Annotated in this window: 48 protein-coding genes; 24 read left to right on the forward strand and 24 right to left on the reverse strand. The window is 29.8% G+C overall.

The window, feature by feature from the left end; genetic code table 11:
* Positions 1–62 precede the first annotated feature (62 nt).
* On the reverse strand, positions 63–1,232 hold the full coding sequence (locus tag QZV12_RS09070) for a hypothetical protein (protein ID WP_295620598.1): 1,170 nt from the start codon (positions 1,230–1,232) through the stop codon (positions 63–65).
* Between the two features lie 466 nt (positions 1,233–1,698).
* Here QZV12_RS09070 and QZV12_RS09075 point away from each other — a divergent pair, with 466 nt between their 5' ends.
* On the forward strand, positions 1,699–1,998 hold the full coding sequence (locus tag QZV12_RS09075; protein ID WP_295620601.1) for a hypothetical protein: 300 nt from the start codon (positions 1,699–1,701) through the stop codon (positions 1,996–1,998).
* Positions 1,999–2,066: 68 nt separating this feature from the next.
* Entirely contained in the window at positions 2,067–2,207 is a 141-nt protein-coding gene (locus tag QZV12_RS09080; RefSeq protein WP_295620604.1) for a hypothetical protein, read from the forward strand.
* 312 nt (positions 2,208–2,519) lie between these two features.
* On the opposite strand, the gene QZV12_RS09085 is transcribed toward QZV12_RS09080, so the two are convergent.
* From QZV12_RS09085 to QZV12_RS09110, 6 genes are all read right to left on the reverse strand, one after another.
* A complete protein-coding gene (locus QZV12_RS09085) occupies positions 2,520–3,737 on the reverse strand; it encodes an MnmC family methyltransferase (protein WP_295620606.1) in 1,218 nt (405 codons plus the stop codon).
* 116 nt (positions 3,738–3,853) lie between these two features.
* Complete coding sequence (locus QZV12_RS09090) at positions 3,854–4,438, reverse strand: radical SAM protein (protein WP_295620608.1); 585 nt, start codon at positions 4,436–4,438, stop codon at positions 3,854–3,856.
* Entirely contained in the window at positions 4,407–4,628 is a 222-nt protein-coding gene (locus QZV12_RS09095) for a 4Fe-4S cluster-binding domain-containing protein (RefSeq protein WP_295620611.1), read from the reverse strand. Before QZV12_RS09095 ends, QZV12_RS09090 begins: the two co-directional genes overlap by 32 nt.
* Before the next feature lie 46 nt (positions 4,629–4,674).
* A complete protein-coding gene (locus tag QZV12_RS09100; RefSeq protein ID WP_295620615.1) occupies positions 4,675–6,792 on the reverse strand; it encodes a pyruvate formate lyase family protein in 2,118 nt (705 codons plus the stop codon).
* Positions 6,793–6,879: 87 nt separating this feature from the next.
* Entirely contained in the window at positions 6,880–8,307 is a 1,428-nt protein-coding gene (locus QZV12_RS09105; protein ID WP_295620618.1) for a flippase, read from the reverse strand.
* Between the two features lie 23 nt (positions 8,308–8,330).
* Positions 8,331–9,155: a DUF4422 domain-containing protein gene (locus tag QZV12_RS09110; RefSeq protein ID WP_295620621.1), complete on the reverse strand. Its 825-nt coding sequence runs from the start codon at positions 9,153–9,155 to the stop codon at positions 8,331–8,333.
* A 219-nt stretch (positions 9,156–9,374) separates the two neighbouring features.
* Between QZV12_RS09110 and QZV12_RS09115 the strand changes: the two genes are divergently transcribed.
* The 3 genes from QZV12_RS09115 to QZV12_RS09125 all read left to right on the forward strand — a co-directional run bounded on the left by QZV12_RS09115 (position 9,375) and on the right by QZV12_RS09125 (position 11,807).
* Positions 9,375–10,421 carry a glycosyltransferase family 2 protein gene (locus QZV12_RS09115; protein WP_295620625.1) on the forward strand — a complete coding sequence of 349 codons (1,047 nt, stop codon included), beginning with the start codon at positions 9,375–9,377 and terminating at the stop codon, positions 10,419–10,421.
* 171 nt (positions 10,422–10,592) lie between these two features.
* Positions 10,593–11,096 carry a hypothetical protein gene (locus QZV12_RS09120; protein ID WP_295620628.1) on the forward strand — a complete coding sequence of 168 codons (504 nt, stop codon included), beginning with the start codon at positions 10,593–10,595 and terminating at the stop codon, positions 11,094–11,096.
* A gap of 24 nt (positions 11,097–11,120) precedes the next feature.
* Positions 11,121–11,807: a hypothetical protein gene (locus QZV12_RS09125; protein WP_295620632.1), complete on the forward strand. Its 687-nt coding sequence runs from the start codon at positions 11,121–11,123 to the stop codon at positions 11,805–11,807.
* Positions 11,808–11,816: 9 nt separating this feature from the next.
* Here the strand turns inward: QZV12_RS09125 and glf are convergent, their stop codons facing one another.
* Positions 11,817–12,914 (reverse strand): UDP-galactopyranose mutase, encoded by a 1,098-nt coding sequence (gene glf / locus QZV12_RS09130; RefSeq protein WP_295620635.1) that lies wholly within the window; start codon positions 12,912–12,914, stop codon positions 11,817–11,819.
* A 207-nt stretch (positions 12,915–13,121) separates the two neighbouring features.
* On the opposite strand from glf, the gene QZV12_RS09135 reads away from it, so the two are divergent.
* The 3 genes from QZV12_RS09135 to QZV12_RS09145 are packed head-to-tail and all read left to right on the forward strand — an operon-like array spanning position 13,122 to position 15,207.
* On the forward strand, positions 13,122–14,186 hold the full coding sequence (locus QZV12_RS09135; protein ID WP_295620638.1) for an acyltransferase: 1,065 nt from the start codon (positions 13,122–13,124) through the stop codon (positions 14,184–14,186).
* Positions 14,187–14,205: 19 nt separating this feature from the next.
* Positions 14,206–15,033 carry a glycosyltransferase family A protein gene (locus QZV12_RS09140; RefSeq protein WP_295620641.1) on the forward strand — a complete coding sequence of 276 codons (828 nt, stop codon included), beginning with the start codon at positions 14,206–14,208 and terminating at the stop codon, positions 15,031–15,033.
* A gap of 9 nt (positions 15,034–15,042) precedes the next feature.
* On the forward strand, positions 15,043–15,207 hold the full coding sequence (locus tag QZV12_RS09145; protein WP_295620644.1) for a hypothetical protein: 165 nt from the start codon (positions 15,043–15,045) through the stop codon (positions 15,205–15,207).
* A 251-nt stretch (positions 15,208–15,458) separates the two neighbouring features.
* Here the strand turns inward: QZV12_RS09145 and glmS are convergent, their stop codons facing one another.
* Positions 15,459–17,243 carry a glutamine--fructose-6-phosphate transaminase (isomerizing) gene (gene glmS, locus QZV12_RS09150; RefSeq protein ID WP_295620647.1) on the reverse strand — a complete coding sequence of 595 codons (1,785 nt, stop codon included), beginning with the start codon at positions 17,241–17,243 and terminating at the stop codon, positions 15,459–15,461.
* A gap of 648 nt (positions 17,244–17,891) precedes the next feature.
* Positions 17,892–18,620 (reverse strand): hypothetical protein, encoded by a 729-nt coding sequence (locus QZV12_RS09155; protein ID WP_295620650.1) that lies wholly within the window; start codon positions 18,618–18,620, stop codon positions 17,892–17,894.
* 508 nt (positions 18,621–19,128) lie between these two features.
* Between QZV12_RS09155 and purC the strand changes: the two genes are divergently transcribed.
* The 6 genes from purC to QZV12_RS09185 all read left to right on the forward strand — a co-directional run bounded on the left by purC (position 19,129) and on the right by QZV12_RS09185 (position 23,588).
* Positions 19,129–19,866, forward strand: a complete 738-nt coding sequence (gene purC / locus QZV12_RS09160) for a phosphoribosylaminoimidazolesuccinocarboxamide synthase (protein ID WP_295620653.1) — start codon at positions 19,129–19,131, stop codon at positions 19,864–19,866.
* A gap of 166 nt (positions 19,867–20,032) precedes the next feature.
* Complete coding sequence (purS, locus tag QZV12_RS09165) at positions 20,033–20,308, forward strand: phosphoribosylformylglycinamidine synthase subunit PurS (protein ID WP_295620656.1); 276 nt, start codon at positions 20,033–20,035, stop codon at positions 20,306–20,308.
* A 61-nt stretch (positions 20,309–20,369) separates the two neighbouring features.
* Positions 20,370–21,023: a phosphoribosylformylglycinamidine synthase subunit PurQ gene (purQ, locus tag QZV12_RS09170; protein WP_295620660.1), complete on the forward strand. Its 654-nt coding sequence runs from the start codon at positions 20,370–20,372 to the stop codon at positions 21,021–21,023.
* 83 nt (positions 21,024–21,106) lie between these two features.
* Positions 21,107–21,820: a uroporphyrinogen-III C-methyltransferase gene (cobA, locus tag QZV12_RS09175; protein WP_295620663.1), complete on the forward strand. Its 714-nt coding sequence runs from the start codon at positions 21,107–21,109 to the stop codon at positions 21,818–21,820.
* A 166-nt stretch (positions 21,821–21,986) separates the two neighbouring features.
* Entirely contained in the window at positions 21,987–22,637 is a 651-nt protein-coding gene (locus QZV12_RS09180) for a phosphatase PAP2 family protein (protein WP_295620666.1), read from the forward strand.
* A 231-nt stretch (positions 22,638–22,868) separates the two neighbouring features.
* Positions 22,869–23,588 carry a DUF4013 domain-containing protein gene (locus QZV12_RS09185; RefSeq protein ID WP_295620669.1) on the forward strand — a complete coding sequence of 240 codons (720 nt, stop codon included), beginning with the start codon at positions 22,869–22,871 and terminating at the stop codon, positions 23,586–23,588.
* A 465-nt stretch (positions 23,589–24,053) separates the two neighbouring features.
* Here the strand turns inward: QZV12_RS09185 and QZV12_RS09190 are convergent, their stop codons facing one another.
* The gene (locus QZV12_RS09190) at positions 24,054–25,565 is read right to left on the reverse strand and encodes a B12-binding domain-containing radical SAM protein (RefSeq protein ID WP_295620672.1); all 1,512 of its coding nucleotides are present in this window, start codon (positions 25,563–25,565) and stop codon (positions 24,054–24,056) included.
* Positions 25,566–25,887: 322 nt separating this feature from the next.
* Between QZV12_RS09190 and QZV12_RS09195 the strand changes: the two genes are divergently transcribed.
* From QZV12_RS09195 to QZV12_RS09215, 5 genes are all read left to right on the forward strand, one after another.
* Complete coding sequence (locus QZV12_RS09195; RefSeq protein WP_295620675.1) at positions 25,888–26,664, forward strand: uroporphyrinogen-III synthase; 777 nt, start codon at positions 25,888–25,890, stop codon at positions 26,662–26,664.
* Between the two features lie 99 nt (positions 26,665–26,763).
* Entirely contained in the window at positions 26,764–27,855 is a 1,092-nt protein-coding gene (locus QZV12_RS09200) for a glycosyltransferase family 2 protein (protein WP_295620738.1), read from the forward strand.
* Between the two features lie 198 nt (positions 27,856–28,053).
* Positions 28,054–28,380, forward strand: a complete 327-nt coding sequence (locus tag QZV12_RS09205; protein WP_295620678.1) for a signal recognition particle subunit SRP19/SEC65 family protein — start codon at positions 28,054–28,056, stop codon at positions 28,378–28,380.
* A gap of 118 nt (positions 28,381–28,498) precedes the next feature.
* Positions 28,499–29,998, forward strand: coding sequence for a DHH family phosphoesterase (locus QZV12_RS09210; protein ID WP_295620681.1), 1,500 nt, complete (start codon positions 28,499–28,501; stop codon positions 29,996–29,998).
* A 673-nt stretch (positions 29,999–30,671) separates the two neighbouring features.
* Positions 30,672–31,499: a MarR family transcriptional regulator gene (locus QZV12_RS09215; protein WP_295620684.1), complete on the forward strand. Its 828-nt coding sequence runs from the start codon at positions 30,672–30,674 to the stop codon at positions 31,497–31,499.
* Positions 31,500–31,988: 489 nt separating this feature from the next.
* Here QZV12_RS09215 and QZV12_RS09220 read toward each other — a convergent pair whose 3' ends face one another.
* The 7 genes from QZV12_RS09220 to QZV12_RS09250 all read right to left on the reverse strand — a co-directional run bounded on the left by QZV12_RS09220 (position 31,989) and on the right by QZV12_RS09250 (position 38,076).
* Positions 31,989–32,681, reverse strand: coding sequence for a Dna2/Cas4 domain-containing protein (locus tag QZV12_RS09220; RefSeq protein ID WP_295620687.1), 693 nt, complete (start codon positions 32,679–32,681; stop codon positions 31,989–31,991).
* 153 nt (positions 32,682–32,834) lie between these two features.
* On the reverse strand, positions 32,835–33,281 hold the full coding sequence (locus QZV12_RS09225; RefSeq protein WP_295620690.1) for an RDD family protein: 447 nt from the start codon (positions 33,279–33,281) through the stop codon (positions 32,835–32,837).
* 30 nt (positions 33,282–33,311) lie between these two features.
* The gene (hypE, locus tag QZV12_RS09230; RefSeq protein ID WP_295620693.1) at positions 33,312–34,322 is read right to left on the reverse strand and encodes a hydrogenase expression/formation protein HypE; all 1,011 of its coding nucleotides are present in this window, start codon (positions 34,320–34,322) and stop codon (positions 33,312–33,314) included.
* 436 nt (positions 34,323–34,758) lie between these two features.
* The gene (locus tag QZV12_RS09235; RefSeq protein WP_295620696.1) at positions 34,759–35,136 is read right to left on the reverse strand and encodes a 30S ribosomal protein S8e; all 378 of its coding nucleotides are present in this window, start codon (positions 35,134–35,136) and stop codon (positions 34,759–34,761) included.
* A gap of 543 nt (positions 35,137–35,679) precedes the next feature.
* A complete protein-coding gene (locus QZV12_RS09240; protein WP_295620699.1) occupies positions 35,680–36,489 on the reverse strand; it encodes a zinc-ribbon domain-containing protein in 810 nt (269 codons plus the stop codon).
* 82 nt (positions 36,490–36,571) lie between these two features.
* Positions 36,572–37,252, reverse strand: coding sequence for a TIGR02253 family HAD-type hydrolase (locus QZV12_RS09245; protein ID WP_295620703.1), 681 nt, complete (start codon positions 37,250–37,252; stop codon positions 36,572–36,574).
* Between the two features lie 143 nt (positions 37,253–37,395).
* On the reverse strand, positions 37,396–38,076 hold the full coding sequence (locus QZV12_RS09250) for a DNA polymerase domain-containing protein (protein WP_394350732.1): 681 nt from the start codon (positions 38,074–38,076) through the stop codon (positions 37,396–37,398).
* A gap of 375 nt (positions 38,077–38,451) precedes the next feature.
* Between QZV12_RS09250 and QZV12_RS09255 the strand changes: the two genes are divergently transcribed.
* Positions 38,452–38,715, forward strand: coding sequence for a winged helix-turn-helix domain-containing protein (locus QZV12_RS09255; RefSeq protein ID WP_295620706.1), 264 nt, complete (start codon positions 38,452–38,454; stop codon positions 38,713–38,715).
* A gap of 151 nt (positions 38,716–38,866) precedes the next feature.
* Here the strand turns inward: QZV12_RS09255 and QZV12_RS09260 are convergent, their stop codons facing one another.
* The 4 genes from QZV12_RS09260 to hemB all read right to left on the reverse strand — a co-directional run bounded on the left by QZV12_RS09260 (position 38,867) and on the right by hemB (position 43,435).
* Positions 38,867–39,643 carry an exodeoxyribonuclease III gene (locus QZV12_RS09260; protein ID WP_295620709.1) on the reverse strand — a complete coding sequence of 259 codons (777 nt, stop codon included), beginning with the start codon at positions 39,641–39,643 and terminating at the stop codon, positions 38,867–38,869.
* An 81-nt stretch (positions 39,644–39,724) separates the two neighbouring features.
* A complete protein-coding gene (locus tag QZV12_RS09265) occupies positions 39,725–41,272 on the reverse strand; it encodes a phenylalanine--tRNA ligase subunit alpha (RefSeq protein ID WP_295620714.1) in 1,548 nt (515 codons plus the stop codon).
* A 252-nt stretch (positions 41,273–41,524) separates the two neighbouring features.
* Positions 41,525–42,424 (reverse strand): triphosphoribosyl-dephospho-CoA synthase, encoded by a 900-nt coding sequence (locus tag QZV12_RS09270; protein ID WP_295620716.1) that lies wholly within the window; start codon positions 42,422–42,424, stop codon positions 41,525–41,527.
* A 15-nt stretch (positions 42,425–42,439) separates the two neighbouring features.
* Positions 42,440–43,435 (reverse strand): porphobilinogen synthase, encoded by a 996-nt coding sequence (hemB, locus tag QZV12_RS09275; RefSeq protein WP_295620718.1) that lies wholly within the window; start codon positions 43,433–43,435, stop codon positions 42,440–42,442.
* Positions 43,436–43,743: 308 nt separating this feature from the next.
* Here hemB and aroC point away from each other — a divergent pair, with 308 nt between their 5' ends.
* The gene (gene aroC, locus QZV12_RS09280) at positions 43,744–44,847 is read left to right on the forward strand and encodes a chorismate synthase (RefSeq protein ID WP_295620720.1); all 1,104 of its coding nucleotides are present in this window, start codon (positions 43,744–43,746) and stop codon (positions 44,845–44,847) included.
* 289 nt (positions 44,848–45,136) lie between these two features.
* On the opposite strand, the gene QZV12_RS09285 is transcribed toward aroC, so the two are convergent.
* Positions 45,137–46,048: an MBL fold metallo-hydrolase gene (locus QZV12_RS09285; RefSeq protein ID WP_295620723.1), complete on the reverse strand. Its 912-nt coding sequence runs from the start codon at positions 46,046–46,048 to the stop codon at positions 45,137–45,139.
* Positions 46,049–46,090: 42 nt separating this feature from the next.
* Complete coding sequence (locus QZV12_RS09290) at positions 46,091–47,017, reverse strand: DUF2121 family protein (protein ID WP_295620726.1); 927 nt, start codon at positions 47,015–47,017, stop codon at positions 46,091–46,093.
* A 569-nt stretch (positions 47,018–47,586) separates the two neighbouring features.
* On the opposite strand from QZV12_RS09290, the gene QZV12_RS09295 reads away from it, so the two are divergent.
* The 3 genes from QZV12_RS09295 to QZV12_RS09305 all read left to right on the forward strand — a co-directional run bounded on the left by QZV12_RS09295 (position 47,587) and on the right by QZV12_RS09305 (position 51,274).
* Entirely contained in the window at positions 47,587–47,967 is a 381-nt protein-coding gene (locus tag QZV12_RS09295) for a desulfoferrodoxin (RefSeq protein ID WP_295620729.1), read from the forward strand.
* A gap of 379 nt (positions 47,968–48,346) precedes the next feature.
* The gene (locus QZV12_RS09300; protein ID WP_295620732.1) at positions 48,347–48,856 is read left to right on the forward strand and encodes a hypothetical protein; all 510 of its coding nucleotides are present in this window, start codon (positions 48,347–48,349) and stop codon (positions 48,854–48,856) included.
* 84 nt (positions 48,857–48,940) lie between these two features.
* On the forward strand, positions 48,941–51,274 hold the full coding sequence (locus tag QZV12_RS09305; protein WP_295620735.1) for a DHH family phosphoesterase: 2,334 nt from the start codon (positions 48,941–48,943) through the stop codon (positions 51,272–51,274).
* The last annotated feature ends 747 nt before the right edge of the window (positions 51,275–52,021 follow it).

The raw sequence follows: 52,021 nt of genomic DNA on the forward strand, positions 1-52,021 counted from the left end.
AAAAAAAAAAAAAAAAAAAAAAAAAAAAAAAAAAAAAGTAAAAGAAAAGAAATGGGATAAAGTTAAGCATTCAAAATATTGGTCTCCAAAACTGTATCATTATTAAATATACAATTTGTTGCATTACCCCATTGGATAGCACTTGCTCCCCAATCTGCTGCAATGTTATTGATAAACACACATCTTATGGCAGTGCCTTTAGCAAAAGCAGCACCAACATTTGCCTTATTTTCTATAAAGGTACAATCTTCAGCAACAAGTGGTGCATCTTCAGTATCCATTCCACCACCAGACATTGGAGCGTAATTTCTAATGAAAGTACAGTTTTTAGCATATCCTCCTAACATTGCACCTCCCCAGTTTCCAGAGAGGTTTTCTTCAAATATGCAATTTACCACAGTACAATTGGCTACAGCTCCACCTTTAGCTGCACCATTTTTTCTGAAAATGCAGCCTATAGCAGTGCCGTTAAACATAGCCCCACCTTTAGAAAATACGGACTCATAATTATCAGCATTATTGTCTTCAAAGGTACAGTTTATTGCACATCCGCCATACATAGCGCCACCTAATCCCTTATATCCAAAATCATTATTATTAAAGGTACAGTTTATAGCTGTGCAGTTACCAAATATAGCTGCACCACCTATATCTCTGGTCCATCCATTGATAAGGTTGAGATTTTTAATGACAACATCAATGTCATTACGAACTATCTTAAAAATTCTTGAATATCCTCTTGCATCTATAGTATGGCCATTGCCTTCAATGATTATGTTATGGTCAATTAGGATACCATCTTCAAAATCAGAATCACAGTCAGAATAATAAGCATAATCATCATATAAATTAAGTATAGTATATGTACCAATATTTTGATTTAAAACTTTAAAAGCATAAGGCTGTGATGCAGATAACTTTTTAGAGGAAGTGGATTTCCTGCTTACAGGAGCAGATACCACATTGTCACCAGTGTCATCAGCAGCTAAATTCCCTGCATCAATTTCACCAATAGCTACATCAGCAGTTGCTTGATCAAGATTATCAATACCAAGCACTTCATCATCATTAGTTTGACCAAGATTCTCAATACCAAGCACTTCATCACTATTAGCTTGATCAATATTCTCAATTCCAATTACTTCATCAGCCATATCACTAGCAGCAACAGTTGAAACGCTAATCAAACTGACTGAAATCAATAGCAAAAATATAAAAAAGATTTTTCTCATTTTATTACATCCCCATTTAACTAAATAAAGTTTTCAATAAAATTATTATGAAAAAGGCATTATATAAATATTATCGAGTGCAAGTACTTGCTTACACCTTAAATTAAAAATAAAGATTAAAAACAAGAGTAAATAAAAAATAAAAAATAGATATTAGTTATTTAATAATTAAACAAGCATAAATAGCAACAAAATATTTTTTGCTTAAATTTCTAAAAATCATTAAATAGTTAAAACTGTTAAAAAACTTAGATAATGAAAAAAATAAATATTTGTCCTTATTTTCTTATTATTCCAATAGAAATATCATTATTGATGAATTTAAAGTGCAAGTAAGCACTTGCACTCAAAAATCTTTATAAGTCATCTATTAAAGATAGATAAATAAGAATAAAATATAAGTCCAAAATATCAAGATAAAAAAAGAATTATACTTTATTCTTTAAAAAATTGAGGATGAATAAAAATGAAAAAACTATTAAGGATAGCAATGGCATTATTTATTTTAATTGTAGGCATTAGTTGTGCTACTGCAATTCACTTAGATATGGAAAAGAATACTAAGGTTATTGATATCGACCATGTAATAAAAACAGGTGGAAAAGTAATCACTAATAACAAACCAAATCACAGAAAACAATTAGGTGGAATTATAATATTTGAACAAGGAAGATTATGTGAAGACCCTAAAGATCACGAACCAAGAGGTGACGGCATTTCAAAAGAAATCGAAGAATTATATAAAAAAAGGGTCACAGAATCATAAATGAGACAACTTTAACAAGAGAATATCTTGAACCTATCCAATTCAGTCCATCTAATATCTCAGCGAAAATGGAAGGAGGCAAACTTTACGAGAAAGTTAATGGCACACTTAAGGAAATAGGTCCACGTAAAAAAGGAGATGCAATCTTTAGTCAAGTAAGCAATTCAAGCTCACTTGAGAACTTAATCCATAATATCCAAATGATTTAGATTTTCCATTAACTCATTTTGATTCACCTATCAACCCAAGTCCTGAAGTACTTCAATAAATTTATTATAGTTTAGATATTTAATCTAAACTTCTATTTTTTATTTTTTTTAATTTTTGATTTTTTTCTTATTTTGCTATTTTTATGATTTTTATTTAATTTAACTGATTAAGACGTTTTTTTTACTGATTCAACTATTTTTTCAATTTCTATTTGCTTTAACAGTAGCTTATTTTGCTGATTCAACTATTTTTTAAAAATAAATTTTATCCCATTTTTTAAAGTTGAAAATTAGTTGTAGGACAATTAAACACTAAAAATCAGCCTTATTGTTTTTAACTTCATCCAAACGTTTAATCATTTCCAATACACGTGTTCTGGTATTGTTGTCTTCAAAATACTCTTCATCATAATCATTCATAGGCTCTACAATATAAAAAGCCTCTTTTGATAGGACACCAGGAATATTCATCTTGGCAAGGTTTCTCTCTACCCTTCTTTTCAATGGCTCATCATCCATTTCCTGACCTAAGAATATAGGAGTCTTTACTGCAGATGATATTTTAGTGTTATGACGAGCCTTATGTCTCTCTTCTGTTCTATTGTCAAGAATCTCTTGAGAGGACAAGTCAAGATTAGGATCCCTGAATGGAATTCCCACATCAGATAATGCCATCTTAATCTCATCATTTTTCACCAATGATTTGGTCAGATTTTCAAGACTTGGTGATGCCAAGGTACCACCTTGAAATCGTCCAAAGATTGGACCTAAGGATACATAAAAATCCGCTTCAATAAATGCCATTCTCACTGGCGCGGATGAAGTATATGTGGCGACTATTCCATTATCTTTAATGACCCTTCTAAATTGTTTAAAAAACTCAAGGCTAACCAGCTCAGGCGACATATTTTGACTAAAAGGATCCAAAAATATGGCATCATAAGTATTGTCAGGAAGATTTTGTATGACTTTCCTTGCATCATCAATATGAATCTTCAAGTCAATGTTTTCTGGAATTTCAGTTTTCTCCAGTTCCAAAGAAGCATAATCAGCATCCAACAGTGCTTTTTCAATTGCCTTTTTAGTGATGTCATGAGCTTCTATAGGAGAAGGAACCATAAGACCTGCTGCAAGGGTTGGCTTAGATATTTCAAGCATGTCGATATGGAGATTTTTATTGCTGTTTTTTAAGAAATCGTCAATAGCTGCTGATGAATTGTATCCAAGTCCTGCACAGATGTCTAAAATAGCTATGTCCTCATCATAATTAAGCTTCAATGGCTTTATGAACTTTTCAAAGGATTCGCTTATAGCTCCAGTTGAAGTGTGCAATGTTTCTACCTTATGGTTTATTTCCTTTGACTTGATGCTGTATGACCCATCATCTATCTTGACAAAGTATTCATTATGTTCAGTAAAAATAGAATTTCTATACTTTGAATCCTTGTACTCTCTTTCATTGTCAAATGCTTCATTGATCAAATTATATATGGTATCATCAATTACTGTAGACTCTTCAACATAACTCATTTAATCACTTTAAATAGTTTTAAAAATTAGTAAAAAATAATTAATACATTCTTATATTAGTTAAATTATTATTTAAATTTTAATAAAAATGAAAAAAATAAGAATAAAATAAAAAATCATAAGCTAATAATCTCAACATTGGAATTGATTTTCTTAATTTCATCATAAACTTCATTAAGCAAATCATCACTAATCTCTGAAAATTGCTTAAATTCCTTATTTAATGATTCATATTTGCTTTTAGCCAAATTATGAGTTTTAAAAATCTCCACTTTATAATCAAAGTATTTTTCAATAAGATTTAAAATAAGATTTACATTATTTTCTTTTAATGTATATTCATTATTTAAAGGAATTCTAAAAGTAATGTTCTCCTTTTTAATATTGGAATTATCTATCAATTTTAAATTTTCAAAATATACTTCAACATCCAGATTTAAAACTTCTTTTGCATTATCATTATCTAAAAGCTTAATATCAATAAACAATTCATCAATGTAATCAATTGCCATTTCCAAAAGGTCTGGGGGAACAGACAATGAAGTTTCAAAACAAATATTGATTCCTTTATCTTTTAAATTATTTAAAAGTGGATCTAATGACTTTATTTGAAGAAGAGGTTCCCCTCCAGAGAATGTTACTCCTCCTTTGCCATCATCATAATAAATCTCATCCTTTAGGATTTCCCTTTTCCAAATCATCTAATGAAATATCATAGCCAAAGAAGTCATTTTCATCATCATGATTATATTCCTCTATTTTAAAATCAATATTTTCAGGATTACAGCACCATGGACAAGTCAAATTGCATCCCTTTAAAAAAACGGTAGTCCTAATACCTGGACAATCATGCAATGAAAAATGCTGAATATTTGTTATTCTAACTGTCATGATATCACTGGAAAATAATAAAAAAAGGAATTAAAAAAAGAATAATTTAAATAGCTACCTTAGATTCATTTTTTAAAGCCCTTTGGATTAATACATCCTTATAAGACTCTGGCAAGTCATTAAAGTAAGCGCTGAATCCCCATACTCTTACAATCAAATTAGGATGGGCTTCAGGATTTTCCTTTGCTTCAATTAAAGTTTTGCTGCTTACAACATTCATTTGCATTTGGAAATAGCCTAATTTTGCACTGATTTCCAAAAAGTCAGCAAACTTATCAAAATTGTTTTCTATAAAGCTTGGAGATGCCATAAAGTCAACTACATTCCCATTGAATTTAGCTCCTCCAAAGTCAATTTTAGATGCAAATCTCATAAGCTCAGTATAGCTTTTCACTGAATCGGATGAAATGTGAGTAGAGAAAGGTTCTCCTGCTTTTCTGCCATCAAATGAAGCGGAAATCTCTTCACCAGCACTAATGTATGAAGGTGCGCTTAATCCAAATTTGATCTTACCGCCAAACTTATTGGTATAATCCTTTAGGCAATCCTCCAAATAATTGATTATTTCATTAGTCAAGCTAACTATTTCCTCATCATCCATACCGAATTGAGGTTTCATATTCTTTAAATCATTATAGGCATCCTGATACTTGTCTTTCTTAAAGTTATTTTTTCTCATATTATTCAATTCAGTCAAACTGTATTTCCTTTGCCTAAACACCAATTCATTAAGATTGTATAAACTATTTACAGTATTTGCAAGGGCTACAGTAGTGATTCCATAATGATTATACTTAGCTCCCCCTTGAGAAATATCCAAATTCCTTTCATTGCAGTCATCAATGAATAATGATAATAGAGGGTCTGTATTCCATTCAATATTATCAAGGAAAACTATTATTTCATCCGCCTCCTTTTTAAGATGATATTTATATGAATTGAATAATTCATCAAAAGTGAGTATATTATCTAAAAACTGGTCTGTTTCATTGTCAAACAACTCATTTAGAGGCTTTAGGAATGAAATGAAATTGATATTGTTCTGTTCAAAACCCTTTCCTACAGCACTTGGCTCCCAACATGCAGATACAACATAATTATTTGCATCCTGCTTATCATATCCAAATTCAATCATTTTTGGAATGATGACTTCATCATTAGAGAGCAATGGACTGCCTACACCAGTATTCATGGTTTTAAGGGCAAGTTCCATCAAGTCACGAGGAGTTTCATTGCTGACTCTAAGCAAAACTTTTGGATCAGGCAATTGCAATTCATATATTGCTTGAATAAACATGTAAGTCAAATCATTATATGAATAGTATTCACCATATTCATCATCATATTTTCCACCGAGAACAATCACTTGTCCAGTATCTCCCATTAAAGCGGCACTTTTATACCAATAATAAGAGTGCAAGGTTTTTAAGAAGGATTTCACCAAATGATATGCCTCTTTTTGTGAAATGACACCACTATTTAAATCATCAAAATAGTAATCTTCAAGAATCTTATCCAAACGACCTAAACCATTTAATTCATGACCTGTTTGCCATAAAATCTGATTATAGAAAAGTATTCTTTGCAAAGCCTCTTCAAAGTGTTCTGCAGGTCTGTCAATCATATTTTCAAAGTAGCAGGCATATTTTGCCCTTTCATTATGATTTGACCGTTTAAGTTTTTTTACAATATCATAAATGAATAGTTCGATGCCGTCAAGAGTGTCTAACTGGTTTTTAATAAAATCAGAACTTAAGTCACGAGCAAAACCACGACCTGCCTTAGGATAGAAGTACAATTCATTATAATAATCAATGGAATTCTCAAGAACCTTAGAATATTCTATAGAGATATTATCAATAATGTGGCCATCTTCAGACAAGTTTTTGAATTCATCCAAAAAGAATACGAATCCCTCTTCAGGAATATCAATGTCAACTTTCCGCAAGAGGTTTTTAATCTGGGTTCCCTTATTGAATTTAGAGCTGGTTACATAGAACTTATGCATATTTTTAGCCAAATAACTGCTGGCTTTCTCTTTAGTACCAAATTTTCTTGTTAATTTACGCATAGTGAAAGCTAAAATTATGGATCTTTTACCTAAAGCATTATCCTGTGCCTTGTGATAAGTCTTTTTTGCCAATCTCTTAAATAATGGATTCATAATTTAGCCCCTAAATTCTAAATTTAAAAAAAAGAATGAAATCATAAATAAAGTAATAAGTTTTAATATAAAAATTTATTATTCTTATTATCTATTTAGTAATTCATTAATAATATATTTATCAGTATCATCAACTGTATGAGTGATAAACAAAGATACAATATATACAACTAATCCAATAGGAATAGCCAACCATAATGACACATCTATTAAGGAAAGGACAATAGCTAAAATAATGCCGCAAATGACTAATTTAACAATTGTTTTCAATAAAGACCTGTTTGGTCTGTAATCTGTTTTGGAAATTGAATGCATCATAAGGATGAAAATCAATATTTCACTAAGCACAGTTGTAATTGCTGCACCATTATATGATAAAACAGGAATCATCAAATAATTCAAAGCAATGTTGAAAATAGCTGCAATCACATAAATTTTAGTTACAGATACTTCTTTTCCAATTGAATTTAGCAAGGATGTTGCTACACCATTGATAAATAGGAAAACAACTGTCCAAATAAGAATTTGCATAGCTGGTGAAGCTAATGCATATTGGCTGCTGTAAATTAAATTGATTATATAATCGGAATATAGGAAGACTCCAATGCTTAAAGGAAGCAATATCAATAGGGAATACTTAAAGGATTGTTCAAAGCTGACCTTTAAAAGATTGGTGTCCTCTGCATAAAGCTTACTCATTAATGGGAAAATCACATATTGATAAATCACATAAAATGCTGCAAAGACAGAGACTATCTTATATGCAGAGTTATATAATCCTGTAGCATAATCTCCTGCAATCATCTGTATCATGACAATATCGATGGAGAAATAGACGGTGTAGAAAAAGATACTTAAGCCAAAAGGAATTGACTTTTTAGCAGTATCAATCCAAAATGGAATGTCCAATTCAAATTTTGGAACTCCATAATGCTTAATGATTTCATAAGTCATAATAATCAAATAAACTAAATAAGCAAGTGTGTAAGACATTGCAATTGCCTTTAATCCTAAATCAAAATATATTGTTATGAATGTGAATACAAGAAGAAGCAAGCTTGCAATCATATCTCCAATAGAATTGATTCTAACGTCTTCATGTGCTTGAAATACTCCCGCCATGAATTTAATCATGCAAATGAAAATGGTTTCAATTGAGATGATTAAGGAAACTTCAATGGTTAACTTATCATATCCCATTAAAATCAGAATTAAAGCAGTTACAATAAACAATAAGACTGATAAAACTATCTTAAAGGGAATTACATTATTTATTAACTTATTAGTTAGGGATTTTTCCTTGGAGATTTCACGTGTGGCAAAAGTGCTCATACCAATATCTGTACCCATACCTAAAAGAACAGTAAATGAAATGGCAAAGGATAAGATACCGTAATCATTTACTCCAAGGTAACGTGCAATAGCTATTGTCCATAGGAATGCACATAAATTAACTATTACCTGAGATATTGTTACCCAACTAACATTTTTAAATAAAGTTTTTACATCAGCCATATTAACACTTTTAATAAGATAAACTAGTAAAATAAATCATGAATTTTCTTTTCAACTGATTTTCCAATTGATTTCTTAAAGAAATTGAAGTATAGGAATTGATATCCTTTTCTTAAGACCACATTATCTGATAAGGCCATTCTAAACCTTAAGTCATTTCCCAAATAGTAAATAGGGACTTCTTTTATATTTAATTTGTTATATTCAATCCAAACATTGAAAATAGCTTCTGAAATAAGTCCAAATACACGAGGATATTCATCGACATTTATTCTGTTTTCAACTTCTTCAAGGATTGGAAATACCCATTCGCAGTATGGATCAATTATTTCCTTCCTTGCTATAAACATATTGTAGTTGGAAAAGCTGGATTGGTTCAGCATTTTTTCAAAGGTCTCCAAATATTCTGGAGAGAGCTCCTTTAATACATCTCTTGTGATTTCTAAAGCCTTAAATAAATAATGCCCTTCGTAAGTTTCCCAATAGGAACCTTTTATTAAATCAGACTTTTTAGGCAAAATAATATCATGATTAGACAAATAATCCAATATTTCATCAGATTCCATTAATTTACCATTTTTTCCTTTAAAATAACGACGATAATGACATAAACCGATTATATCCGCATTGGAACCTTTCCACATCCAATACAATCCTGTTAATTCACAATAATCCTTATTTTTAGATGATATGTTATCTTCAATGCTATCATCACTTGCAAATCCGAAATTCTCCTTTCCATTTCTGCCTACAAATAAAGGAGTGTAAATATCATCATTTCTGATTTCACGAATAGCCTCTTCACTGTGTGAAATAACATATAACTGAATCTTTTCTGAACTTGACATAATTTTAACCTAAAATTTAGAATTTTTTATTTTTAATAAGAAAATTTATCGAATATCAATAAAATATATTTAATTTATATTATTTAAAATATTATTTAAATTTTTTAAATATCCCATTAGTTAAACTTATAAAGTAAAATTTAAAAAAATAAAATACAATTAGAATTTAAGACTGAATTTATTATATTTTATAAAGTTTAATTAGGGAAAGATGATAAAATGACTTATAAATTAACTGTAATTGTACCAACATATAATGCTGAAAATTATATATTAGAAGCAGTTAATTCTATAAAGGAACAAAGTCTTGGATTTGAAAACATTGAGCTTATTTTAGTGGATGACAATTCAAATGACAATACTAAATCCATTTTAAATGAATTATCAGAAAAATATGAAAATATAAAATCTATTTTTTTAGAAGGAAACAGCTGCACTGCAAGCCAACCAAGAAATGTTGGAATTGAAAATGCCACATCAGAATACATCATGTTTTTAGACAATGACGACATCTATTATCCAACAATGTGTGAAGAGATGCACAAAACAATAAATGACAATGATATAGATGTTGTTTCATGCAGATATGATATAAACACTAAAATACCTAACTCATTTTTAGATGATTTCAATCCAGAAAAATACGAGTTCAAAGGAAAATACGATAAAGAAAAAGACATAATCCATTTAGATTCTATTGAGGATTTCCCAAATATCATGACCTTAGGACATCCTACAATGATTTGGACCAAGATCTTTAGAAAATCAATGATTTTAGAAAACAGTATCAATTTTCCAAAGGGAGACCTTTACGAAGATGTTTACTTCTGCACTGCATCATACTTGAAAGCTAAAGGAATCATAATCCTAAATGGCTTTTTAGGATACGGATATCAGCTTAGAACAGAAGGGGAAGACAAGTCTACTTGCCAAATATTCTCCAAATCCATGCTTCAAAAGCAATTAAGAGGATTTTTAAAAATAATGGATCTATTGAAAAGTGAAACAAAATACGATACATTAAAATCCGAATTGATTATAGACATGACTAAAATCTACATGTATGCAGATATTGAAAAGGATTGTCAAAATAAGTTCTTAAACATTATGAAACCTTATTATAAAGATTATAAAATTGGAACAAGAGTAAATACAGCAAGCTTTGCTTTTAATTTAGTGATAAACATCTTTATAAAAATATTTTCACTAAACAATTCATTAGCTATTTTTATTAAAAATCTGTTTTTAAGAATAAAAAATAGATAAATTTTAAATGGATAAAAGTTTACTATATTAAACTATATTTAATAAAAACCATTATTTTTAACAATTCAATTATAATATTGCTTTAATTTAGTAAAAAAGTATTTTTAAAAAGGATATACTTAAATATGAGAACCATTAAACTTATTTTTATGAAAACTTTAGAGGTGAAACATGAAATATGGGTTCCCACCATCAAATAATATTCTTGAAAATCAACAGACATATTCAAATTTCATAAATCTTTTTAATGAATTGAATGAAAAAATATTGAAAAGCATTGAAAAAATAACATCCAAAAATGAAAATCTGCTCAATAAATTAATTATTGAACTAAAGGAATCTTTTGAATCCCTATCAAATATTTTAAGGGAAATGAAACTTTATAAAGATGAATACTACGATTTTTTCTCTATCAAAAGAATGGCATTTTATATTTTGGATAATAAAGAATTACTGAATCAACTTCCATCCATTAAAACATTGATGAATTTATTTTACAATTTAATTCAGATGAAAACCAAATTAGATGAAGAGAATTATTTAAATGAGCATAAAGAATTTAACATGAAATTAGTTTCCTATGAACAGTACTTTTATACAAAAATATGCAAGCAAAGTGAAAATTATGATGAGGATACATTATCCAAAATTACAAATACCTTTATAAAATTATAAAATTATTCAAAAAGGAGCAAATATATGAAAAGTTTTATTGATACGAATATCTTAATTGCATATATCTTCCATATTGATTCACTACATTATAAAGCAAATCAAGTATTTGAAGAATATCAAACTATCATATATTCTCAAAAAGTCAAATTAGAAGCAGATTTTGTTTTTACTAAAAAAAGAAAAATCCTGCAGGAATTTTTTGAAAATTTATTAATGGAAACTTATAATAAAAATGCCAATTTATCATCCTTAAAAGATTTAAAGAAATTAATTTCCAACAAAAAATTTAACAAAATGATAAAGGGTGAGATTAAAAGTTCTTTAGAACCCTTTTGGGTAAGATATGTGAAAGAACAATTTCCAAAAAACGAAATAATACAACAAGCGATTTTCAATTGTTTAAACAATTTGGACATTTATTCTTTTAATAGGAAGGAGCAAATTGAAAAAAGAATAAAAATTACTGAAAGAAGAATGAAACCATATGCCAAATTACATAAAAAATTAAAAGAAATGGATGTACATCATCCAGATGACAAAATAATTTTGGACGCTCATGACCATAATTTAAGAATAAATGATAAATTAGATTTTATTACATTTGATAATGGCTTTTACAATAGAATACTTAAAATAAAAGAATTTTCATTTCATGACATTAAAGGAAAAAATGATTTTTATACAAGTTATAGAATAAAAAATAAAAATTAGAAAAATAATTTACTCAATTCCATCTACCAGTTTCAAAGCTTCTTCAATCACCTTCCACATATCAAAGTATTGATACATTCCAAGCCTTCCACCAAAGATAACATTATCTTCCTTATCTGCCAATTCCTTATACTTGGCAAAGAGTTCACTATTCCTTTCATCATTCATAGGATAATAGGCTTCTTCTCCTTTTTCCCATGCTTTAGGATATTCCCTTGTAATGACTGTCTTTTCAGATTCAGCATTCTCAAAATGCTTATGCTCAATGATTCTTGTGAAAGGAGTTTCCCTATCAGTGTAATTGATAACTGCATTTCCCTGATAGTTTTCCATATCAAGTGTTTCAAACTCAAAATCAAGGCCTCTGTATTCAAGCTCTCCAAAGCAATAATCATAATACTGGTCAATCATTCCAGTAAATATGACTTTATCAGCTATTTTTAACCAGTTTTCCTTATCATCAAAGAAATCTGTATTCAACCTTACTTCAACACCTTCAAGCATCTTTTCAATGATTTTAGTGTATCCGCCAATTGGAATTCCTTGATATAAGTCATTAAAGTAATTATTATCAAATGTAAACCTTACAGGAAGCCTTTTTATAATAAAAGCCGGAAGATCCTTACAATCCCTTCCCCATTGCTTTTCAGTATATCCCTTAACAAGCTTTTCATAAATGTCTTTTCCAACAAGGGAAATAGCTTGCTCTTCAATGTTTGATGGATTTTCAATATTTGCTTCTCTTTTTTGCTCTTCAATCTTTACCTTAGCTTCCTCAGGAGTCTTCACTTTCCACATCTGATAGAAAGTGTTCATATTGAAAGGAAGGTTGTATAATTCACCATTATAATTTGCAACAGGTGAATTTGTGTAACGGTTAAAGTCAGCAAATTGATTGATGTAATTCCAAATCTCTTTATTATCTGTATGGAATATATGAGCACCATATTTATGCACATTTATACCAAATTCCTCTTTGGTATAAACATTTCCACCAACATGAGCTCTTTTTTCAATGACTAAACATTTCTTTCCTTTTTTAGACATTTCATATGCAAAAACGGAACCGAATAAACCGGAACCAACAATTAAATAATCATATTCCATAAAAACACCATAAAAAATTAAAAATAAAATAGTTTTTTGATTATTAATAATATTTGTCATTATCTTATAAATAACTTTAATAGATAAAGTATGCACTACTAAAAAATCAAAAAAGAAAATTAAATTCATCACTATGTAAATAAAAACTAAAAAAATATTAAATATCTTTATTAATACGAACAAAAAGATATAATCATAAGTGATATAATGAGCATAAGTCCCAAGCGAATATTGTATCTAGATGAAGTCCGTTCACTTGCCATAATACTTGTTGTTATAGGACACGTAAGTAGACTATTTTCATATGACTTCTACAGCTGGCTTTTCTGCAGTGGAGTTTTCTCACTTACACGAATAGGTGTTCCTCTCTTTTTTACAGTTAGCGGATCCCTTCTTTTGACAAGGAAATATGAAGTGAAGAAATTTCTTGAAAAGCGTTTCAAGCGTGTGTTTTTGCCATTCTTATTTTGGATTATAGTCTACATAATCGCAGGGATACTCATTTGGCATTATCAGCCTACAATAACTTATTTTATAGACACTGCATTTGGTGTACAGGATTATTCAAGACCATTCTGGTTTATCTGGTCACTCATTGGAGTTTATCTTCTTATTCCAGTAGTAGGCAGCTTCATTCGTGAAGAGGGAATAAAAGGAGCAGAATACTTGATCTTGATTACATTCATCCTATCCATACTATATACAGTTGGATTTTCCGACTATCCTCAAATGAAATACAACTTTAGGGTTATCTTCAACTTCTTCCCCGTTCTTGGATACTTCATTATGGGGTCATACATTCACAACAAGCAGTTCAAGTACTCTGACAAGAAGATGTTTGCTATCGAATGCATTGTATTCCTCATAGGAATAGCTGGCCACTTTACAAAGATATACCTAAAGGGACTTGGAGGAACTGCCCTTATGCCAATAGACTTCTTTGACATATTTGTAATTCTCGAAACCATAGGGCTCTTTACAGCATTCAAGTATGCAAGCACCAAATGGATTAAGAAAGATGCAAGAATGATAAGGGAAACTAAATTGGGAGAGGCAATAGTATTGTTTTCATCATGCAGTTTTGGAATCTACTTCTCACATTATATCCTGCTTCAATATTTAACAACCAGAGGATTCCTGGCTCCAAAAGTAAAGACAAATGCTTACCTTTGGCTTCCTGTAAGTTCAGTAATCATAATCGGATTAAGCTGGCTGCTGATATTTGTAATGAGCAAAATTCCCCTTCTTGAAATTGGAAGCGGAAGAAAATAAACCATAGGCAGGTGGAATAATGTACAAGATAACAGTCGTATGCCCAGTTTATAATCAGGAAAAATACTTATCCAGAACCATTGAATCTATCTTAAATCAAACCATAGGATTTGAAAACACTGAATTGATAATGGTGGATGACTGTTCTACTGACTCTTCCTGTGAGATTATAGGGGAATATGCCAAAAAGCATGAAAACATCTTATTGTTTGAAAGTGAAGAGAATCATGGAAATCCAGGATTTGGAAGAAACCTTGGCATTGAAAAATCAAATGCAGAATATATAATGTTTATCGACGGTGATGATGAATATGAAATGGATTTCTGCGAAACCATGTATAATCTAATTGATTGTGAAGATTTAGACATGGTTTGTGCAAATGCCATCATCATCCATAATGAACATGTTAAGAAAATACCAGTTTTTGATGATATTGAGGATGCCGATTCAATAGAAGGCAATAAAAAGTATATCCATTCGAATAAATTCCCATACTCAATAAGCCAGGAAATCTGGAGTAAGATCTTTAGGAAATCAATTATAAAGGACAATGATTTGAAATTTTTAGAGGATCAAATTGGAGAGGATTCCATTTTCACATATGAATACTCATATTATGCAAACAAAATTGCATTTATAGATTATTACGGTTATAAATGGCATAGGCATGATGGAAGCTATTCAGATTACTCTCCAAAATCAACTTATGGGCTTTTGGGGTCATATTATAAGGTACATGATTTGATAGAAAACCTTTATGGAGATGTTGATTGGAATAGGGTTTTTAAAGTTTCAATCCAATGGATGGTTTATAGAATCATGTTTTCATATGAAAACATAAACTAATTAGATGACATGGTCAAAAAATTGTATGAATTTGAAAAAAGGATAAATTTTAATAGCGAACTGGATTATATAGAGGCAAATAAAATTAATGAATACATTTTGAAAAAGCAATTCCTTATTGCAAAAGGCCTTATAATATTCTATAAAAGAAGAATTGATATAGAATCAGTTTAATTAGTTGCAATCATCCTAAAAATAGGCATATGGCTAAAAAATCATTGCAAAAGGCCTTAAAATATATAAAAAAAGAATTAAAATAAAGTAAAAATAAATAAAATAATTTAATTACACTCTTTTTAGTGAAAAAAAAACATTAATCCAAGTGCTTAACCCCTAAACAACCCATGAAAACAATTTTGGTCAAGGTTTTGCGTTGCCGAAGGCAACGGAAAAGCTTGGGGGAAAAGCTTGGAGTGAAAGCTTGGCTATTCAACAGTTACACACTTAGCTAAATTCTTAGGCTTATCAGGGTCCAATTTTCTAATTACAGATACATGATAGCTTAACAATTGAAAAGGAACTATGTAAACAAGTGGGGATAATATATCATCAACTTCTGGATTGATTAAAAATACATTATCAGATTCAGACACCAAGTCTTCATCACCAATAGCACCAATACCTAATATATCAGCGCCTCTTGCCTTAACTTCCTGCAAATTGCTCATAATCTTCTTATGGTCTTGACCTGGAGGTGCAACTACAACTACTGGAATGTTCTTGTCAATCAATGCAATAGGACCATGCTTAAGCTCACCTGCAGCATATCCTTCAGCATGGATATAAGAGATTTCCTTTAGTTTCAATGCTCCTTCCAATGCTATAGGGTAAGAGAATCCTCTGCCGATAAAGAATGCATCCTTATCCCTTTTGTAAAGGCGAGAGATTTCACGAATGATTCCTTGCTTCTTAAGAACTTCATCAATGTAATCAGGAACCTTATCCAATCTTTTAAGCAATTCTTGGTCATCTGCAAGGAGTGCAGAGAATAGGTAAATGGCAATCAATTGACTTACATATGTTTTAGTAGCTGCAACACCTATTTCAGGACCTGCTTGGGTTTGGATTACATAATCTGCCCTTCTTGTAGCTGAACTTCCCCTTACATTTACAATAGCTAATGTCTTGGAAGTTTCGTTAGCAGCATCCAATGCCTTTAAGGTGTCTGCAGTTTCACCGGATTGTGAAATGAATATAACCAATGTCTGGTCATTCAATGCCTTAGCGGAATACTTGAACTCAGAAGCAAGCAATACTTCAGTAGGCATTCTCACCAATGATTCAATCAGGTATTTTCCAGTCAATGACGCATGGTAAGATGTTCCGCATGCAACGAAAACAACCCTATTGATTGTTCCCTTGACCTCATCAACAATAGCTTTGATCTTATTCTTTTCAGCTAAAGTGTTTCTGATTGCAACATCCTGTTCATTGATTTCCTTAATCATGAAATGATCGTATCCTTCCTTTTCAGCCATTTCAGGAGACCAATCCAATACGTCAATCTCCTTTTTCATGTCATTGCCATCTGCATCCTTAAATGTCACTCCATTTTCAGTGAGGATGACTATTTCATCCTTTTCAAGGTATGCAATGTTATTTGTGTATTTCAATATAGCTGGAAAGTCAGAAGCAACAAAGTATTCATTTTCACCAATTCCTACAATCAAAGGACTGTCCTTACGGGTAGCTACAACCTTATTAGGTTCATCTACACAGATTGCTGCAATTGCATAGGCACCGTCAATAACACCTATGACTTTGCGAACTGCATTTTCCAAATCAAATCCTTCCTTCATGAATTGGTCAATCAAGTGTGGAATCACTTCTGTATCAGTGTCTGATTTGAATTCATATCCTTCAGCAATCAATTCTTCCTTAATTGCCAAATAGTTTTCAATGATACCATTGTGAACAACAGCAATTGTTCCTGCAGAATTGAGATGAGGGTGTGCATTTTCCTTGCTTGGATCTCCATGGGTTGCCCATCTTACATGTGCAATTCCAAAATTACCTGGCATTTCAGCAAAGTGCAACTTGTCGTCGACTTCCTTGATTTTTCCAGAATCCTTTTTAAGGTTAATCTTTCCATCATAAGCAGTAGCAAGACCAATAGAATCGTATCCACGATATTCCAATTTGGAAATGGAATCCAAAAGAATTGGCGCTACATTAGCATTTTTCAATACACAACCAACAATTCCACACATAATATCACCAAACAAATCTAATGAATTATTCAATAAACATGAAAGTTTTATTTAAGTTATTATTTAAAGTTCTATTCTAATTAGTATAATTAAATTTAACTTCTTAATTAAATAATTAAAAATCAAAATTCAAATAAAAAGCTCTTAATTAAATAATTAAAAATCAAAATTCAAATAAAAAGCTCTTAATTAAATAATTAAAAATCAAATTTCAATTGAAAAGTTCTTATTTTAATAATTATAAATCCTATATCATTTATTTTATATAAACTTTTATAAGTTTAATATAATATTATATTTTTATAAAACCAATTAATTAAATATTTCTAAAAAATCAAGGATTAACAAATAAGAAATCCCTTAATTAAAATTTTCTAAAAAATCAAAGCTTAAAAAATAAGAAATCCCTTAATTAAAATTTTCTAAAAAATCAAAGCTTAAAAAACTTAAAAAATAAGAAATCACTTAACCAGGAAAAATGAAAAAAGTAGATAAAAAAAGGAAAAAACTAATAAAAAACAACTAAAAAATAATGAAAAAATTGTTAGAAATTATACAAAAATCATTAAAAAAAATGCGAATATTAAATTGATTAAGTATTAAAAAAATTAAAAAAAAGGCAATAAAAGTATTAAAAAGAATTAAAACCTAGTTTGAAAAGTCAAAATCGGCATTAAGTGATTTTTCATCTTCTTCAACTAATTTCCTTGCTTCTTCAGTCAATTCAATCCATTCCCAGCCCCTATCTAAAACCTTAGATTTAAGTGTACTTATATGAACTGAACTAATGAAATTCAACTTGCCATTTTCCTTAAAGGAATAAGCCCAAGTATAACCTTGCTTTGTCTTGATTTTACGTTTAGTAACTCTAAAGAAACCTGTCTTATTTTCTCTATTAAGAGAGGATTCATCATAAGTTTCCTTATACTTCAAAACCAATTCACTGGCATCATCAGTGAATTCCATCCAATCCATGCCTTTGTCCAAGACAATGACCTTTAACTTGTATAAATTTACAGAAACAATTCTTCTTAATTTGCCGCCTTCATAATATTGATAGGACCAATAATCGTTTCCATTTCTTTTATTTTCAACAAAACTAACCCTATAAATTCCAGAAGTACTTTTAAACCTTGAAAAGTCAAGCTGGTTTTTACCTCTTAATTTATTGTATTGGCGAACCTTGATTTCCTCATCAGTATAAACTTGATGAATGATATTGCTAACATAAATCTTGCTTCTGCCAATGTCATTTGCAATCTCCAGCATTGTTTTGCCAGAATCATAAGATGAAATAACATATTGGGTTATTTCCTCTTTAGACATTGAATCTGTAGAATTAGAGTTATCAAAATGATTTTTAGAATCATTTTTCATAAAAACAATCCTCAGTATTTCTAAACTCAACTTGTATTTTTTTAGAAAAATCCCCATTTTTCTATTAATAATATATTTACCTATAAGTATATATTATTTTCTTCATATGTTCTTTAGTAGAATAAAGAACAAGTTATAAAAAATGAAAAAATTCAAAAATAATCAATTGACAATAGAAATCATATCAAGTTCGATTGAATAAAAACATTTTGAAAAATCACAAACTATCATAAAAAATGAAAAGAGAAATCACAAAATCAAACCAAAAATAAACATGATAAAAAAATCAAAAAAGCATATTAAATAAACAGTACCATTTAATAAGAAGCACAAGAAAACACAACCAAAAACAAAAATAAAAATAATAAAAAAACAATAAAAGCAAATAAAATTAAATTAGATTTATTAATGATAATAGATATAAATTTAATTATTATAATTATATAAAATTTATAGAAATTATTATAATTTCAATATGTTTTAAAAAATTGTAAAAATGATGATTAAAATGGATTCAAAAAATTTACTTTACGAAGGAAAAGCTAAAAGCGTTTTCCAAGGTGAAAACCCAGACGAAGTCATTATTGATTTTAGAGACGATATGACTGCTGGAGATGGTGCTAGAAACGAAAGCATGGGACAAAAAGGTTACCTCAATTCAATTATCTGTGCAAAGATTTTTGAAATCCTTGAAAGCGAAGGAATAGAGACCCAACTTATTGAATTATGCGAACCTTGCATTATGAAAGCTAAAAAATTGGAAATGATTCCAATAGAAGTTATTGTAAGAAACATAGCAACAGGAAGCATTATCAGAAAATTCCCATTCGAAGATAAGGCTCCATTCAATCCACCACTTATACAAATGGACTTTAAGGATGACGAATACCATGATCCAATGTTAAATGATGCAATAGCTATTGCACTTGGAATAGCAACAAAAGAGGAATTAGACAAATTAAGAGAGCTTGCTCTTAAAGTAAATGATGCTATGAGCAAAATGTTTAAAGACATTGGAATCATTCTCGTTGACTTTAAAATCGAATTCGGTAAAGACAATGATGGAAACATAATCTTAGGTGATGAAATCAGTCCAGACAGCTGCAGATTATGGGATGCAGAAACCCTTGATATGCTTGATAAGGAACTTTTCAGACAAGGAAAGGATGATCAGGTCATTGATGCATATGAAGAAGTTTTCAACAGACTTATAACCGAAGAAGACAAAGCAAAATGGAACTTATAGATTATTCGTTTATTATGAGTCCCATATCATAAAAAGAAGATAAATTATTCTTATTAATTATGAAAAATTTAATCATAAGGAAAAGAATATAAATTATGCTTATTTAATTAATTTAAAAAAAATAATAAAATAAAAACAATACAAATTCTAATTTAGGTGATTAAAAATGATGTATGACATTGAAGTTAAAGTCTCCTTAAAACCAGGAATGTTAAATCCAGAAGCAACTACCATTCAAAGATCTCTTGCTCTTTTAGGATACGAAGTAAAAGGAACCAAAACAAAAGAAATAATTACTTTTGTAATGGAAGGAGAATCTGAAGATGAGGTAAGAGAAAAAGTAGATGACATGTGTCAAAAATTATTATGTAATCCAATTATCCACAATTACACAACCAATATTATAAAAATGGATTTAAGCTGTGGATGCGGTTGTGAATAGATAAATTTACTTGAAAGTCAATTTAACTAATGAATTTAATAAATTATGCAAAAGTGATAAAATGGCAATTGGAATTATAAGATTCCCTGGAACTAACTGTGACCGCGATGTTTACAAAGCAATTGAACTTGCTGGCGGAGAAGCAGAATTTATCTGGTGGAATAATGAAGACTTAACTGATTATGATGGAATTGTTATACCTGGCGGATTTTCCTATGGAGATTACTTGCGTGCAGGAGCAATAGCTTCAAACACCCCTGTTGTTGAAGGTGTAAAAGCTCTTGTAAAAGAGGAAAAGCCAGTTCTTGGAATATGTAATGGAGCACAAATCCTTGGAGAAATCAGACTTGTTCCAGGATTGTTCATTACCAATGAAGTACCTAAATTCAATTGTGAATGGTCTAAATTAAAAGTGTCCAACAATAAAACACCATTTACCAAAAACTTTGAAAAAGGCCAAATTATCGATATACCAATAGCTCATGCTGAAGGCAGATTCTATACACAAAACATTGATTTGCTAAAGGACCAAGACCAAATCGTTCTTCAATTTGCAGAAAAGAACCCTAACGGTTCTATGGAAGACATTACTGGTGTTTGTGATGAGTCTGGACTTGTTGTTGCAATGATGCCACACCCAGAAAGAGCTACTACAAAATTATTAGGTTCAGACAATGGTCTTGAATTCTTTAAAGGTATGTTAGATAGTATCTAAACTATCTAAAAACCTTAAATTTTAATTTAATACAAAAACAATCCATTTTAATAAAAATATAAAATTTTCAAAGGAAAGATAACATGCCAGTATATTTAATAGGTGCAGGTCCTGGAGACCCTGATTTAATTACTTTAAAAGCTGTAAAAGCATTAAATAAAGCAGATGTTGTTTTATATGATTATCTTGCAAATGAAGAAATACTAAAGCATGCTCCAGAAGATGCTAAACGCATTTATGTTGGAAAGAAAGCTGGAGAACATTATAAGACACAAGATGAAATCAATCAATTGATCATTGATGAAGCTAAAGAGCATGAAAATGTTATAAGGCTAAAAGGTGGAGACCCATTCGTATTTGGCAGAGGTGGAGAAGAGCTATTGGCACTTGCAAAGGAAAACATAGACTTTGAAGTCATTCCAGGAGTCACCTCAGCTATAGGAGCACCTACAAGCATGGCATTTCCTATAACCCATAGGGCAGTAGCTACCTCATTTACTGTTGTAACAGGTCATGAAGATCCTACCAAAAAGGACAAGCAGGTTAAATGGGACTACACTGCAGACACTTTAATAATCCTTATGGGAATTGGAAACATTAAGGAAAACACTGAAGAGATCATGAAATACAGAGACCCTGATACTCCTGCATGTGCTATTGAAAGCGGAACACTTCCTAATGAAAGGGTTGTCTTTGGAACCCTTGGAACAATAGCGGACAAGGAAATAAATACACCCGCAATACTTGTTATTGGTGATGTAATCAATGTCTTTAAGGAAATCAAAGGAATTGAATAATTCCTTTTCACTCTTTTTTTTAAAATAAAATTTACAGACAAAATAAAACCTGAAAAAAAAATCAAAATAAACACGAAATTAAAAAATGAGCAAAAAACTGTTTTTAAAAAATAAAATTTACAGACTAGATAAAATCTTCATTCACTAATAACACGGACTTGATAAAATGAGTCAAATAACAGTTTTTAAAAATTTCATAAACAATTTAGATAAGAAAACAATTAGCATAATCGCATTAACAATCCTAGTCATCATATGGATATTTTTAATCAAGACCCATCTAATCGATGGATTCGATAGTTCAATTTACAATATGATTGCCCCATATATAAATGACAATTTAACAAGCATATTCAAATCATTAACATTTTTTGGAGGAGGTCTTTTCACTAGTGCATTTTGCATATTGGCTTTAATCATATCATTTATCCTAAAAAAGAGAAATATTGGACTTTTCATTTTTTGCAGCGGACTGATCAATAAAATCATAACTGACATCATAAAAATAATCGTTCAAAGGCCAAGACCAGAAATACTCCGATTGGTACATGAAACTTCCTATTCATTCCCAAGTGGCCACACAGGAGCATCAGTTACATTAAGTGGAGCACTCATATTCCTAATTTTAAAAAGCAATTTGAATAGAAACATAAAGATCATTCTAACAATTCCTCTTGCAATATTGCCTATTCTAATTGCTATAAGTCGTGTCTATCTGGGAGTTCACTATTCAAGTGATGTTATAGGAGCTGCCATGATTGCAACAATATTACTTTTAATTGAAATTAGTATTATTGAGAAAAAAGGATTAATTTAATTATTTTTACCTTAACTAGTGAAAAAATAATTTTTTAGAAAACATAACTCAAATATTAATGATTTAATACAAATTAAAAATAAATTCAATTTAAAATCTAAAATAAAGAAAAAATAAACAAAAAAATTAAAAACTTTTCAATACATTTAAATAATATTAAAAATAAATTTAATAATAACTCAAATATACTTTAGTGTGTATGAGTGAAATTTAAAAATGAGGTGTTTAATTATGGAAATCGGTGAAATTATAGGTGACGCTATTCGTTACCCATTAAATCACACAAAATCTTTATTAATATATTTAGTACTTTACTTTATTATGGCAGTAGTCATAATATTTACTGGCGTAGGATTAGTTGCTGGTCAACAAGCTAACAACCTATTCTCCAGTGGTGTAATTGGAATTGTAGGATTACTTCTCGTATTAATTATTTCTTTCTTAATTAACGGATACGGATTGGATATTGTAAAATTCGGTATCAACAGAAGTGAAGATGCTCCTGAAATTGATATAGCAAAACAAGTTATTAATGGTATCAAACTTACTATTGTAGCTTTCATATACTTTATCATCCCATTAATCATTTATGGAATACTCTCTAACATAAATCAAACTTTAGGTTTAATTATTGGTTTGATCTGTTTCATCATCTTTGGATTTGCTCTTATAATGGGTGAATGCAGATTAGCAAACACCGAATCAATAGGTGCAGCTTTAAATATGCCAGAAGCACTTAAAGACCTTCAAGCTGTAGGTATTGTAAAAACCTTAGCAATAATCGTTATCATACTTGTTGTTGCAATTATCTTAAACTGGATTGGCGGATTATTTGCTAATATGGGTGACATTGGTTCATTTATTTCAGCAATCTTAAGTGCAATTATCGGAGCATACACATTCTTCTTAGGTAACAGAGCTGCTGGTTTATTATACTCTGACATTGCATAATATTTAAAAAAAAAAACTTACTAAATACATCAAATATTGAGAGTTGATTCTCTTGATATTTGCTTTTTTTCTTTTTTTAAAAAACTTAAAACACTATTTTTATAAATTTTAAAGCTATTTTTAAAGTAATAATTAATGTCTGATTTTAATAAAAATTTATTTTTTTTAAAAAAATTAATTATCCCTTATTTTAAAAAAAAAGGCTTTGTTGAAATCCTATAAATTTATATAAAAATTTTTAAAAATTACTGTTAAAAAGATTTAAAATAAAATTTTAAAAAAGGTTTTCAACAGACCCCAAAAAAAACTTATTTTATCCTATTTAAAAAAAACTTATATTGTCTTGATGTTAAAAAAAAAGAACTATAGCAATTAATCTATGATAAAAAAGATAGAAAAAAAGAAGTTATATTTTTAGATAAATAGAAAATAGAAAAATAAAAAATTAAAAGAATAAAAAAAAAACTAATCTAAATTATCAGATCCACTTAAAGCTTTTTTTACCCTAAATGTAATGTATTGAGTTCCTCCACGCATTACACGCTTAAACTCTACCCAATCAAGATTTGCCAGGAAAGTCTTCACAATATATGCAAAGGAGAAATAATACTTGCTCATCAAATTGTCTCTCAACTTTTCTATTTCCTTATGGTCTGCATAAGGATAGTCTACAAGACAATTCAAGTATCCATCATCATTAAGCCATTTGGAATAGTCTTCTGTAATCAGATATCCATTTTCCTTAGCCCAATCATAAAATCCAGTTCCTGGGAAAGGTACAGCTTGCTGGAAGAAACACATATCTGGATAAACGGATTGTGCAAACTTATAGGTTTCATCGATTGTTTCAAGGCTGTCTCCAGTAAGGCCAATCATAAAGCATCCAAAGACCTTAATGTCTAGTTTCCTTGCATTTTCTGCAAATGCCTTTGACTGTTCAAGGGTTATTCCCTTTTTGATTTCATTTAAGACATCCTGATTTCCAGACTCATAACCGCAAACAAGCAATCTGCAACCTGCATCCTTCATCTTCTTCATGGTTTCAAAGGTCAAGTCAACCCTTGTATTGCAGGACCAAATTGGCTTCAATCCCCTTTTGATGATTTCATCACAAAACTCAATCACCCTTTGCTGATTGACTGTAAATGTATCGTCTTCAATAAAGATTTCCTTGATTTCCGGAAGCTCATTTAGAATATATTCAAACTCATCTGCCAAATCACTTACAGACCTTGTCCTGTATATCCTGCCTCCCATTGTAGATGGATAGCTGCAGAAATTGCATTGGTTCGGACATCCTCTTGAGGATACAATTTGAATCATTGGCTTTTGAGCAAATGCATAAGCATAATCATCAAAGTTCAAATACTTCTGATAAACCTTAGAAACATAAGGAAGGCTATCCAAATCCTCTAAAGGCTCTCTATCTTCAGTATGTCTCACTTCAAATGGAATGGATTCATCAATCAAATTAACATCCAAGCTTGCAATGTCATTGCCATCAGAGTCAACCCTATAGGAAACTCCATTAACTACTGATGCATCACCAGAAGATATCAGGTCTCCAACTGTATAGTCATATTCCTGACGAAGAATATAATCGATACCTAAACATTCATTAAGAACTGCTTCAGGCAAAATGGTTGCATGAGTTCCTCCAATAAGTATCTTTGCTTTAGGATAAGCTTTTTTGATTGAATTGATAACCTTATAATCATAACTGCAAGTAGAGGTTGTTATTTCAGCAATTATATAATCAGGTTCATAGCGTTTAACCTCTTCAATTGTATCTTCAGTAGTGTATGCCTTTGTAATGCAATCAACAAGCTTACACTCAAATCCTTCCTTTTCACATACTCCAACACAGTATGCCAACCAGTAAGGATAATACAAAGTACCTGATTTTGTCTTTTCAGGCCATCTGCTTGCTCTGCTTATATTGAATTCATATGGTAAGTTCAAGAATAAAATTTTCATTATATCACGAATAATTATAATTTAGTTAAATAGATAAAATTTATACATATTTTTATACATATATAATTTTAGATATAAGTATTATATAAATTTAAATAAGTAATAAAGGAATTTTTAATGAAAATATAGGAATTTTTTCAAAAAATTCCAAAAAGGAAATAATAAAAATAAATTACAAAAAATAATTACAAAAAATTACAAAAAGGAAAAAATAAAAATAAAATTACTAAAATAGTTATAGAGGATATTGAAATAAATATCCTAAAAAACAATAAATAATTTCAAGAACAAAACATTAATCATTATCTTAAGATGTGGAAATATGGTAAAGAGAATAGCTGTTACAAGACCTGAAGAAAGATCTAAAGCTGCAAAGGAATTCATAGAAAACTATGGAGGAGAAGCGGTTATAGTGCCAACATTGGAATTGAGATTGGAAAATACGGATTCATTAAAGGAATTGATGAATAGATTCGGAGAATTGGACTGGTTAATCTTCACATCAGTCAGTTCAATAGATTCCATTTTCAAGTTTTATCCAGACTTTGTCGAAAGCCTGAATTCAGATTGCAAAATTGCAACTATAGGTACAAAAACTGCAGAAGTTGCTATGAATAAAGGACTCCATATAGATATCATACCAAAAGATTATACTGCTGAAGGACTCATTGAAGAATTTGAAAAGTTCGACTTAAATAATAAAATTATTGGAGTTCCTCGTACATTTTCTGCAAGGACTATTTTACCTAAATCACTTGAAGAGATGGGGGCTGAAGTCATATTGGCAGAAAGCTATAAGTCAGTCATTCCAGAAGACACAAAGGATATTGAAAACCTAATCAAAGAGATTATAGATGAAAAGATAGATGGAATAACATTTACAAGCCCACTTACTGTAGTGAACATATTCAAAATAGCTAAGGATGATGAAAAGGATCAATTGATTGAAAAGCTCTCCAACTCCACCCTTACAGTAGCTATTGGACCAATTACAGGAAATATACTTGATGAATACAATGTAAGGCATATTTATCCTGAAAGATATACAGTTAAAGACATGATTGACTTGATGTTTAGGGAATTGAACAATCAAAACTAAAAAAACAAACATTTTCACAATATTAAAGATTAAAAAAACATTGATGATTGAATAAAAAAGGGAGGAATTTCTATTAGCGAATTTAAGATAAGCATAATCATACCTGTTTACAATGGAGAGAAATACCTTCCAACAACTTTAGATTCTGTAATCAATCAGACAATAGGCATTGAGAATTTGGAAATCATCATTGCAAATGACTGTTCAACAGACAATACAAAGGCAATCATTGAAGAGTATAAGGAAAGAATCAATAATGAAACTGGTAGGCAAACCATTAAGTCAATCCACTTGATTGAAAATGCAGGAGGAGCATATGGTCCCCGCAATCTTGCATTAAAAGAGGTGCATGGAGAATATATGATGTTTGTTGACTCTGATGACACATTTACAAATGATGCCTGTGAAACATTATACAATAAGATCAATGAATACAACTGTGATATAGCCTTTGGAAGGTATCTAAGACATTATCCAGAGGAAAATACAATAAGGAAATCCTACACCCCATACATTGACAGCTTAAAAAAGCCTTATATAGATTATCTTGATGATTTGGTTGAAGGATCTAATTTCAAGGGATTTGTAGGATTCATCTGGAAAAACATAATGAGCAGATTCTTCTATGGAAAGTCTATTGATAAGGGAAACAATGAAGAGATATTCATTGAAAAGATTAAAGTGGAAAATGATGATGAAATAGCTATATTAAAGATCTTGCCATCATTCTGGACTAAGATATATAGAACCGAACTGATAAAAGACAATGACATCAGATTTCCTGATTGCATTTCTGCTGAAGACTTGAACTTTTTATTGGAATCATATTTCAAAAGCGAAAAGGGAATTCTGTTTTTAAACAATAAGGTTGTCTATAATTACTTCATGAGAATGGAAGTTGAGGATAAGTCTGTTACTAAGAACATTAATTTCAGATTGGTTTTTGATTCAATAAGGGCATATAGATTATCTTCAAATCTTTGTGACGAATATGGAATCAGAAATAAAGACCTTTTCCTAAATCCATATCTATTGAATTGGATTAGTTTATGGCTGTCAAGGGACAATTCCAAAGAGGAAAACAAAATATTCCTAAAAGAAGTCCAATTGATGGAAAAGGGAAAAAAGAATGGATTAAAGTATAAATTGATTTTAAAGCTAATTAAAATAATGCTAAAAATCAAATCTTAGAATAAAGTGAAACAATTTAAAAACAATGAAGAATCATTAGACTATAGATTCTAAATTTTAAAAGAATTTATTTTTTCCATCTGAAAAGTTTGAAAAAAACTAAAACTATTTTTAAAAAACTTGGAAAATAAAAAATTTTTAAATATTATGCTAACATATTATAATTAAGAATAACTAAAAATTAAAAGAGGTGAAAATATGAAGGATGTAATGATTTGGCCAATATATTTGGATGCTGAAAAATCCTTGAATGAAGGTAGAAAGGTTTCCATGGAATATGCAATCAAAGAACCTAAAATCAAGGAGATTATTAGAGCTACTGACAGATTAAGATACAAATATACTGCTGAAGAGGATAAGGCTTATCCTGGAGAATGGTATAATAAATCAGGCAGAGTCATAATTACCACTGACGAAAGCAAAAAGGAAGTATTGATTAATCTATCAAATACCATTAAAAAAATCAGAGAAACCAAACAAGCCAATAGGTCTAATAATAAGAAAGGCAAAAAAGGAAAAAAATAATTGAATTCAGTCAAAACCAATGAAAAAAAGAAAAATAAACTGAACTCAAGATTTCCTATGAAATAAAAAAAACCAATCACTATTTCATAGGAAAGAAAAAAATAAAAAAGGCGTTAAAATGACAGAATACATACCACCAGAAATGAAAGAAAGATATGAAAAAGCCAAAAGGCTTATAGAAAACAGTGACGACATTAAGATTTACAGCCATACAGATTGTGATGGAATATCTTCAGGAGCTATCTTAAGCTGCATATTAGACAGATTAGGAAAGAAATTTGAAATTGAAATCGTAAACTTAGACGTTTTGGAAAATGTTCCTATAGAACATGAATTAACAATATTTTCAGATTTAGGATCAGGTCAGCCTATAGACAAAAATGCAAAGGAAGATTCCAAAATAATCGTATTGGACCACCACCCACCTCTCAGAGGAGAGGATTACTATAAAACAGTTGATTATGAATATCTAGAAATCAATCCTTATTTTTATGGCATAAACGGTTCACAGAAAATCTGTGGAGGTGGAATGTGCTATCTTCTCTCTAAGGAATTTGGATATAACGACTTAAGCTGGATTGGAATATTAGCTGCAATTGGAGATATCCAAAATGGAAAAACCGGAAAATTGGAAGGATTGAACAGATCCATCTTAAAGGATGCCAAAGAGGAAGGATTAGTCAACATTATTGAAAATGACTTATCACTTTATGGAAGGCAATCAAGACCATTATATGTTGCATTATCATACTTCACTGATGTGAAAATATTTGCAAACGATGATGAAAAGAAGAGAAATGAGGCATTGGACCTACTTAAAAGCCTTAACATAAACACTTGGGATGAAAAAAATGACATGGCTCTCAGAGCTTGTGACTTAAATCAGAAAGATAAAAATAAGCTGATTAAGGCATTGATTTTAAGGATTTCACAGCTAATTCCTCCAAGATATGCAGTTCATATACCAAAACTGGTTATGGGAGAAAGCTATGAATTTGCAAAAGAGGAAAAATACACATTTTTAAGGGATGCATCTGAATTTTCAACTGCAATGAATGCATGCGTTAGAAATGAAAGGCCTAAAGTTGCATTGAAGCTATTAGAATTGACCATAAAAAGAAATGAATACCTATTGTCTAATGACCTTAATGATATGCAGGATATTGAAGGGGATAGAGCAGTTGTGCTTGATGAACTTGAAGGAATTTCAAAAGAACATAGAGCTTACTTAGCCCAAAATATCCAAAGAGTTGGAGAATCTGATGCAATCATACAAAAGGATAATTTGCAATACTTTGATGGTGAAGGCATAAGAAGCAATGTTGTAGGCACAATAGCTGGAATGATTCTCAGTTATGGAGATTGGAGAAAACCTATAATTGCATTTACTCAAGTAAGCGAGGAAAATCAGGACTTGAAGATTTCCCTTCGTTGCTCAAAGCTTTTAGCCTATGATGGAGTGCATTTCGGATCAATAATCAGGGAAGTTGCCCAAAGTTTAGGCGGAAATGGTGGAGGGCACGATGTTGCTTGTGGAGCATATATTCCTAATGAGGAAAGAGATAACTTTTTAGATTTAATGAATGAACGATTGGAAGGAAGATTAGTTCTTGATTAAGTTCATGAACTTCTTAATTCTTTTCATTCAATTATATGCTTATTTTAATTAAATTCTATTTTTACAAGATTCTAAATTCTTTTTACACTTATCCTTATTTTATCAAATTCTATTTTTACAACACTCCAAATTCTTTTACACTTATGCTTATTTTAATTAAATTCCATATTTACAAGATAAATTCTTTTCACACTTATTTATTTTAATTAAATTCCATATTTACAAGATTCTAAATTCTTTCCATACTTATTTATTTTAATTAAATTCCATTTTAATCATTTTCACTTAAATTTACAATATAGCTCTTTTTAATTTTTTCAATTATTTTCTTTCTACACATGATATTCTTAAAATGACTTTTTGTCCACAGTCATTTTTATTTAAATTATTGCATATCCAATAACTTAATGAACAAATTTATAAAAATCATTTTAATTAAATTCGCTTAAACTGATATAAATATTAAAAACTATCCAGAATAGCTATTTTTAAAAAAATTCATTGAATAATATATTCAATTAAACTTTATTTATTGAAGTTTTTGACAGAACCTATAATGATACAGTCAAATATACTTTAGAAAAAAGTAAACTAAACTTTAAATAAGATAAGATACATAATAAAAAATAACTAGAAAATATGAATTTTTTCAAAAGAAAAAGAAGTGATAATTATGGAAATATTGCAAAAAAGAGGAGCATTAACTCATTTTCAAATATTAGGAGAAATTTCCAAGCAAGAACCTAACCTTAAGCAAAAGGATTTAGCTGAATGTTTAGGAATTACAATTCAGGCTGTTTCTGAAAACATCAAAACATTAACTGAATTAGAATACATTACTTCAAAAGATGGAAGAGCTCCATACAAAATAACTCAAAAGGGAATTGCTAAAGTTAAAAAAGATGCAATCACCTTAAGAAAATATTCTGACACCGTTCTTGAAACCATGACCTATTATAAATCCACTTGGCCTGCAATTGCTAAAGAAGACTTGAAAGAAGGAGATGAAGTAGGTTTATACATGGATGACGGCAGATTATATGCTTCCATCAATGCTCAAACAAATGCTTATGCAGATGTTATAGTAGACACTAAAAAGGGATATGATGTTGCCTTAACCAATCTAAAGGGAACCATTGAAATCAAAGACAGCAAAATCTTGATTATTACATTGCCTCCAATAAAACAAGGAGGATCCCGTGCTGCAGATTGGGACTTGATCAAATCTATTTTTGATGGAAAATATGAAAACTATGGTTTAAGTTCCATTGATAAGGTTGCAGCTATAGGTACTACTTCACATGTAATAGCTAACAACTTAAACATTCCAGTTGATATTGAATTCGGAGTTAGCGAAGCTGCTCAATCTGCTGTTAGAAAAGGATTGAATGTATTGATTCTTTCAATCGGAGATATGAGCAAAAACATTAGTAAGGATTTAGAAGATGCTAATGTCCCATATCAAGTGGTAGATGCTAAAAAAACAATTAAAGAATTTTAAAATATAATTTATATATTTTTAAATTCACTTCTTTTTTTTATACTTTTTTTATTCAAACTTTTAAATTCTATTTTTAAAAAGAAATTAATAAATAAATAATTTAAATTCTATTTTTAAAAAGAAATTAATAAATAAATAATTTAAATTCTATTTTTAAAAAGAAATTAATAAATAAATAATTTAAATCCTATTTTTAAAAAGAAATTAATAAATAAATAATTTAAATCCTATTTTTAAAAAGAAATTAATAAATAAATAATTTAAATTCTATTTTTAAAAAGAAATTAATAAATAAATTATTTAAAAAAAAACTAATTTTGAAAAGAAATAAAATAAAAAAGATTAATTAAGAAAAAACTAATTTTAAAAACTAATTAAATAAAAACAAATTTAAAAAAGAACTATTTTTAAAAAGAAAATAAACAAGACAAATATTTTATAATTAAAAAACTATTTTTAAAATAAAAAAAAAGAAAAAGAATTCCAAAATTAAATAGCTTTTTCTTCACAATAACTTTGGAATCTGCAGCTTCTGCATTTATTAGGATTCTTAGTAGGAATAGGTCTCCTTTGATCTTCAATTAATCTATGCAGGAAATTGATTTGATATATAATGTTCTTCTCATTGTTTTCATTAAATTCATCATGCCAAAAGATATTGTCTGTTCCTCTTTGTCTTAATGCAGCAATTATCTGACGATTATCATTTCCAATCATGCTTTTAAAGGCTAAGCAATATGCAAAGACTTGATTGATTGTAGAACGATATGCCCTATTTCCTGGCTTATCATCTATGATGACTATCCTATCAGGAGTCATCCAAATCTCATCAATGTATCCTCTGATTCCATTTTCAGTATCAATTACAAACATTTCACGAGATAATACTTCAGCTTCCTTAGAAGCTTCAAATGCATCTTCAAATGTTGATGGCTGAGCAGTTTCCTTAAACTTCTCTTCTAATTTAGCATGTCCCATAGTTCCTTCAGTCATCTCTCGAGTTGGTGCAGTGCTAACGCCTTCAGAATATTCAAGATATAAACTGTATTCACAATAAGCCTGTGTATTTAGCCAGCTAATTGGAAAATTAGACTTATCTTCAATTATCCGAACCATCTTATAGTTTTTATGAGGCTCATAATCTAAAATATTGTACTCCATCTGAATTAGTTTATTCTCCATAAAATCCCCCTAATCTAAATAATACCATCCGAATTAGTTTATTTTCCATAAAATCATAATCTAAATAATAATTAAAATAATAATTAAAAAAATAAAATAAAATTTGCAATATAAAAAAATAGAAAAAATAGAAATAAAAATTAAAACTAATTATTATTGTCTATTGGTAAAAAATATTTCTGTGTTTTCTTCAACAACAGTAGTTCTGCTGATACCATCAAAAAGTCTGGTTTTGCCAGTGATTCTTCCAAGAATCACATCAAAAATAATTGGGAACCAGTAAATTTTAGAAAGAGACCTGATTAATGCTTGGGTATAAGTGATTGAATAGTCTCTTCCAAGCCTGCCTCTTCTTGGTGTTCTTGCTTTTACTTCAATAAACATCAATCTTTTACCTACTGTTGCACCTAAATTCTTCTCTAATATTGTAAAATACGCTAAGATTAAAATTGGAAGAATAAATACAAAGTAATGGTAAATTTGGAATATATTGAGGTAGTTAATGAAGAAATATGCGAAGTATGAAAATATCCACATAAATGCAGAAACTACAAAGAAATCAAGAATATATGCTATTGTTCTTTTGAAAAACAAATTCATCGTGTTCACCTTTACTTTTAAATTTTTAAATTAACATACTCTTGGAACAGGGTCAGCAATAGGAGTTTCCAATATTCTAACTCCACCGATTCCTGTTTCAATCAATACTTTATCATCATCAATTACTTCACCGATAATAGCTGCATCCTTACCATATTTATCAGTTTTAATAGCTGCCAATACTTCTTCAGCCTTTTCTGCCTTTACACCCATTAAGACTTTTCCTTCATTTGCAACTTCATATGGGTCGATTCCTAACATATCAGATGCTGCTCTAACTGCTTCCTTAACTGGAATTGCCTCATCCTGAAGCATGATTCCAACACCGGATTTGCGAGCCATTTCATTAATGCAGTTTGCAAGTCCGCCACGAGTTGGATCTTTCATAGCGGTTACTCCACCTACTTCAAGAGCTTTGGAAATGATTCCCCACATTGGAGCGACATCAGATTTCAATTCTGTTTCAAAACCAAATCCTTCCCTAAAGGACATTAAGCTCATTCCATGGTCTCCAACACTTCCAGTAATGATAATCTTATCTCCAACACTTAAAGTAGAATCTTTAATTACTTCTCCTTTCTTAGCTATTCCAATACCGGTGGTTACTATAACAATACCATCTAACTTATCCTGTTCCATAACTTTGGTGTCACCAGTAATTACTGCAACATCAGCTTCTTCACAAGTATCACTTAAAGATTTGATGATTTTGTCTAAATCTTCAATTGGAAAACCTTCCTGTAAGATCATAGCATTAGAGATAGCTAAAGGCTTTGCACCCATTACAGAAACATCGTTAATAGTTCCTGCTGCGGATATTCTGCCTATATCTCCACCAGGGAAGAATAATGGATTAACAGTATGACCATCAGTTGTTACAACGATTTCATAATCTCCAAGAGGAATTGTAGCACCATCATCTAATGCATCTAAGCCATATCCTCCTTCAACTGATTTTTTTGATAAATTATTTAGAATGGTTTGTGAGATTAAATTTCCCATAACCTCTCCACCAGCACCATGTGACATTCCTATTTTCATTTTATCTCCTTAAATTGCAAATAATTATTATAACTGTAAAAAGCAAACTATTTGAATTGCTTTTTAAATAAATTAAGATTTTTATATTAATTAATAGTTTATAACATTATAATATATTAATTTAATATTAAATAAGTATTTCTAAAAATAGTAAAATAGATTAAAGTAAAAAATAGCTAAATAATTAAAATACTAAAAAATCAAAAATAGCTAAAACAATAAAAAATTGAATAAATATCAAAAAATCAAAAATAAAAATAGTGAAAAAGAAACCAGTCACGAGTAAACACTCACAACCAGCTAAAAGGTTTTACAAACTTTTAGAAAAAGTTTATAAAAATAATTTTTTCAAAGGTTTAAACCTAAACAACCCATGAAAATATTTTGGTCAAGGTTTTTAGCCGAAGGCTAAAAAGCTTGGGCAAAAAGCTTGGATTTATTCTACGATAACTCCGTTAATAACACCATCTTGACCAGGTCTTGAGGTTACTTTTGCATTTCCGATTGGGGTTTCTACAATAGCACCTTTAGTGATGATGTTCCTTCTTACGTAGTTTGGGTTAGCACTGTTTTCAATTACGTTGATAATGTCTACAGTTTGTGCTTTACCATCAGTATCAATAACGTTAATTTTGTTGTCTGCAGCTAATCTGTGTTTTTCGTTTCCACCACGGGTTCTGATTTTTCTTAAAGATTTTTCACTTAATCTGGTTTCTGCAGATTCTCTACCTAATTCAGATTTCCTTTTTCCACGATTTGCAACTCTTCTAGCACCAGATGGAGATCTGGTTGATTTTCCTTGACAAATAGCCATAACAATATCTCCTTTATATTATTTTTTCCGTAATCTATGTAATTATTAAAATAACCTTTCCATTAAAATCCCTTTTAGTAAATTTTCCATAGGATAGTCTAATGGAGTAAGTTTATTAAAATTTGAAACTCAAAAAACAAGCTGACCGCTTTGCTTGATAAAGAGATAAATCCAACATAAAAGTTAAATTTAATTTTTTATTTATTTTAGATTTGAGAATAATTTCTCATAAATAAGCAAGTTAATTAATGATTCTTACTGCAAGATAAAATAAGAATGTATATATTTATATTCAAAACTATATATAAAGGTAACTATTTTTAGAACCTTAAAAAATGAAAAAATGCTAAAAAAAGATAGAATAAAAAAAATTTTTAAGAAAAAATGAAATTATTAAGAAAAAATGAAATATTAAGAAAAAATGAAATATTAAGAAAAATATTAATTAATTTTTTCTAAGCAATTTACTTAACAATCCATGAAAAAATTTTTGGTCAAGGTTTTGCGTTGCCGAAGGCAACGGAAAAGCTTGGAAGCTTGGGGTTAAAATAACTTATCTTCCAATGTTTCTCCACGGTTAATGGCTTCAGCAGATTGGTATGCATCAAATATTGACCATAGCCATATAAGAATATAAGTTAAAACACCAATGAGAATCAACATTAAGATCCATGAGACTATTGCAAGTATAAGGAAATAAAGCCCCTTTGTAGATTGATCATTATAGAATTGACCAAGCCCAGGGAATAGGAATGATAATATTACTGCAACAATAGGTGTCTTTTTCTGAACCTTCTTAATGATGGTTCCTTGAGTATTTGCAGTCATCTTATCTAAATTAAATCCACAGTTAGGACAGAACTTTACATTAGGACTTAATTCTGTACCACAAGAAGGGCAAAACTTAATGGCTGCACTTTTGCTTAAGTCTTCTGTAGACTTTCTACAAGTAGGACAGAATTTAGTATTATCTGCCAATTCAGTTCCACAGTTGCTGCATTTTTTAATAGTTTTTTCAATATTAGGAACAGTCACTTCAGCCTTGTTTTCAACATCAGCAACTGCATCTACAGCAGTATCTTCACCTGCAACCGCAGATTCAGCATTTTCAGCAACTTTATTACCTATACTTTCACTAGTTTCTGCAACTTTATCATTTATATTTTCACTAGTTTCTGCAAGAGTCACTTCATTTGAACTGCCTCCAGCTTGATTTAAAACAGCTGGTTCTTGTGAATAATCTGCACGGATTTCTTCTACAGCGACTTTAGATAAGTCTGCACCACAGTTTCTACAAAATTTATTTATATTGTCTTGTTCTTTACCGCAATCAGGACATATGACCATTGCCATACAATAACCCCCTAATTTAAAATAATAATTAAAAAAAGTAAATTAAAAAAATTGTTAATTAAAATTTAAAAGATCTTCAATTCTATAAAATAGTATCTACATCTGAAATACTGTCTAAAACAATTATATCAATATCCTCTTCATTTACTCTTTCCTTTTCTTCTTCAGATAAGGTGGAATTTACAAGAATAGCACTCATACCAGCGTTAACTGCTCCCATACAGTCAACATCCAATTTATTTCCAACCATGACACTTTTTTTAACATCACAGGCCATTCTTCTGCATCCTTCAATATATATTTCAGGGTCTGGCTTTTCAACACCTACCTCTTCTGAAGTGATTACAATATCAAAGAAGTGATACAAATTCAATCTAACTAATTTTTCCCATTGCTTAATGGTGATTCCATTAGTGATAGCACATAACTTATATCCTTTACTTTTAAGATAAATCAATATTGCACTTGTTCTTGGGAAAGGTCTTAAAAGAGCAAATTTCACATTGTGATAGGTTGTCATACCAATAGCTACTAAAAGAGGGTCTTCTTTGCCTAAAACCTCTTCTGTCAATATATTAAAGTGTTTGGAATAATTTGAACCTTTTTCCTTAATGATATCCTTTAATAAATCATATGCTTCATCAGGTTCTAAAGGCAAACCATTATTACACATACTTTCAATAGCCGCATGTCTTGCTAAATCAGCAAAACTTGAAGTATCCACAAGAGTATCATCAATATCAAAAAATACAGCTTTTGTCATTGTTTACACCAAAAAATACAAAATGTTTTTATAATTCATTCACAATTGTTTACCAATAATATATATTTTATTTTATTATTATATAAAAATTCCTAATAATTATTCATTAGTTTAAATATTTCCAAATTTCAATTCGTTATGAATTAAAAGAAAGCATCTAAACTTTGTTGTCTTTCATTTGAAGATAATTCCATCAATCTTTGTTTATCATAGCCTAAAGGTTCCATCATACGTGAAACTGCAGGAATCAACTGATTTTCAATATAATAATCCTTATCATATTCAACTCCTTCACTGTATTCGTAAGGAACTGCCCTTTCACTGATTGAGCCTTTGCCTTTGCTAATAATGTATTGAACAATAGTGCCTTTTCCCACTTTAATTCCATGAGCTTCTATCTCACGGGCAGCGATTACATGAGGCCCTATCTGTTTGTAATCATCAAGATTTTTTGTAATTTGAGTATGGATAATCAGCTCTTTCCTATCTAAATTTCCGGATTTGATTTGCTTTAAAACTTTACTGATTATTTTTTCAGCCTTTTTTACATCCCCTTCCCTCAAGATTGCCATCAATATGTCTTCTTGTGTCTTTTTAGCTATTGGTGCCCAATCTCTTCTAACAAGCTCTAAACCTTTTGCAATGATCTTTCCATCTTCAATTACTGCATAACGTTTTTTGCTTACAAAAAATCCTCTTCTATAGAATCCTTCAAATTCCAATTCCATAGTATCCGGCAGGGACCCATTAAAATAAGATAAAAACTTATCTTTCTGTACTTTTATCTCATTTTCAATAGCTAACTGTTCAGGGGATTCAATCATAATTACACCTAAAAAATTCTTATATATAATTATATTATTTTTCTCTATTTTATAAATATGTATTATTTGAATATTTAAAACACAGAATTTATTCAATTTTCCTTAATTGTTTTAAGGAATGGTTTCTTATAAAATTAATTGATTTTCTAATATTTAACAAAAACTAATTCAAAAAAATAATGGATTTTTTAATATCTATCTAATATCTATCAAATATCTATCAAATATCTATCAAATAGATATAAGAAAGATAAACATTTAATATACCATAGCTAATCTATTATTAGAAATAGTTTAACATATTAAACTTTAGAAAAAGTTTTATATGATACTAACAATATAGTTTATATAGCATAAAACAATTAAAGGGATACTATGAAAGACTCTGAAAAGATAATTATAGAATTCGTCAAATTGTCAAAAAACCGAGAGAAAGTGCTTAAAGCATTGGAAAATGAAACATTGAAGCCTACTGACATAAGCAAAAAGACAGACATCCATAGAAACAATGTCAGCAGAATTTTAAGTCAATTGCGAGAAAAAGATTTAGTTCGATTATTAAATCCTGAAAACAAAAGAGGAAGATTATACGAATTAACTGATTATGGTCAAGAAATACTAAATTTAATGAAATCTTAATGATTCATTACTTTTTAATATTAAAAATTAATCTTTATGATCATTAACTTTTTTTTAATATTAAAGATAAGATTAAAAAAAAAAGCCCATATTAAAAAATAAGTTAAATACAGTATAAAAAAAAAAAAAAAAAAAATATAATTAAATATAATTATATTTCTATTTCTAAAGCAATAGGACAATGGTCTGAGCCCATAACATCAGATTTAATATAGGAAGCCTTTACATTGTCCTTAAATTCTTCATTGACAAAGAAATAATCTAAACGCCATCCTACATTTCTAGTTCTAGCACGGGTTCTGTAACTCCACCAAGTATACATATCATTCTCATTTTCATGCAACATTCTAAAGGTGTCGATATAGCCATTAGCCAAGAACTTAGTTACCCATTCTCTTTCTATAGGCAAGAATCCGGAAACATCCTCATTGTTTTTAGGTCTTGCAAGGTCTATTTCCTTATGTGCAGTATTTAAATCTCCACAGATAACTAAATTATGACCCTTATCCCTTAAGTCATTAGTGTAATCAAGGAATGCATCATAGAAATCAAGCTTGTATTTCAATCTGTCATCATTCATGACGCCATTAGGATAGTAAATATTCAAAAGAGTGAAATCATCAAAATCCAATCTTTGAAGTCTTCCTTCAACATCAAACTTTTCTATTCCCATACCTGAAATAACTTCATTTGGCTCAATGGAAGTGTAGGTAGCTACACCACTGTATCCTTTTCTTTCTGCAGAATTAAAATAGCTTGTATAATCTGGAATATTCACCAATTTCTTTGGCAATTGATCAACTTGAGCTTTGGTTTCCTGAAGGCAAACGATATCTGCCTTTTCTTCATTGAACCAATCTAAAAAGCCTTTTTTATAAACGGCTCTAATACCATTTACATTCCATGAAATAAGTCTAATATTTGTCATAAAAATCACATTTTTTATAAATAAAATTTAAAAATTAAAATAAAAAAAGATAAAAAAAGTAAAGTATTAGTTTTAAAGAAATTATTCAAACTTGATTCCTTCATCTAAAGGAACTTCTCTTAACCAACTAATATCACTTTTATAAAGCATTCTAATATCAGATAAATCGTATCTGATCATAGCTAAACGTTCAATACCTAAACCAAATGCTAAAGCAGGAGTATCGATTCCTAATGGCTCTAAAACTTCTGGCCTAAACATTCCACATCCACCAAGTTCAATCCAGCTTTCCTTTTCTTCCAAGTAGATTTCACATTCTGTGGAAAGATAGGTGTAAGGGAAATAAGCAGGTCTGAATCTTACTTCAAATCCTAACTTTTTATAAAACTCTTTTAATGTTCCTAATAAGTTTTGATAATTGATTCCAGGAGCTGCAACTAAACCTTCCACTTGATGGAATTCAGGTAAATGCTTATAATCGAAGGTTTCTCTTCTGAATACTCTACCTACTGAAAACATTTTAATAGGAAGGTCTCCTTTAGCTAATCTTTGAGTTGAAATTCCAGTAGTATGAGTTCTTAAAACAGATTGGCGAGCAATGTCTTTATCCCAATCATAGTTCCAACCTTCAGAACCGGTGTTTCCACCATCTTCATGGGTTTTTGCAACTCTTTGAACAAGTGCATCATCCGGCAAATCACAAGTCAATGGATTTTTTACATAGAAAGTGTCTTGCATTTCTCTTGCAGCATGGTCTTGAGGCTGGAAAAGTGAATCGAAATTCCAGAATGCAGATTCCAAGTAATCTCCTTTGTCTTCTGTAAAGCCCATATTCAAGAAGATTTCTCTGATTTCCTGAATAATTCTTCTTAAAGGATGTTCTTTACCTGGGAAGAATTTTGGATACTCTGCATTAATGTCATAAGGTCTGTACTTTAAATCTTTCCAAGAGCCTTCCTTTAATTGCTGGTGAGTCAATTGAGTAGCTTCCTCTTGAATGGTAAATCCAGTAGCTAATATTTCACGACCGAAATCAGTTAATTTAAAACTGTGTGAAACGGTCTTATTTTCAGCAATCAAATTTTTCCTACCTATAAGAGCAGCTAAACCTTTATTCATACCTTCATCAAAAACTTCCCTGGATAATGATGCCTTATCAATGAGAGTATTCAATAGAGATTCATCTTCCCCTAATTTATCTTTGGTAGACTCACCTTCGTCAGTAATGGTTAGAACTCCCTTGTCCATATTAGCCCATCCTTTACGAATCAACCAACCAATGGAAATGTTAACCTCTTTCTTATCAAAATCTTCTAAATTAGATAGATCTTTCATAGCCAATTCTTTCTTTTCTTGCAATACTTTTAAGATTCTTCTTTCAGGAAGTCCTTTTTCAGCATATTTTCTACCGTTTTCAGTTAAGCTGAACTTTTCCTTAACATCCTTATTGACGATAATGATTCCTTTTGAAGCTAATGAACCTGCAGCACTCATAACAGATTTAATATTCAAGCCAGTATTTTCAGCTATTTCCTCTGGACTTGTATTTTCATTAATCTCTAACTCTTTCAATAATTTCTTTTCATAAATATGCAATTCATTTATGGTTTTATTAATATCTTCACTCATCTAAACACCAGATGCTTTTTTATAATTAATTGGATAAGTATAATTGATAATAGATTATTATTAGATAAGACCTTAAAATATCTATTATTTCATAATATTATAATATATCTTTAATCTAATTAATAAATATATTCAAAAAAGAAGAACTTTTACATAGAATTAATTAAAAAAAATAGTTTAAAAAAAAAGAAAATATAAAGGAATTAAAAATTTAAAATTCCTTTTAAAAATCACAATAAGAACATATATCCTTTAAAATTCCTTTTTAAGATAAGATAGGAATATAGATGCTGCAGTCAAATCAGCAGTTGTTCCGGGATTATAACCATTATCATAAAGATAGTCATCAAATTCCAAAAGCTTTTCAACAAAGGAATCATCATCCTTAAATTCCAATATGCCTTTAGCCTTTAAAGAAACGGATTCAGCCACTTCATCACCATATTTTCTTGAAATGAGAGTGTCTGGAATTTCAGATAAAAGCTTTATGAATGTCAATACTGTTGCCTTATTTATAACATCCACATCATCACAGGAATCCCAAAATTCTGTAAAGGTAGGGTATCCTATTTCAAAGCAAACAGGCATTTTATTGGTAAGCTCATTGGCTAATCTGTCCCAACCTGCAGAGATATGCAATACATCATACATTGTTTGATTGTTTGCACACAATTCATCCTTTGCCTTTTCACTCATAACATCAAACTCTTCCTGATCTCCCATTCCACCAGCATCTGCAACATTGATTGCATCGTAAAGGTTTACTGCATCATCAACAGTTGTAGCATCCATTAAGCGACCTACATTTTCTTGAATCTCATCAAAGCCATTACTAATTGCAGCTGCAGCAGCTATAGGAATGCACATCATCATAATACCTAAATTAGTATTGGTTTCAATCCATTTGTCTGTTTCCTTAACAGCTTGAAGGATGAATTTACCTAATTCTGCTTTAGACAAGTCATCAATTTCTTTAGCTTGACTTGCAACCTCTTCCATAGTGTTTCCAATAACAACACCACTGATTAAAAAGTCCTCAAAGACCATATCATCGTAATTGCGAGTTCTATGTACATTTCCAGGTTTTGGCCAACCGCTTACTTCAAGAACAGATGCAATTTGAGCCAATTTAGCAATTTGTTTCGCTTCCAAAATTATTCCTCCCATTTATAAGTGATCTAAAGCATATGGAGCAAAGTTAGTTATAATCAAGTCAGCTCCAGCTCTTTTAATAGATAATAATGATTCCATAATAGATTCTTCAGTCAAATAACCTTTTTCAATACCTGCCATAATCATAGAGTATTCGCCACTGACATTATAGGTTGCCAAAGGCAAATCAAACTCTTCCTTAATGGTTTTAATAATATCCAAATAAGGCAAAGCAGGCTTTACCATCAAGAAGTCTGCCCCTTCAAAAACGTCAAGCTCTGCTTCCCTGATTGCTTCACGAGCATTTGCAGGATCCATTTGATAGGATTTCCTATTTCCTGCAGATGGAGCAGAACATGCAACTTCTCTAAATGGAGCATAGAATGAGGATGCAAATTTGACTGAATAGGACATGATCATTGTATTATAATATCCATTTTCATCAAGAATTTCCCTTAATGCTTGGATTCTTCCATCCATCATATCAGAAGGTGCAACTATATCTGCACCTGCTTCAGCATGAGAAAGTGCAACCTTAGCAAGATATTCCAAGGATTCATCATTTAAGATTTCAAAGCCAAAGTCAGTGTCTTCATTCTTTTGGATTAAACCGCAATGGCCATGAGAAGTGTATTGGCATAAGCATACATCAGTGATGACAACCAAATCAGTTTCAGATTTAAGTTTGCGAACTGTATTTTGAACTATGCCATTTGAATCAAAAGCAGGAGAACCGATTGCATCCTTCTTATCTTCACTTGGAATTCCAAATACAATGATTGACCTTAATCCTTTTGATTCCAATTCCTTAGCATACTCAACAGAGTCATTTAAAGAGTATCTGTATTCTCCAGGCATTGTAAAGATAGCTTCCTTTTCACCATCTTTTAAATCCTCTTTAACGAATATTGGATAAATTAAATCTTCTTTGTTTAATTTTGTTTCACGTACGATATCTCTAATCTTAGAGTTTTTCCTATATCTTCTCATTCTTGTTATTGGAAAATTCATATTTTCACTTCTCAATGATTGAATATTAAATTATTATTTAAATAGTGAATAGATTAAAAATTTTAAACCATTTTAAAGTTTAAAATATATTCATATAATAATATATGGAAAGAATCATATAAATTTTTCATAAGAAATGAGAAATAATTAATAATTAAATGAAATCCTTAAAAAACTTAAAATATATTAATCTAAATAAAAATATTTAATATTAGAAATATTTTAAGAAAAAATCAATTAGAATAATAAACAAAATATGATTTAAATTACTTAATATTTACAATTCAAATAAAAATCTGAGGAATTATATGACAAATACCATTGGAAAAATATTTTCAATAACAAGTTTTGGTTCCAGTCATGGAAAAGCGCTTGGAGCAGTAGTAGATGGTTGTCCTGCTAATTTGGAACTTAGTGAAGAGGATATTCAAATTGAATTAAATAAAAGGAGACCAGGTACAAGTGCATTAACAACATCCAGAAAGGAAGGAGATAAAATCGAAATTTTATCTGGAATTTTCGAAGGAAAAACAGATGGAACACCAATTGCTGGAATCGTATATAACACCAATCAAAAATCTAAGGATTATTCAAACATCAAAAACACTCCAAGGCCAGGGCATGGAGACTACTGCTGGTTGGAAAAATATGGAATCTACGACTACAATGGAGGCGGTCGTGGAAGCGGCAGAACCACTATTAGCCATGTTATAGGTGGAGCTATTGCAAAGAAATTACTTCTTGCAAAAGGAATAAAAATCATTTCCCATGTAGTTCAAATTGGAGATGTCAAAGCAGAAAATGTTGATTATGAAAATCTTGAGGAAAACATTGCTAAAAACAATGTTAGATGTGGAGACCTTGAAGCTGCCAATCTTATGGAAGAACTGATCATTGCCAAAAAACAGGAAGGAGATTCTGTTGGAGGAGTAGTTGAAACAATTGCAACCGGAATTCCTGCAGGGCTTGGAGAACCTGTTTTTGGAAAGCTGGATGGTGAATTGGCACAAATCCTAATGAGCATAAATGCAGTGAAAGGAGTTGAAATAGGATTAGGCTTTGATAGTGCAAAATCAACTGCTTCAGAAATTAATGATGAATTCTACTATGATGAAGATGGAAGCATAAAAACCAAAACCGATAATTCTGGAGGAATTCTTGGAGGAATGAGCAATGGCATGCCAATCATATCAAGAATAGCAGTTAAGCCAACACCTTCAATATCTAAAATTCAAAATACTGTAGACTTATCTAAAAAGGAAAACACAACTCTTGAAATCACTGGAAGACATGATCCATGCATTTGTCCAAGAGTTACTGCAGTTGCTGAATCAGTTACTGCTATTGTATTAGCAGACCATATGATTCGTGGAGGATTTATACATCCTACCAACTTAAATAAAGACATATAATTGAATAAATTTCGTGGAAAATCTAAATTTTTCATGGAATTACTTTTTTTATAAATTATTAAAATAATAAAAATACTTTTTTTATATAAATTATTAAAAAAATAAGAATACTTTTTTTAAAAAAATCATAAAAATAATAATTACTTTTTTTATAAAATTTTCTAAAATTAAATTAAATTGATTTTAAAAAAAAAAGTTCAAAAATAAGACAAAATAAGAAAAATATTAATTATTTCTTATTATATCAAAAATAAGACAAAATAAGAAAAAAATAGAAAAAAGAAAAATATTAATTATTGTTATTATAATTATTTTTCTGATTATCCCTTTTTTTATTTGGTTTATCCTCAACATTAACAGCAAAAACGTCTTCCTGTTTTAAGCGATTAGCAAATCTGTCTTTAAGACGAATCATTTTAGAACATTCAGGATACTTTTCATTGATATCCACTCTCATTCCATCAAAAGCAGCTAATGTTCTAACACCAGTCTTTTTAGAAACCCTAATTGCCTCTTCAACTGGATTGGCAGCAATCATCTTAAATCCAAAGTGAGTCATTATTGCCAAACTTGGCTGGACTTTCTCAACAAGGTCTATGAAATTGCTTGTACACATATGTCCTTTAATTGATCTTACTCCAGGTCTTAAAACGCTTCCTATCAAAATATCTGCATTCTTATGATACTTTGCCAATTCATCAAAATATCCTGTATCTGCAGTGTATGAAATTCTGAATCCATTATTTTCCATTTGGAACCCTACACCTGTAGGATCTCCATGCCTTGTTTCAGTTCCTTTAATGGAAAATGATGGGAAACGAACCATTTTGTTAGGTACTAAAACCAGATTTTTAGAATTGCTTTGATGATACTTTGATATTACAGGACCCCAACGCTGATAATTCTCAAAAATGGTCTTACCACCCATGATAATACCATTGTTTTTAGTCATGCCTCTTGTCATGGCTTCAATGAAAATCTCAGCATCGTTATAATGGTCTGTATGTGAATGTGAAATAAATACACCATCTATTTTTGTAGGATTCACCCCATATTGGTATGATCTGACAAGTGCACCTGGTCCTGGGTCAACTTGATAATTTTTTCCTCCAAAATCATCAATTCTAAACCCTCCAGTCATTCTTTTCTGACTAATAGTGGCAAATCTGCCTCCACCAGAGCCTAAAAAAGTTATTTTCATTATTGTCACCTTTTATAAATAACAAGCACTAATAAACCTCATTTATTCTAGGTGACATAAAATGATATCACATTTTAAATTAGCTTTATTACGTTTAATGCATAAAACCTCATTTTCTATTACAACTTGGTCTTTTAATAATGGCTCGTCTTCACCTTCAACAAACATGATAACATTTTCACCAGGTTTTGCAAGGAGTTTCCAATTGATGTCAAATGCCCTAACATCAGGATTTAATTTCACTTGAATCATCTTATCATCAATTGAATCGACAATACCTACAGGACCTTCATCAATAATAGTGGAAGCTAATTTAATGGTTTCATTTTGTTGCAATAAGTCTTCTCTAAGTTTAGCTCTAAATTTAGCTAAAAGATTTATATCCATTTCAATAACTTCATCCAAGTAAGGCTGAACCTTATCCTTATACAAATCATTTTGCTGAATGACCACATCATATTTAGTGCCTACTGATGGTGTCTTTTTAGAAATATCATCTAATATTTGTCCAAATATATCTCCCATATACTTTAAGCTAAAGCTTGGCTTCCATTTTTCCTGAAGAATTTTATTAGCTAAAGATTTTGTAATCTTGTTTCCAAATACAATGATGGAAGATTCTCCTCTTTTTCTATTTACAATCTCAGAACCGGTAAGTTCAATGATTTGGAAACCGTTGGTTGTACCATAAATTCTTTTTCTTTTGGTTTCCATAGTTCCTCTTGAACTGACTTCACCGACTGCTACATTTTCAAGACTTTTTACTTTAGTAGCATCGTCAGTTATCTTCAAGCTTATTCCAAGCTCTTCTGCTCTTGCATATAATTCTTCATCACTGGTAATGTCACCAGAGTAAATTTCTTGTTCTAAAAGTTCACGTTCCTCTTTAGAACCAAAATAGGCAATTCTTCTTTTATCTCCTGCCATTACACATCCTTTCTTTCCAACATAAGCAATTATTAAACTCATACTCTCACATCGCTTAAGTATAGGCATATTAAATTTCAAATAATCTTTAATTGTCAATAGTCCAAATTATACTTTCAACCTATGCCTAATCTTATCATTAAATTTTTTTATTTAATTATAACTCTAAAATTCCAATAAAGTTGAAAAAAAAACTTATAAAAAATACAATTAAACTTTAATTTAATCCGAAACTTTAAAAACTTTAATGAAATTTTAATATATTAATTTATATTTATATATTTACAAATATAAAAAGTTTTTAGAAATATTTTAAAAATATGGCTAAAATTAATCATAAAATAACAAAAATATGAAAATTTCAAACAATAATCAAAGTTTACAGAATCAAAATATAGTCTAAAAATCTCAAATAAACAAAGTTTACAGAATCAAAATATAATCTAGAAAATAAAGATTAAAGAAAAAAAACCCATAATAAACCTACAAAAAAACAAAGAATAGAGAGAAAACCAATGCCAAATACTTAAAAAGATAAATGTTTTAATAATATAAAACTTTATATATTGTAAAATACAAATTAAGATTAATTATTATTTGGAGGAAATAATATGGCAAAAATCAATGAAATTTACAGATGTAACCATTGTGGAAACATGGTAGAAGCTATCGTAGAAGGCGCTGGAGAATTAGTTTGTTGTGGAGAAGCAATGGAACTTTTAGAACCTAGACAATTACCAGAAGGTGGAGTAAAACACATTCCTGTAATTACCAAAGAAAATGAAAAAATTGTCGTAACCATGGGAGAAGAAGCACACCCAATGTTAGAAGAACATTACATTAATTTTGTTGAATTAATTGTAGGAGATCAAGTTTACCGCGCTAACTTAAAACCTGGTGATGAACCTAAAGCAGTATTCGATGTAAATACAGAAGTAGAAGATGTAAAAGCTATTGAATATTGTAACATCCACGGTTTATGGCATTCATAAGTATTATTTTTTTAAATAATACTTTTTTATTTTTATTTTTACTTTAACTATTTTTATTAAGAATTTTAACTAATTTTATAAAGAATTTTCAACTATTTTTAACAATTTGATAATTATATTACGATTTGAACTAATTTTATCAATTAAACTCATTTTCAAAAACATTTCAACTATTTAAACTAAAATAGTTAGAATTAAAATCATTTTCAAATAGATCCAAGTATTTAAATAACTTTAAATATTTTGACTATTTAATTGTAAATTATAAAAATTACTAAAATTTATTAAATATGATAATCATAGTATTAATATTATAGTATATTACTTACTATTAATATAATAAAATTTTTTAAAAGAAAAAAAGAAAATATTTGATACTATGAGAAAAGATATTTTATTAATTGTTTTGATATTGATAGCAGTTGTTAGCATTAGCGGATGCATAAACAGCCCTATTGATAACATAAACAACAGAATGAAAGATTTGAATACTGACATTACTGAAGGAGATACTGATTATAACTCTGCCATTAGTGCAATTAATTCCCGCGATTTTGAAAGTGGAAACAATAATATTCAAATTGCAAAGGAAAAGTTTAATGATGCAGAATCAAAGCTTTCAGAAATTGAAGAATATGAAGATAATCTAAATGAAAGTGTTTATAAGGATTATCTTGATTTAATTAAGGAAGAAGTTTCATTAAAGAAGCAAGCAAGCGATGAACTGTATTTAGCTATGCAATACTACAGCAATAATGATTCATATTCTGGAAATTCATATGCCAACTCAGCAAACTCTATAATGAACAAGGCAGTGATTCTTCAAGGTGAAAGAAATCAATTAGTGGAAGATAATTCAGAATTATTCAAAAAAGCAGGAATAATCTAAAAATAAAATATTTATAATCAAATGAATCTCTTAGGTAATTTATTAAATTTATACAAATTCTTAAATCAAATGTGAGAGATGAAAATGAAAAAAGCATGTCCTAAATGTGGTGGAACTGGTTCCATAATCGTAGATACAAAAATTTGTGAAACTTGTGATGGAACCGGTTATGTAGATACTTTTGAAATGAAAAATCACTTTAAAGGAGTAAACAGTAATGCTAGAGCAAAATTTGATTTAGATGCTGATCAAGATGTTCCATGCGAAGCATGTAATGGAAAAGGAACAGTAGATATATTGGAAGACTGTCCTTACTGTAATGGAACTGGAGAGATTACTGTTTGCAATAGTTGTGGAAAAATTATTGATTCTGATAAGAACTATTGTGATGACTGTTTCGAAAAGCAGGAAGAAGAGAAAATGAAAAAACAAATGGAAAGAGAAAAGAATCCAGAAAAGGTAGTTGTTGAATCTGATATTTCTGGAAAGGAAATCGTTTATGAATTAGACGGATTATGTGAAATGAGTGACTTGGAGCTTAATGGAATATATAAGGGAAAAGTCACAAGAGTTGAAAGATACGGTATCTTTGTAAGCTTAAACAATCAAGTTTGGGGATTAATGAGAACAAGGAATTCCCACAATAAGGTTGGAGATTATGTATTCGTGAGAATCGTCCAAATCAAGGAAAGAAAACGTGAAGTGGACATGGCACCAGCAAGCGTTTTCAAAGGAGAATATGTAATCAAAAAAGTCAAAAAGAATATTAAAAGAACCAAGATTGCAACTCTCGATGATTCATCCTTAAAAAGTGTTGTTAAGGTTAATGGAGAAGTCATTCAAATTCAACAAACATCAGGCCCTACCATTTTTACAATTACTGATGAAACTGCAATCACTTGGGCAGCAGCCTTTAATGAACCAGGAGTTAGAATGTATCCTGAAATCGAAATGGGTGACATTGTCGAAGTGATTGGAGAAGTGAATACTCATAATGGAGAAATCCAAATCGAGTCCAGCAGCATTGAAAAGCTGGAAGGTAAAGAAGCAGATCAAATGAGAAAATTCATTGATATCGCTTTAGATGAAAAGGCAGAACCTGAAGATGTGGATTTCTTAATACAAAGCCCTGTTTTAGATAGGTTAAAGCCTAAAATGAGAGAAGCTGCAAAAGTAATCAGAAGAGCAATCTTAGATGGAAGATCCATTTTAGTAAGACACCATGCAGATGCAGATGGTATCTGTGCTGGAGTTGCAATGGAAAAAGCGGTTATTCCATTGCTAAAAGAGTTTAACCCAGATAATGATGTGGAATACCATTACTTCAAACGTTCTCCAAGTAAAGCTCCATTCTATGAATTGGAAGATGTTGTAAAAGACTTATCCTATGCATTGGAAGACTTGGACAGGCATGGCCAAAAATTGCCATTGATTGTACTCTTGGATAATGGTTCTACTGAAGAGGATATTGTAGCTTTAATGCAGGCTAAAATCTATGACATTGAAATTGTTGTTATTGACCATCACTTCCCAGGAGAATTGATTACAAAAACATTAAGAACTGGAGAAACCATTGATGGAAATGCGGAATGCAATAATGAGGATATAATTGCTGGAACCGTTGCAGTTGATGAATATGTTGATACCCATGTCAACCCATACCTTGTTGGAGGAGACTCCCAAATTACTGCAGGTGCATTGGCAACTGAAGTGGCACATATAATCAATCCTGAAATAAAAGACTTGGTATTGCATTTACCTGCAATTGCTGTTTTAGGAGACCGTGCAGAAGCAGATGAAGTTGAACAGTATGTCCATCTTGCATCCAAGAAAGGCTATGATAGGGAACAGTTAAAGAAAATTGGTGAATGTATCGACTTTGAAGCATACTTCCTTAGATTTATGAATGGTAGGGGAATAATCGACACTATTTTAGGTGTGGACAATATTGATAAACATCCTAAAATGGTTGAAGCATTATATAAAGAATACTTAAGACGTGTAGATACCCAAATGAAAGCAGCTATACCTAATATTAAAAGGGTTCAACTTGATAATGGAATCTACTTCAATGTTTTAGATGTTGAAAAATATGCTCACAAGTTTACATTCCCTGCTCCAGGAAAGACCTGCGGATTTGTTCATGATAAAATAGTTAAGGAAATCGGTGCGGACAAGCCAATCATCACTCTTGGACATGGTCCAGACTTTGGAGTCTTAAGAGCAACTGATACTGTTCATCAGATGTTTGGATTTAATGTAAACAATATTGTTATCAGTCTTGCAGATAAAATACCTCAAGCTGGAATTGATGGCGGAGGTCACGAATGTGCAGGATCAATCAAATATATTGAAGGTCTTGGAAAAGAAGTTTTAAGTCAAGTTCTCAATGAAGTCCAAAATATGAGTAAGGAATAAGATTAAAAAAATATTTTTCAAAACTTGAAATAATTAATATGAAAATTTTTAATAAAATTTTTTATTAATTATTTTTTTCTATTTTTTCTATTTTTTAAAAATTTTTACAAATATTATAATTTAAAAAATTTATAAAATTTTTTTTACAAATTTCAAAATGCTAATTTTTCTAAAAAAAATTTACAAAATATTGTTCTTGAAAAAATTATAAAACATTTTTTACAAAATTTCAAAATGCCAATTTTTCTAAAAAAAAATTGAATTCAATAAGGATTTTTAAAAATTGATTAAAACATTATATCTAAGCAACCTAACCTATCTTGTTAAACCAAATTTATACTTTTTATACAACATTCAAGTAAATTAATTTTATGATTAATTAAATTAATTATATTTTTATAACATATCATTTAATGAAAGTTTACTATGTGATTATATCACAAAAATGAAAATATGAAAAATCACTATAATTCATTTGGGAAAAATCAATGAAATGATAAAATTTTTGAAATTTAAAAAAAAAAATAAAAATATGTTTGATAATGTGAAAACTATTAAAATTATAAGAACAAAATAAATTTTTGAAAATGATGATTTGAAAAAAAAAAACATCTTGAGAAAAAATGAAAAAAATATTTTTAAAAAATTAAAAAAAAATCAAAAATAAAAATTAGAAAAAATAATTATAATAAAATAAAAAAAAATTAAAAAAAAAAAAACAAAAATAAAAATTAGAAAAAATAATTA

The organism is uncultured Methanobrevibacter sp. (genome assembly GCF_902769175.1).
GTDB lineage: Archaea > Methanobacteriota > Methanobacteria > Methanobacteriales > Methanobacteriaceae > Methanobrevibacter.

Coding starts and splice junctions, on each gene's coding strand:
- QZV12_RS09070 (WP_295620598.1), bottom strand. CDS start 1,232: ATGAGAAAAATCTTTTTTATATTTTTGCTATTGATTTCAGTCAGTTTG.
- QZV12_RS09075 (WP_295620601.1), top strand. CDS start 1,699: ATGAAAAAACTATTAAGGATAGCAATGGCATTATTTATTTTAATTGTA.
- QZV12_RS09080 (WP_295620604.1), top strand. CDS start 2,067: ATGGAAGGAGGCAAACTTTACGAGAAAGTTAATGGCACACTTAAGGAA.
- QZV12_RS09085 (WP_295620606.1), bottom strand. CDS start 3,737: ATGAGTTATGTTGAAGAGTCTACAGTAATTGATGATACCATATATAAT.
- QZV12_RS09090 (WP_295620608.1), bottom strand. CDS start 4,438: ATGATTTGGAAAAGGGAAATCCTAAAGGATGAGATTTATTATGATGAT.
- QZV12_RS09095 (WP_295620611.1), bottom strand. CDS start 4,628: ATGACAGTTAGAATAACAAATATTCAGCATTTTTCATTGCATGATTGT.
- QZV12_RS09100 (WP_295620615.1), bottom strand. CDS start 6,792: ATGAATCCATTATTTAAGAGATTGGCAAAAAAGACTTATCACAAGGCA.
- QZV12_RS09105 (WP_295620618.1), bottom strand. CDS start 8,307: ATGGCTGATGTAAAAACTTTATTTAAAAATGTTAGTTGGGTAACAATA.
- QZV12_RS09110 (WP_295620621.1), bottom strand. CDS start 9,155: ATGTCAAGTTCAGAAAAGATTCAGTTATATGTTATTTCACACAGTGAA.
- QZV12_RS09115 (WP_295620625.1), top strand. CDS start 9,375: ATGACTTATAAATTAACTGTAATTGTACCAACATATAATGCTGAAAAT.
- QZV12_RS09120 (WP_295620628.1), top strand. CDS start 10,593: ATGAAATATGGGTTCCCACCATCAAATAATATTCTTGAAAATCAACAG.
- QZV12_RS09125 (WP_295620632.1), top strand. CDS start 11,121: ATGAAAAGTTTTATTGATACGAATATCTTAATTGCATATATCTTCCAT.
- glf (WP_295620635.1), bottom strand. CDS start 12,914: ATGGAATATGATTATTTAATTGTTGGTTCCGGTTTATTCGGTTCCGTT.
- QZV12_RS09135 (WP_295620638.1), top strand. CDS start 13,122: ATGAGCATAAGTCCCAAGCGAATATTGTATCTAGATGAAGTCCGTTCA.
- QZV12_RS09140 (WP_295620641.1), top strand. CDS start 14,206: ATGTACAAGATAACAGTCGTATGCCCAGTTTATAATCAGGAAAAATAC.
- QZV12_RS09145 (WP_295620644.1), top strand. CDS start 15,043: ATGGTCAAAAAATTGTATGAATTTGAAAAAAGGATAAATTTTAATAGC.
- glmS (WP_295620647.1), bottom strand. CDS start 17,243: ATGTGTGGAATTGTTGGTTGTGTATTGAAAAATGCTAATGTAGCGCCA.
- QZV12_RS09155 (WP_295620650.1), bottom strand. CDS start 18,620: ATGAAAAATGATTCTAAAAATCATTTTGATAACTCTAATTCTACAGAT.
- purC (WP_295620653.1), top strand. CDS start 19,129: ATGGATTCAAAAAATTTACTTTACGAAGGAAAAGCTAAAAGCGTTTTC.
- purS (WP_295620656.1), top strand. CDS start 20,033: ATGATGTATGACATTGAAGTTAAAGTCTCCTTAAAACCAGGAATGTTA.
- purQ (WP_295620660.1), top strand. CDS start 20,370: ATGGCAATTGGAATTATAAGATTCCCTGGAACTAACTGTGACCGCGAT.
- cobA (WP_295620663.1), top strand. CDS start 21,107: ATGCCAGTATATTTAATAGGTGCAGGTCCTGGAGACCCTGATTTAATT.
- QZV12_RS09180 (WP_295620666.1), top strand. CDS start 21,987: ATGAGTCAAATAACAGTTTTTAAAAATTTCATAAACAATTTAGATAAG.
- QZV12_RS09185 (WP_295620669.1), top strand. CDS start 22,869: ATGGAAATCGGTGAAATTATAGGTGACGCTATTCGTTACCCATTAAAT.
- QZV12_RS09190 (WP_295620672.1), bottom strand. CDS start 25,565: ATGAAAATTTTATTCTTGAACTTACCATATGAATTCAATATAAGCAGA.
- QZV12_RS09195 (WP_295620675.1), top strand. CDS start 25,888: ATGGTAAAGAGAATAGCTGTTACAAGACCTGAAGAAAGATCTAAAGCT.
- QZV12_RS09205 (WP_295620678.1), top strand. CDS start 28,054: ATGAAGGATGTAATGATTTGGCCAATATATTTGGATGCTGAAAAATCC.
- QZV12_RS09210 (WP_295620681.1), top strand. CDS start 28,499: ATGACAGAATACATACCACCAGAAATGAAAGAAAGATATGAAAAAGCC.
- QZV12_RS09215 (WP_295620684.1), top strand. CDS start 30,672: ATGGAAATATTGCAAAAAAGAGGAGCATTAACTCATTTTCAAATATTA.
- QZV12_RS09220 (WP_295620687.1), bottom strand. CDS start 32,681: ATGGAGAATAAACTAATTCAGATGGAGTACAATATTTTAGATTATGAG.
- QZV12_RS09225 (WP_295620690.1), bottom strand. CDS start 33,281: ATGAATTTGTTTTTCAAAAGAACAATAGCATATATTCTTGATTTCTTT.
- hypE (WP_295620693.1), bottom strand. CDS start 34,322: ATGAAAATAGGAATGTCACATGGTGCTGGTGGAGAGGTTATGGGAAAT.
- QZV12_RS09235 (WP_295620696.1), bottom strand. CDS start 35,136: ATGGCTATTTGTCAAGGAAAATCAACCAGATCTCCATCTGGTGCTAGA.
- QZV12_RS09240 (WP_295620699.1), bottom strand. CDS start 36,489: ATGGCAATGGTCATATGTCCTGATTGCGGTAAAGAACAAGACAATATA.
- QZV12_RS09245 (WP_295620703.1), bottom strand. CDS start 37,252: ATGACAAAAGCTGTATTTTTTGATATTGATGATACTCTTGTGGATACT.
- QZV12_RS09250 (WP_394350732.1), bottom strand. CDS start 38,076: ATGATTGAATCCCCTGAACAGTTAGCTATTGAAAATGAGATAAAAGTA.
- QZV12_RS09255 (WP_295620706.1), top strand. CDS start 38,452: ATGAAAGACTCTGAAAAGATAATTATAGAATTCGTCAAATTGTCAAAA.
- QZV12_RS09260 (WP_295620709.1), bottom strand. CDS start 39,643: ATGACAAATATTAGACTTATTTCATGGAATGTAAATGGTATTAGAGCC.
- QZV12_RS09265 (WP_295620714.1), bottom strand. CDS start 41,272: ATGAGTGAAGATATTAATAAAACCATAAATGAATTGCATATTTATGAA.
- hemB (WP_295620718.1), bottom strand. CDS start 43,435: ATGAATTTTCCAATAACAAGAATGAGAAGATATAGGAAAAACTCTAAG.
- aroC (WP_295620720.1), top strand. CDS start 43,744: ATGACAAATACCATTGGAAAAATATTTTCAATAACAAGTTTTGGTTCC.
- QZV12_RS09285 (WP_295620723.1), bottom strand. CDS start 46,048: ATGAAAATAACTTTTTTAGGCTCTGGTGGAGGCAGATTTGCCACTATT.
- QZV12_RS09290 (WP_295620726.1), bottom strand. CDS start 47,017: ATGAGTTTAATAATTGCTTATGTTGGAAAGAAAGGATGTGTAATGGCA.
- QZV12_RS09295 (WP_295620729.1), top strand. CDS start 47,587: ATGGCAAAAATCAATGAAATTTACAGATGTAACCATTGTGGAAACATG.
- QZV12_RS09300 (WP_295620732.1), top strand. CDS start 48,347: ATGAGAAAAGATATTTTATTAATTGTTTTGATATTGATAGCAGTTGTT.
- QZV12_RS09305 (WP_295620735.1), top strand. CDS start 48,941: ATGAAAAAAGCATGTCCTAAATGTGGTGGAACTGGTTCCATAATCGTA.